This is a genomic window from Aeromonas sp. 9A (genome assembly GCF_963900955.1).
GTDB lineage: Bacteria > Pseudomonadota > Gammaproteobacteria > Enterobacterales > Aeromonadaceae > Aeromonas > Aeromonas salmonicida.
The window spans coordinates 3,103,296-3,160,453 of sequence record NZ_CAWRFG010000001.1 but is presented as its reverse complement, the minus strand read 5'-3'; the positions used below and the strand labels follow the sequence as shown (position 1 = coordinate 3,160,453).

At 58.6% G+C, this 57,158-nt stretch carries 53 protein-coding genes, 1 tRNA gene and 2 other RNA genes (2 of these 56 cut by a window edge); 22 read left to right on the top strand and 34 right to left on the bottom strand.

Features of this window, described 5'->3' with window-relative positions; translation table 11 throughout:
• A protein-coding gene (locus AACX78_RS14630) for a dihydroorotase (RefSeq protein WP_005314854.1) crosses the window boundary here: on the bottom strand, window positions 1-1,284 show its 5' portion. 60 nt of this gene lie to the left of the window's left edge; the window shows 1,284 of its 1,344 coding nt (coding positions 1-1,284); the start codon lies at window positions 1,282-1,284; the stop codon falls past the left edge of the window.
• Window positions 1,285-1,363: 79 nt separating this feature from the next.
• Between AACX78_RS14630 and AACX78_RS14625 the strand changes: the two genes are divergently transcribed.
• Window positions 1,364-2,239 carry a 6-carboxytetrahydropterin synthase gene (locus AACX78_RS14625; RefSeq protein ID WP_058395424.1) on the top strand — a complete coding sequence of 292 codons (876 nt, stop codon included), beginning with the start codon at window positions 1,364-1,366 and terminating at the stop codon, window positions 2,237-2,239.
• A 71-nt stretch (window positions 2,240-2,310) separates the two neighbouring features.
• Here AACX78_RS14625 and AACX78_RS14620 read toward each other — a convergent pair whose 3' ends face one another.
• Window positions 2,311-4,323: a methyl-accepting chemotaxis protein gene (locus AACX78_RS14620; RefSeq protein ID WP_011898620.1), complete on the bottom strand. Its 2,013-nt coding sequence runs from the start codon at window positions 4,321-4,323 to the stop codon at window positions 2,311-2,313.
• A gap of 250 nt (window positions 4,324-4,573) precedes the next feature.
• Between AACX78_RS14620 and hinT the strand changes: the two genes are divergently transcribed.
• The 10 genes from hinT to AACX78_RS14570 all read left to right on the top strand — a co-directional run bounded on the left by hinT (window position 4,574) and on the right by AACX78_RS14570 (window position 14,997).
• Window positions 4,574-4,924 carry a purine nucleoside phosphoramidase gene (gene hinT, locus AACX78_RS14615; RefSeq protein ID WP_005314859.1) on the top strand — a complete coding sequence of 117 codons (351 nt, stop codon included), beginning with the start codon at window positions 4,574-4,576 and terminating at the stop codon, window positions 4,922-4,924.
• Complete coding sequence (locus AACX78_RS14610; protein ID WP_201302862.1) at window positions 4,924-6,348, top strand: COG3014 family protein; 1,425 nt, start codon at window positions 4,924-4,926, stop codon at window positions 6,346-6,348. Before hinT ends, AACX78_RS14610 begins: the two co-directional genes overlap by 1 nt.
• Window positions 6,349-6,422: 74 nt before the next feature.
• Entirely contained in the window at window positions 6,423-6,821 is a 399-nt protein-coding gene (locus tag AACX78_RS14605) for a YcfL family protein (protein ID WP_159166645.1), read from the top strand.
• A complete protein-coding gene (lpoB, locus tag AACX78_RS14600; RefSeq protein WP_005314873.1) occupies window positions 6,821-7,417 on the top strand; it encodes a penicillin-binding protein activator LpoB in 597 nt (198 codons plus the stop codon). Before AACX78_RS14605 ends, lpoB begins: the two co-directional genes overlap by 1 nt.
• A complete protein-coding gene (locus AACX78_RS14595) occupies window positions 7,407-8,240 on the top strand; it encodes a phosphotransferase (protein ID WP_159166644.1) in 834 nt (277 codons plus the stop codon). Before lpoB ends, AACX78_RS14595 begins: the two co-directional genes overlap by 11 nt.
• A gap of 3 nt (window positions 8,241-8,243) precedes the next feature.
• The gene (locus tag AACX78_RS14590; protein ID WP_159166643.1) at window positions 8,244-9,101 is read left to right on the top strand and encodes a DUF6279 family lipoprotein; all 858 of its coding nucleotides are present in this window, start codon (window positions 8,244-8,246) and stop codon (window positions 9,099-9,101) included.
• Window positions 9,102-9,206: 105 nt separating this feature from the next.
• Complete coding sequence (locus AACX78_RS14585; protein ID WP_159166642.1) at window positions 9,207-9,680, top strand: hypothetical protein; 474 nt, start codon at window positions 9,207-9,209, stop codon at window positions 9,678-9,680.
• 158 nt (window positions 9,681-9,838) lie between these two features.
• Complete coding sequence (secD, locus tag AACX78_RS14580) at window positions 9,839-11,641, top strand: protein translocase subunit SecD (RefSeq protein ID WP_159166641.1); 1,803 nt, start codon at window positions 9,839-9,841, stop codon at window positions 11,639-11,641.
• A gap of 115 nt (window positions 11,642-11,756) precedes the next feature.
• Complete coding sequence (secF, locus tag AACX78_RS14575) at window positions 11,757-12,671, top strand: protein translocase subunit SecF (protein WP_170946506.1); 915 nt, start codon at window positions 11,757-11,759, stop codon at window positions 12,669-12,671.
• 433 nt (window positions 12,672-13,104) lie between these two features.
• The gene (locus AACX78_RS14570) at window positions 13,105-14,997 is read left to right on the top strand and encodes a M6 family metalloprotease domain-containing protein (RefSeq protein WP_236556340.1); all 1,893 of its coding nucleotides are present in this window, start codon (window positions 13,105-13,107) and stop codon (window positions 14,995-14,997) included.
• A 196-nt stretch (window positions 14,998-15,193) separates the two neighbouring features.
• Here AACX78_RS14570 and nuoN read toward each other — a convergent pair whose 3' ends face one another.
• The 24 genes from nuoN to AACX78_RS14450 all read right to left on the bottom strand — a co-directional run bounded on the left by nuoN (window position 15,194) and on the right by AACX78_RS14450 (window position 37,381).
• On the bottom strand, window positions 15,194-16,657 hold the full coding sequence (gene nuoN, locus AACX78_RS14565) for an NADH-quinone oxidoreductase subunit NuoN (RefSeq protein ID WP_058395413.1): 1,464 nt from the start codon (window positions 16,655-16,657) through the stop codon (window positions 15,194-15,196).
• Between the two features lie 58 nt (window positions 16,658-16,715).
• Complete coding sequence (gene nuoM / locus AACX78_RS14560; protein ID WP_159166640.1) at window positions 16,716-18,236, bottom strand: NADH-quinone oxidoreductase subunit M; 1,521 nt, start codon at window positions 18,234-18,236, stop codon at window positions 16,716-16,718.
• Window positions 18,237-18,298: 62 nt separating this feature from the next.
• Window positions 18,299-20,146 (bottom strand): NADH-quinone oxidoreductase subunit L, encoded by a 1,848-nt coding sequence (nuoL, locus tag AACX78_RS14555; RefSeq protein ID WP_159166639.1) that lies wholly within the window; start codon window positions 20,144-20,146, stop codon window positions 18,299-18,301.
• Window positions 20,143-20,451, bottom strand: coding sequence for an NADH-quinone oxidoreductase subunit NuoK (gene nuoK, locus AACX78_RS14550; protein ID WP_005314891.1), 309 nt, complete (start codon window positions 20,449-20,451; stop codon window positions 20,143-20,145). The genes nuoL and nuoK overlap by 4 nt, the downstream gene beginning before the upstream one ends.
• Window positions 20,448-20,999: an NADH-quinone oxidoreductase subunit J gene (nuoJ, locus tag AACX78_RS14545; RefSeq protein ID WP_058395411.1), complete on the bottom strand. Its 552-nt coding sequence runs from the start codon at window positions 20,997-20,999 to the stop codon at window positions 20,448-20,450. Before nuoJ ends, nuoK begins: the two co-directional genes overlap by 4 nt.
• Window positions 21,000-21,009: 10 nt before the next feature.
• Window positions 21,010-21,552, bottom strand: a complete 543-nt coding sequence (nuoI, locus tag AACX78_RS14540) for an NADH-quinone oxidoreductase subunit NuoI (RefSeq protein WP_058395410.1) — start codon at window positions 21,550-21,552, stop codon at window positions 21,010-21,012.
• 9 nt (window positions 21,553-21,561) lie between these two features.
• Entirely contained in the window at window positions 21,562-22,530 is a 969-nt protein-coding gene (gene nuoH, locus AACX78_RS14535; protein WP_005314900.1) for an NADH-quinone oxidoreductase subunit NuoH, read from the bottom strand.
• Window positions 22,527-25,280 (bottom strand): NADH-quinone oxidoreductase subunit NuoG, encoded by a 2,754-nt coding sequence (gene nuoG, locus AACX78_RS14530; RefSeq protein ID WP_159166638.1) that lies wholly within the window; start codon window positions 25,278-25,280, stop codon window positions 22,527-22,529. The genes nuoH and nuoG overlap by 4 nt, the downstream gene beginning before the upstream one ends.
• Window positions 25,281-25,335: 55 nt before the next feature.
• Window positions 25,336-26,721 (bottom strand): NADH-quinone oxidoreductase subunit NuoF, encoded by a 1,386-nt coding sequence (gene nuoF / locus AACX78_RS14525; protein WP_159166637.1) that lies wholly within the window; start codon window positions 26,719-26,721, stop codon window positions 25,336-25,338.
• Window positions 26,718-27,284 (bottom strand): NADH-quinone oxidoreductase subunit NuoE, encoded by a 567-nt coding sequence (nuoE, locus tag AACX78_RS14520; RefSeq protein WP_021140924.1) that lies wholly within the window; start codon window positions 27,282-27,284, stop codon window positions 26,718-26,720. The genes nuoF and nuoE overlap by 4 nt, the downstream gene beginning before the upstream one ends.
• Before the next feature lie 74 nt (window positions 27,285-27,358).
• A complete protein-coding gene (gene nuoC / locus AACX78_RS14515) occupies window positions 27,359-29,164 on the bottom strand; it encodes an NADH-quinone oxidoreductase subunit C/D (RefSeq protein WP_159166636.1) in 1,806 nt (601 codons plus the stop codon).
• 2 nt (window positions 29,165-29,166) lie between these two features.
• Complete coding sequence (locus tag AACX78_RS14510; protein ID WP_159166635.1) at window positions 29,167-29,841, bottom strand: NuoB/complex I 20 kDa subunit family protein; 675 nt, start codon at window positions 29,839-29,841, stop codon at window positions 29,167-29,169.
• Window positions 29,842-29,870: 29 nt separating this feature from the next.
• Window positions 29,871-30,275, bottom strand: coding sequence for an NADH-quinone oxidoreductase subunit A (locus AACX78_RS14505; RefSeq protein WP_021140926.1), 405 nt, complete (start codon window positions 30,273-30,275; stop codon window positions 29,871-29,873).
• Window positions 30,276-30,661: 386 nt separating this feature from the next.
• Window positions 30,662-30,790, bottom strand: a non-coding RNA gene (locus AACX78_RS14500) — RtT sRNA.
• A gap of 53 nt (window positions 30,791-30,843) precedes the next feature.
• A non-coding RNA gene (locus tag AACX78_RS14495) (RtT sRNA) lies at window positions 30,844-30,972 on the bottom strand.
• A 54-nt stretch (window positions 30,973-31,026) separates the two neighbouring features.
• A tRNA-Ser gene (locus tag AACX78_RS14490) sits at window positions 31,027-31,114 on the bottom strand.
• A gap of 268 nt (window positions 31,115-31,382) precedes the next feature.
• A complete protein-coding gene (locus tag AACX78_RS14485) occupies window positions 31,383-32,000 on the bottom strand; it encodes a TPM domain-containing protein (protein WP_005314938.1) in 618 nt (205 codons plus the stop codon).
• A gap of 20 nt (window positions 32,001-32,020) precedes the next feature.
• On the bottom strand, window positions 32,021-32,731 hold the full coding sequence (locus AACX78_RS14480; RefSeq protein WP_159166634.1) for a TPM domain-containing protein: 711 nt from the start codon (window positions 32,729-32,731) through the stop codon (window positions 32,021-32,023).
• A complete protein-coding gene (locus AACX78_RS14475; RefSeq protein ID WP_005314946.1) occupies window positions 32,728-33,333 on the bottom strand; it encodes a LemA family protein in 606 nt (201 codons plus the stop codon). The genes AACX78_RS14480 and AACX78_RS14475 overlap by 4 nt, the downstream gene beginning before the upstream one ends.
• Before the next feature lie 42 nt (window positions 33,334-33,375).
• Window positions 33,376-34,113: a penicillin-insensitive murein endopeptidase gene (gene mepA / locus AACX78_RS14470; protein WP_159166633.1), complete on the bottom strand. Its 738-nt coding sequence runs from the start codon at window positions 34,111-34,113 to the stop codon at window positions 33,376-33,378.
• Window positions 34,107-34,988, bottom strand: coding sequence for an amino acid ABC transporter permease (locus tag AACX78_RS14465; RefSeq protein ID WP_201302954.1), 882 nt, complete (start codon window positions 34,986-34,988; stop codon window positions 34,107-34,109). The genes mepA and AACX78_RS14465 overlap by 7 nt, the downstream gene beginning before the upstream one ends.
• On the bottom strand, window positions 34,988-35,809 hold the full coding sequence (locus tag AACX78_RS14460) for a transporter substrate-binding domain-containing protein (RefSeq protein ID WP_017411549.1): 822 nt from the start codon (window positions 35,807-35,809) through the stop codon (window positions 34,988-34,990). The genes AACX78_RS14465 and AACX78_RS14460 overlap by 1 nt, the downstream gene beginning before the upstream one ends.
• A gap of 2 nt (window positions 35,810-35,811) precedes the next feature.
• Complete coding sequence (locus AACX78_RS14455; RefSeq protein WP_059113239.1) at window positions 35,812-36,609, bottom strand: amino acid ABC transporter permease; 798 nt, start codon at window positions 36,607-36,609, stop codon at window positions 35,812-35,814.
• Window positions 36,602-37,381 carry an amino acid ABC transporter ATP-binding protein gene (locus AACX78_RS14450; RefSeq protein ID WP_111588714.1) on the bottom strand — a complete coding sequence of 260 codons (780 nt, stop codon included), beginning with the start codon at window positions 37,379-37,381 and terminating at the stop codon, window positions 36,602-36,604. Before AACX78_RS14450 ends, AACX78_RS14455 begins: the two co-directional genes overlap by 8 nt.
• A 97-nt stretch (window positions 37,382-37,478) precedes the next feature.
• Here AACX78_RS14450 and AACX78_RS14445 point away from each other — a divergent pair, with 97 nt between their 5' ends.
• Window positions 37,479-38,021 (top strand): hypothetical protein, encoded by a 543-nt coding sequence (locus AACX78_RS14445; RefSeq protein WP_159166631.1) that lies wholly within the window; start codon window positions 37,479-37,481, stop codon window positions 38,019-38,021.
• A gap of 218 nt (window positions 38,022-38,239) precedes the next feature.
• A complete protein-coding gene (locus AACX78_RS14440) occupies window positions 38,240-38,518 on the top strand; it encodes an RNA recognition motif domain-containing protein (RefSeq protein ID WP_011898630.1) in 279 nt (92 codons plus the stop codon).
• Window positions 38,519-38,596: 78 nt separating this feature from the next.
• Here the strand turns inward: AACX78_RS14440 and AACX78_RS14435 are convergent, their stop codons facing one another.
• On the bottom strand, window positions 38,597-39,496 hold the full coding sequence (locus AACX78_RS14435; RefSeq protein ID WP_159166630.1) for an aldo/keto reductase: 900 nt from the start codon (window positions 39,494-39,496) through the stop codon (window positions 38,597-38,599).
• A gap of 108 nt (window positions 39,497-39,604) precedes the next feature.
• Here AACX78_RS14435 and AACX78_RS14430 point away from each other — a divergent pair, with 108 nt between their 5' ends.
• Both AACX78_RS14430 and AACX78_RS14425 read left to right on the top strand, forming a co-directional pair.
• The gene (locus AACX78_RS14430; protein ID WP_005314974.1) at window positions 39,605-40,012 is read left to right on the top strand and encodes a hypothetical protein; all 408 of its coding nucleotides are present in this window, start codon (window positions 39,605-39,607) and stop codon (window positions 40,010-40,012) included.
• A gap of 90 nt (window positions 40,013-40,102) precedes the next feature.
• Window positions 40,103-40,804, top strand: coding sequence for an SDR family oxidoreductase (locus AACX78_RS14425; protein WP_159166629.1), 702 nt, complete (start codon window positions 40,103-40,105; stop codon window positions 40,802-40,804).
• 232 nt (window positions 40,805-41,036) lie between these two features.
• On the opposite strand, the gene AACX78_RS14420 is transcribed toward AACX78_RS14425, so the two are convergent.
• Both AACX78_RS14420 and AACX78_RS14415 read right to left on the bottom strand, forming a co-directional pair.
• Window positions 41,037-43,757: a cation-transporting P-type ATPase gene (locus AACX78_RS14420; protein ID WP_236556339.1), complete on the bottom strand. Its 2,721-nt coding sequence runs from the start codon at window positions 43,755-43,757 to the stop codon at window positions 41,037-41,039.
• Window positions 43,758-43,781: 24 nt separating this feature from the next.
• Window positions 43,782-44,720: a universal stress protein gene (locus AACX78_RS14415; RefSeq protein ID WP_159166627.1), complete on the bottom strand. Its 939-nt coding sequence runs from the start codon at window positions 44,718-44,720 to the stop codon at window positions 43,782-43,784.
• Between the two features lie 589 nt (window positions 44,721-45,309).
• Between AACX78_RS14415 and ltaE the strand changes: the two genes are divergently transcribed.
• The gene (ltaE, locus tag AACX78_RS14410) at window positions 45,310-46,326 is read left to right on the top strand and encodes a low-specificity L-threonine aldolase (RefSeq protein WP_159166626.1); all 1,017 of its coding nucleotides are present in this window, start codon (window positions 45,310-45,312) and stop codon (window positions 46,324-46,326) included.
• Window positions 46,327-46,389: 63 nt separating this feature from the next.
• Here the strand turns inward: ltaE and AACX78_RS14405 are convergent, their stop codons facing one another.
• From AACX78_RS14405 to AACX78_RS14390, 4 genes are all read right to left on the bottom strand, one after another.
• Window positions 46,390-46,821: a PAS domain-containing protein gene (locus AACX78_RS14405; RefSeq protein WP_162626294.1), complete on the bottom strand. Its 432-nt coding sequence runs from the start codon at window positions 46,819-46,821 to the stop codon at window positions 46,390-46,392.
• 9 nt (window positions 46,822-46,830) lie between these two features.
• A complete protein-coding gene (locus AACX78_RS14400; RefSeq protein ID WP_159166625.1) occupies window positions 46,831-47,862 on the bottom strand; it encodes a response regulator in 1,032 nt (343 codons plus the stop codon).
• Window positions 47,863-47,916: 54 nt separating this feature from the next.
• Window positions 47,917-48,855, bottom strand: a complete 939-nt coding sequence (locus AACX78_RS14395) for a LysR family transcriptional regulator (RefSeq protein WP_159166624.1) — start codon at window positions 48,853-48,855, stop codon at window positions 47,917-47,919.
• A gap of 73 nt (window positions 48,856-48,928) precedes the next feature.
• A complete protein-coding gene (locus AACX78_RS14390; protein ID WP_159166623.1) occupies window positions 48,929-49,630 on the bottom strand; it encodes a DUF2982 domain-containing protein in 702 nt (233 codons plus the stop codon).
• A 169-nt stretch (window positions 49,631-49,799) separates the two neighbouring features.
• Here AACX78_RS14390 and AACX78_RS14385 point away from each other — a divergent pair, with 169 nt between their 5' ends.
• The 4 genes from AACX78_RS14385 (at window position 49,800) to AACX78_RS14370 (ending at window position 54,055) form a co-directional block, all read left to right on the top strand.
• Entirely contained in the window at window positions 49,800-51,737 is a 1,938-nt protein-coding gene (locus AACX78_RS14385; RefSeq protein WP_159167533.1) for a putative bifunctional diguanylate cyclase/phosphodiesterase, read from the top strand.
• A 90-nt stretch (window positions 51,738-51,827) separates the two neighbouring features.
• On the top strand, window positions 51,828-52,553 hold the full coding sequence (gene nfsA, locus AACX78_RS14380; RefSeq protein WP_159166622.1) for an oxygen-insensitive NADPH nitroreductase: 726 nt from the start codon (window positions 51,828-51,830) through the stop codon (window positions 52,551-52,553).
• 189 nt (window positions 52,554-52,742) lie between these two features.
• Window positions 52,743-53,507, top strand: coding sequence for a DNA repair protein (locus tag AACX78_RS14375; protein ID WP_159166621.1), 765 nt, complete (start codon window positions 52,743-52,745; stop codon window positions 53,505-53,507).
• Window positions 53,501-54,055 (top strand): VOC family protein, encoded by a 555-nt coding sequence (locus AACX78_RS14370; protein WP_201302861.1) that lies wholly within the window; start codon window positions 53,501-53,503, stop codon window positions 54,053-54,055. Before AACX78_RS14375 ends, AACX78_RS14370 begins: the two co-directional genes overlap by 7 nt.
• Before the next feature lie 44 nt (window positions 54,056-54,099).
• On the opposite strand, the gene AACX78_RS14365 is transcribed toward AACX78_RS14370, so the two are convergent.
• Window positions 54,100-55,308: an MFS transporter gene (locus AACX78_RS14365; protein ID WP_159166619.1), complete on the bottom strand. Its 1,209-nt coding sequence runs from the start codon at window positions 55,306-55,308 to the stop codon at window positions 54,100-54,102.
• 93 nt (window positions 55,309-55,401) lie between these two features.
• Between AACX78_RS14365 and AACX78_RS14360 the strand changes: the two genes are divergently transcribed.
• Together AACX78_RS14360 and cysB are read left to right on the top strand one after the other, a co-directional pair.
• Window positions 55,402-56,277 (top strand): LysR family transcriptional regulator, encoded by an 876-nt coding sequence (locus AACX78_RS14360; RefSeq protein ID WP_159166618.1) that lies wholly within the window; start codon window positions 55,402-55,404, stop codon window positions 56,275-56,277.
• 73 nt (window positions 56,278-56,350) lie between these two features.
• A protein-coding gene (gene cysB, locus AACX78_RS14355) for an HTH-type transcriptional regulator CysB (protein ID WP_005315034.1) crosses the window boundary here: on the top strand, window positions 56,351-57,158 show its 5' portion. Its footprint extends 167 nt past the window's final position; 808 of the gene's 975 nt are visible here — the first part of the coding sequence; the start codon lies at window positions 56,351-56,353; its stop codon lies off the right edge, out of view.

The window sequence follows — 57,158 nt, the reverse complement described above, 5'->3', positions numbered from 1 at the left end:
GGCGATCTGGCCATTCACCAAGGTCATCTCCACCGTGCTGTGGAAGCGGTAACCGTTGAAGGGTGACCAGCCACACAGGTAGAGCAGGTTGCTGTCGTTGACCACATAGGGCTTGCCCAGATCCAGCAGCACCAGATCTGCGAAGTAGCCCTCACGAATGTAGCCGCGATCTTGCACCTGGAAGCGCTCGGCTACCGCGTGGGATGTCTTCTTGACGATAGTCTCCAGTGAAAACACGCCGTTGTGGTAGAGCTCCAGCAGGGCCAGCATGGAGTGCTGCACCAGAGGGATGCCGGACGGCGCCTTGAAGTAGCTGTTCTGCTTCTCCTCCCAGGTGTGGGGGGCGTGGTCGGTGGCAATGATGTCCAGCACGTCGTTGCGCACCGCATCCAGCAGGGCGTGTTGGTCGGCGGCTGTCTTCACCGCCGGGTTGCATTTGATCTGGCTGCCCAGAGTGTCGTAATCAGCCTCGTTGAAGAAGAGATGGTGGACGCATACCTCGGCGGTGATGTTCTTGTCTTTCAGCTCGCTGAGATCATGGCTGGCGGTAAAGAGCGACAGCTCCTTGGCGGAGGTGAGGTGCAGCACATGCAGCTTGGCACCGTACTTTTTCGCCAGACCCACCGCCATGCTGGAGGACTTGTAACAGGCTTCGTCATTGCGAATGCGGCCGTGTTCGCGCATCGGCACATCTTCGCCCCACTTGGCGCGGGCCTCGTCTTCCAGCACCTTGATGGAGGGGGTGTCCTCGCAGTGGGTGACTATCATCACAGGGCTCTCGCGGAAGATGGCGGCCAGTGTCTCCTGATTGTCCACCAGCATGTTGCCGGTGGACGACCCCATGAACACCTTGACACCGCAGGACTGCTTGGGATCGAGGCGTTTGATCTCGTCGAGGTTGTCGTTGGTGGCGCCGAGATAGAAGCTGTAGTTGGCGGCGGAGGAGTTGGCGGCTATCTGGTATTTGGCTTCGAGGGCGTCGAGGGTGGTGGTCTGGGGATTGACGTTGGGCATTTCCATGAAGCTGGTGGTGCCACCTGCCACGGCGGCCCGGGATTCACTGGCGATGGTCCCCTTGTGGGTCAGGCCAGGTTCCCGGAAATGGACTTGATCATCGATCATGCCGGGGATGAGGTGGCGGCCTGCCGCATCGATCACAACGGCATCGGGCGCCTCGATATGGGGGGCGATCCGGGCGATCCGTTCCCCTTCAATCAATACATCAGAGGCGTAGATGCGGCCTTCGTTGACCAGGGTGGCATTCTTGATAAGCAATTTGTTCATGGGGGAGTCCAGTTCCTTTGTCAGTGATCGCGGGTCATAATATCGCAAACTGTACTTTCTCTGTAGCAAGGTCTGACTGATGAAGTTATTTGTAAGAGATTTGACCGTGATCGACTCCAGCTACCTGTGCGAACGCCGCGGCATGGTGGGGGAGAGCTGGCTGGTGGACGTCGAGATGAGCGGCGAGCTCAACGAGATGAGCATGTTGCTGGACTTTGGTCGGGTGAAAAAGCTGATCAAGTCGATCATCGACGAAGAGGTGGATCACAAGCTGCTGGTGCCGGCCGAGTGCGCCCTGATCCATGTGGCGCATCTGGAGGGGGAGGAGAGCACGGTCGATCTGCTGCGCCCCCAGGGATCCATTCACTTGCGCTGCCCGACTCAGGGCTTTGCCTTCATACCGGCGCCCCAGGTCGATAAAGAGTCCGTCACCCGCTACCTGCTGGCGGTGTTGGCCCAGCGTCTGCCCGGCAACATCCGGGATCTGTCGGTGACCCTGCGTCAGGAGCAGATCGACGGTGCCTTCTATCACTACAGCCACGGTCTCAAGAAGCACGATGGCAACTGCCAGCGGATCGCCCACGGCCACCGTTCTCCCATCGAAATCCATGTGGATGGGATGCGTGACGGTGAGCTCGAGCTGAACTGGGCCGAGCGCTGGGCCGATATCTACCTTGGCACCGATGAAGACAAGGTGGACGTGAGCGAGCTGAACTTGAGCGATGTCGCCCGGGCCCAACTGGGTGAGCAGCATCTGGGATTCAAGTATGTGGCCCCCCAGGGGTTGTTTCAGCTCGCCATGCCGGCGGCCGAGGTGGAGATGATCGACACCGACACCACCATAGAGCTGCTGGCGTGCTACATAGCCCGTGAAGTGAAAAAAGCGGTGGGTGACAAGTTTGTAAAGGTCGTGGCCTATGAAGGGGTCGGCAAGGGCGCCATCGCCTACGCCTGATCCCACCGCACTGCCACCAGATAAACAAGGCCCCGCCAAGAGCGGGGCCTTGTTGTTTCAGCGAGAGAGATTCAGGCGCTGAGCTTGAAGCGCTTGACCAGATTCTCCTGCTGCTCGGCCAGGGCGTCCAGCTGCTGGCTGGTCTCGGCGACCCGTTCAATGCCCTGATAGTTGAGATCCGAAATATCCGAGATGCGGTTGAGGTTGGTGGCGATGTCGGCACTGGTCGCCTGCTGCTGCTCGGCGGCGGAGGCGATCTGGCTCGACATGTCGCTGATGAGCACCACTATCCCCTGCACCTCCTCCATGGCGGTATTGGCGTGGGAGCTCTGATCCACGCAGCTGTCCATCTCGCGGGAGCACTCCTGCATCACTGTCACCGCCTTGGCGACCCCCTGCTGCAGGTTCTCGATCATGGTCTGGATCTCGCTGGTGGACTGGGCGGTGCGCCCCGCCAGACTGCGCACTTCGTCGGCTACCACGGCAAAGCCGCGGCCCTGCTCGCCGGCACGGGCGGCCTCGATGGCGGCATTGAGGGCCAGCAGGTTGGTCTGCTCGGCGATACCGCGAATGACGTCGAGGATATTGCCAATCTGGCCACTCATGGCGCTGACATCGCCAATCACCTTGCCGGTCTGTTGCAACTTGCCTGCCAGCTGATGGGTGGTGGTGATGTTGCCCGCCATCACCTTACGGCCGGTCTCGGAGGCTTTCTCCACGTCCTGTACCCGCTCCAGGGTCTGGTTGGCGGCCTGGGCCACTTCCCTCACCGAGGCTTCCATCTGGGTCATGGCGGCGGCGACCGAGGCGGTCTCCTGGCGCTGTGTTTCCAGATCCGCCCGCACCGATTCCGTGGTGTGGCGATTGTCGTGGGCGGCGCTATTGAGCTGGGTCGAGGCCTGGGAGAGCTGGGTGAGCACATCCCCCATCTGCTGGATCAGCAGGTTGACCTGGCTGCCGAGCTGGCCGAACTCGTTTTGGCTCTTGAAACCGACGCGCTGTGTCATGTCCCCCTGGGTCACTTCGGTCAGCACCCGCAGCAGCTCCTTGAGGGGGCGGCGTATGGCTTTGCCCAGGGTGTAGGCCACCAGGATGGCGATGAAAATGGCGATGGCGATGCTGATCCCCTGGGTCAGGGTGCTTTGGGCCTGCACCTTGCCGGAGGCGCGAATGCTGTTGTTCATCAGCTGCTGGCTCTGATCGGTGATCCCTTCCAGTTTGCTCTGGATGCTGACGATGAGCTTGCTGGCCTGCTTGCTCTCCTCGCGCATCCGCTCCTGCTGCTTCATCAACGCCAGGTATTGGGCAAGCACCCCTTCGCTGGCCGTGGTGTCGCGCACGAACCCATGGACGTAGTGCCCCATGTTGTTGTCGAAATCCTTGAGCTCCCCCTGCAGATCCTTGATGGTGCTGTTGAAGCCCTCGATCTGCATCTTGTTGCGTTTGAGCGCCGCCTCTATGGGGGCGGGGATGCTCTGGTTGAGCGCATCCATGGTGGAGAGCTCGATGGCGGAGAGCTTGGTGGTCAAGGTCTCGGACAGCATCTTGATGAAGCTGTCGTCGATGGTGATCATCATGTCGCCGAGGTTTTTCTTGAACTGGGGCAGACTGACCTGAAACTGCCCCTTGGCCTGGTTCACCTTGTGCAGACGGGTGAGCAGGGCCTGGTGTTCGGTGGGTAGCGTCCCGGTCAGCTGCAGATAGTCGCTGACCAGTTTGGTCAGTGTTGCCATGTCACCCTGCAGTTGCGGGTGCGCCGCGGCCTGCTGGCTGAGGGTGGCGAGTGTCTTGTCGACCTGGGCCTTGGCCTGTTGCAGCTCGGCCACTTCGGCCGGGATCTGCTTGGGATCCTGCTCGGTCAACACGTCTGTGAGCCATTTGTTGGCGCTGAGCAGGCTGATCTGGGTCTGGCTGCTGGCGATCACCAGCGGCATGGATTGCCGGGTAACCTGATCCAGCGCCTGATTGAGCTCGCTCTGGCTGCGAAAGGTGAGTACCGAGGTCGCCGCCATCACGGCCACCAGAATGGCAAAGCCTAAATAGACTCTCTGCAAGATGGAGAGGTCTGACATGGATTGTTTCATTATTGTCCCGCTGTATATGCAAAAGTCCCTTGCCTGAATACCCCGTCCATTTGATACCCTGCTATCACCCTGGGCGAGCGACGTCGGCAGACGTCCTCCGGCTATCGGTATTTTTAACAATAACTGAAGAGAATGGGACAACGGCTGTGTCAAATATCGGCTTGTGTCACACTTGACCGGCCCTGACGGCAACTTTGGGAGCCGCTTGAGGTGGGTTTAGAATTTTCTTTTTCATATAAGGGAGTTATCCATGGCGCAAGAAACCATTTTCAGCAAAATCATCCGTAAAGAGATCCCCGCCGACATCCTTTATCAAGACGATTTGGTGACCGCATTCCGGGACATTCAACCCAAGGCCAAGACCCATATCCTGATAGTGCCGAACGTGCTGATCCCCACCGTCAACGATGTAGAGCCCGAGCATGAGCTGGCCCTTGGCCGCATGTTCACGGTGGCACGCAAGCTGGCTGCCGATGCCGGTATCGCCGAGGATGGCTATCGCCTCATCATGAACTGCAACCGCCACGGCGGGCAGGAGGTCTACCACATCCATATGCATCTGGTGGGTGGTCAATCCCTGGGGCCGTTGCTCTGCCTGTGATGAGTCCGTTTCCCCGTCTGGCCGGTCTGTTGCTGGCCAGCACCCTGCTGGGGGGTTGCGCCTCCCAGTGGCAGGATATGTTCGTCTCCTATTCCGATCAGATGGTGCCCCTGCGCAACCAGCTGCTGCTGGGACATGCCGCCGAGGCCCTGCCCGAGGTGCGTGAATCCACCCTGGGTGATGACACCTATGTGCTGGACCGGCTGGAGCAGGGGCGCATCGCCTGGCTGGCCGGGCAGGATGCGGGCAGCAAGCAGGCCTTTGCCGCCGCCGACAGCCGCCTCGAGTGGGAAGACAATCAGGCCGAGTATCGGCTGAGCCAGGGCCTGAGTCAGGCGGGCAGCCTGCTTACCAACGATCAGAGCATGGCCTACCTGACGCCGGATTATGAGCGCACCATGCTGCATCACTATCTGGCGCTGAATTACCTGCAACGGGGGGATGCCGACGGTGCGCTGGTGGAGGTACGCCGTGCCAACCAGGTGCAGGAGCGGGCCCTCAAGGCGCGAGCGGGGGAGGTAAGCAAGGCCCGGGAAAAAGGTGCCGAAGCCAGCACAGATCGCAATATGCGCCAGCTCATGTCGCGCGGGGCACCGGATCTGGATCGGCTGATCGGCAAGGTGAAAAACGGTTTTCAGAACGCCTACACCTTCTATTTCTCCGGCGTGCTCTATGAGGCGGCCGGGGATCTCAACGACGCCTGGGTCGACTATCAGCGGGGTTACCAGATAGCGCCGGACAACCAGAGCCTGCAGGACGCCTTGCTGCGCCTGGCACGGCTGCGTGGCTCGCCGGATGAGCTGAAAGAGACCGAAAAAAAGGTGGGCCGCAAAGCGCCGCTGCTTGCCAAGGATCAGGGTCAGCTGGTGGTGTTGTTTGAAGATGGGCTGATCCCGGCGCGGCGGGAGCTGTTCCTGCCGCTGCCCATTTCTACCTCCAGCGGTGATTTTCGTACCTTTACCGTGGCCGTCCCCTATTACGACAATAGAGCCAGCCAGACCGGTCCCCTTGTGGTCTCGGTTGGCAAGCGAATCGAGCAGACCAGCGAGCTGGTGCGATTGGAAGCGCTGGCCGCCAAGGATCTGCAGGAGCGATTGCCGGGCATGCTGACCCGTCAGGCGCTGCGGCTGGTAGCCAAGGAGCAGTTGAGGCGCACAGCCGCGAAGGAGGGAGGTGATGTGGGCAATATTCTGGTGGGCATCTTCAACACCCTTTCTGAGCGGGCCGATACCCGCAGCTGGCTGACGCTGCCTGCTCAGGCATCCAGCTGGCAGGGCATGCTGCCGGCCGGTGAGGTGCAACTCACTCTGGGGGCGGGCAGCACTGTGCGCACGCTGCCGCTCACCGTTCACAGCGGGCGTACCACCCTGGTGTGGGTGCAGCGGCTCGGCGCAGGCCTGACTACCCGGGTGATGCCGCTCTAGGCACTCACTCAAACGACAATGACACCCATGACTGATCGGTTGGGCCCCTGTGGCCGCCGGCTAAGGAGATCAAGATGAAAGCATACGGGTTGGCCCTGGGGTTGGTTATGCTGCTGGCAGGCTGCGCCACCAATACGTCCGGCGTGGCGCTCTATGGCGCAGCGGGCGCGGCACCTGTGCAGGAGCAGCATCAGAACGTCAATGTGACCCTGACCGAGCTGAGCCGGCGCGAGCAAAACGGCCTGCTGCAGGTCAATGTGGCCGCTGCCAGTACCCAGCGTGGCGATAACAAGCTGCAATATATGTTCTATTGGTATGATGAGGCGGGGCAGGAAGTGGCCAGTGATGGTCGCGGCTGGACGCCCATCAAGCTCCACGGCTATCAGAGCCGCACCCTGCCTGCTCTGGCGCCGAGCCCGGCCGCTCAGGGATACCGGATTTATGTACGCGAAGTGATTGAGGAATCCAACTGATGAAAATGAATCATGCCCTGCTGATATTGAGCGGCGCCCTGCTGCTTGGCGGCTGTTCCAGTACCACCGTCAGTTATGGCGACCCCACCGAAACCGAGACGGTGACCGTGGATTACGGCTCATCGGATCTGCAGGCCATTGCCGACAAGATGGCGGATTCCATGCTCGCTTCACCGGCGACCAGCGAGATCACTGCAGGTGGTCGTCCCGTTATGTTCATGGACTCCATCCGCAACAAGACCTCGGAGCACATCGATACCGAAGCCATCACGGATACCATCCGCACCAAGTTGCTGCGCGTTGGCAAGTTCCGCTTCGTCGACATGAGCAAGGTGGCCGCGGTCAAGCAGCAGCTTGAATACCAGCAGAGCAGCGGCATGGTGGATCCTGCCTCCATGGTACGTCTGGGCAAGCAGACCGGTGCCCGCTACATGGTCTATGGCAACCTCAGCAGCATCGTCAAGGACAACGGCAAGGTGAAGGACGTCTACTACCAGATGACCATGAACCTGATGGATCTGCAAAATGGCGAACTGCTGTGGGCCGACCAGAAAGAGATCCGCAAACAGGCGAAGAAATCCACCTTTGGCTGGTGATCTGGCAGAGCTCGAGCTGCTGGCCAGCCTGCCAGTCCCCTGGTGCTCGGGACGGCTGGAATCTCTGGCCAGTGGCCTGACCAACTGCAACTATCGACTGCGCCTCCCCTCGGGGCGCAGTCATTTTTTGCGGCTTGGTCACCCCGACCCCTATCGGCTCGGCATCGACAGAGCGACAGAGTGGCAGCTCTATCAGGGCGCCATGGCACAAGGGCTGGCGCTGCCCTGCCACCACAGCGATCCTGCCAGCGGTTTGATGTTGCTGGACTGGTGCGACGAGCCAAACTGGGCCGAGGCGCCACCCCCCCTGGCCGAGCAGCCCGGCCTGCTGGCTGAGGTGCTGGTGCGACTGCACCGGCTGCCGGTGCCTGCCGTCGTGATGGCGGTGCGGGCTCATGCCGCCGGTTATCGCGGCCGTCTGGCCCGGATCCCTGAATGGTTGCCTGCGCTGGAGCGTGCGCTGCTTGCCAGCCGCGAGCCTGACGACTGCTGGCTCCCTTGCCATCACGATCTCAATCCGGCTAATTTGTTGGGGTCGCGCCCCTGGGTCATCGACTGGGAGTATGGCGCCGCCGGTCACCCCGGTTTCGAGGTCGCCAGCATACAGCGCACCCACGGTTGGGATGACGAGCGGCGAGCGGCACTGGAACAGCGCTATCTTGAGCGGGCAGGGAGGACGCTGGGAGCCAAGGGCTTTCAGAGTCAGGCCTTCCTGCCCTGGGTCGATTACATTGGCCTGCTGTGGGCCCTGCTGATGGCCGAGCAACAAGCCGAGCCTGATTATCAGGCCCTGATCGACATGAATCGTCAACGTTTGGAGTAGTGCATGATGACCACCTTTTCCTGGCGTCAGCCCCGCAGCTGGAGTCTGTTGTTGCTCTGCCTGCTGCTGGTGGGCTGTTCTACCCGCGTTGTCTATTACTGGCTGGACGTGGCCATCGTCTGGCAGCTGGATGACTACTTCTCGCTGGATCGTGGCCAGAAGCGCTTGCTGGATCATGAGGTCAAAGGGCTGATGGCCTGGCACCGTCAGCACGAGGTGCCCCGTTATGCCGATGATCTCGATGCCCTGGCCAAGGCGGTTGCGAGCCCCATGAGCCCGGCGCAGGTTTCCCGCCATCTTGATGCGGCCCAGCAGAGCCTGACCCGCACCCTGGAGAACACGGTTCCCCGTGCCGTTCGGCTGGCCCGCACCCTGACCGAAGATCAGGTGGCCATGTTCATGAAGGACAGGCTCACCCGTCAGGCCGAGCGGGAGCATGACTTTGCCCGCAAGCCCAAGGCCGAGATGCTCAAGGAGTTCACCGACAAGATGAACGAGCGACTGGTGTTCTGGATTGGCGAAGTGAAACCGGCGCAGGCGCCTTTGGTGGCGCAGTGGGTGGAGTGGCAGTATGAGCTGCAAGCCCCCTGGCTGGAGTTCCAGACCGCCTGGACCAAGGAGCTTGCCCGGCTGATGAAGCAGCGCCAGAGCCCGGACTTCGGTGCCCAGCTCACCGCCCTGTTGCAGCAGGGGGATGGGCTCATGGATGGCCGTTTCACCGGCTACACGGATCAATCCCGCCAGCGTACCGTCAACTGGCTGAGCGCCCTGAGCCAGTCGCTGGATATCTCCCAGCGCACCCATCTTTACTCCCTACTCAAGGACTATGCCCGGGACTTTAGAAAGATGTCCGAGGGGTAAGCGCAGGGGGACATTGCAAGGTCAGCGCGGCGATGCGCCTTGCCGCCTTGTCCTTGGCGGGCCTCTGTGGTAGTTTGACCTTTCTGTTATTTGGGAATTAACTTTTTGAGCCTGCTGGACAAAGTGAAACTGACGCTGATGACACTGCTCATCTCGCTCACTCTGTTGCTCTCTACCGTCTCGGTGGAGGGGTTTGAGGTATCCGCTCATCCGTCTGCCAGCCAGCATACTCAGGTGATGAATGATTCTGGCACAGGCGAGCCGTCAGACAGCTCGCGGGCGCTCCACAGTGCCAGTGACAGCGATGACGGCATCGTCAAATTTGTCGGCTCCCACCAGAATCACCTGTTGCGTCTAGAGCACTCCCTGCGTAGCGATAGTCAGCCCGGCAGCGTTGTTTACGAGCTGATCATGAGCTGGTCGCAGCAGGCGATCCTGTTGCTGCTGTGCGGCCTGCTGTTCTACGCTGTCCTCTACTCCCCCAAAAACAGTTTTCGCGACCGCTTTGCCACCATTCATCGGCACAGGTTGCAACGCCAACACCTGCAATATCGCTTCTCCCAGAGCTATCTCGCCTGATCCCGATGGGGTCCGGTCTTACTGCACAGCCTCATCGCCTCCCGTAAAGCCTGCTCACCGCGCGTGAACAGGCCCACTGTCTCATTTGTATTTTCTTGCGTGCCGTTCACCTTTTTGGTGTGCGTGCCCGCCGCCTTCTCCTGACAGAGGCTTTTGCCATGAGAAAAAAGAGTCGTATCACCCTGAACCGCATGAGCAAGTGGCAGTACGCCCTGCTGCTGCTCATGCTGTTCACTTTCGCGTTTTACTCCCTGCCTACCTTCTTCGGTGAGCAACCCTCACTGGGCCTGCACGGCCAGACCAGCCTGACAGAAGCGCAGCGCACCCTGCTGGCTGAGAACCAGATAGCGCCGGTCAAACAGGTACAACAAAAAGAGCGGGTCGAACTGGTGTTCAGCAGCCAGTCTGAACAGCAAAGGGCCAAGCAGCTGCTGGAGCAGCAAGGCTATGACAGCGCCGCCCTGACCCTGGAGTTCTATTCCAATGCCCCGACCTGGATCAGCCAGCTCGGCGCGGCTCCCATCAAGCTCGGGCTGGACTTGCGTGGCGGCTCCCAGCTGCTGATCGGGGTCGATCTCAGCTTCGTGGTGGACAACCAGACCAGAAACCTGGTGGACATGCTGCGCAGCCAGTTCCGTGAAGCGCGCCTGCGGGGCGCCAACGTGGCCCGGGTGAGCGAGGGTGAGGTACGGGTCATACTGCCCGAGGTGGCCGACCAGGCACCCTGGCTCAACATCATCAAGGATTCTGCCGGTACCCGACAGGATCAGTGGACCCTCAATCGCAGTGGCAACGAGCTGCGACTGGTGATGAGCGAGGCTGAGCGCAGCCTCTTGGCCAACAACGCCGTGACCCAGAACCTGTCGATCCTCAAGAAACGGATCAACGAGCTCGGCATCGTCGAAGCCTCGGTCCAGCGTCAGGGCCAGGATGGCATTCGCATCGAGTTGCCAGGGGTACACAATCCCAAGCAAGCCAAGGAAGTGATAGGCGCCACGGCGTCACTCGCCTTCTATCAGGCCCAGCCGGAGAGCCGCTTCTTCATGGCGGATCGCAACGGTCAGGCGGTCGGCATGGCGCGCAAGCCGGTACTGACCGGTGAGCACATCGTCGATGCGCGGGCAGGTATGGGGGAGATGGGACAACCCCAGGTGAGCATAGTGCTCGACACCCTGGGTGGCAGCAAGATGAACCAGTTCAGCCGCCAGCACGTGGGCAGCGCCATGGCCACCGTCTTCACCGAATACAAGACCAATACTCAGGGCAAGCTGCGTGCCCAGAGCGAAGTGATCAACGTCGCCACCATACAGACAGCCCTTGGCAACCAGTTCCGCATCACAGGCCTTGCCAGCGTACCCGAAGCCCAGGAGCTGGCGATGCTGCTGCGGGCTGGTGCCCTCACAGCGCCGCTGAAGATCCTGGAGGAGCGCTCAATCGGGCCGACCCTGGGGCTGCAAAATATCGAGGCTGGCTTCACCGCGCTGGCGTTCGGCATGGCGGGCATGATGCTGTTCATGATGGCCTGGTATCGCAAGTTTGGCTGGGTTGCCATCACGGCGCTCATCGCCAACCTGCTGATGCAGGTGGGCATGCTGGCCGTGCTGCCAGGAGCCGTACTGACCCTGCCGGGGATCGCCGGCCTGGTGCTCACGGTCGGCATGGCGGTGGATACCCACGTGCTCATCTTTGAGCGGATCAAGGATCGCCTGCGTGAAGGGGGTAGCCTTGCCAATGCCATCGACTTTGGCTATCGCTCGGCGTTTCGCACCATTTTCGATGCCAACATCACCACGCTGATCTGTGCCGTTGTGCTCTACTCCATCGGCTCTGGCCCGCTGCAGGGCTTCTCCATCACCCTGATCCTGGGCCTCATCTCCAGCATGGTGACCGGTATCTGGGGTACTCGCGCCATCATAAACCCCTTGTGGGGCAAGAGCAGCGCCAAGCTGCTGAGGGTGTGACCGTGACCCCTGCATTTACTCTGTGCCATAGCGCCGCGCGTTCGAGCCTGCTCCGCGCCTGCGTCACGCGCTTCCGGTTGGGAAGCCCGAGTCAGCTGTTGTCGAGGATAAAATTATGTTGAGAATGATCGTTGCCATGGGCTTGACCCGCTGGCGTTACATTGGATTATGGATTTCCGTGTTGCTGACAGTGGCGAGCATAGCCGTGCTGGCCATCAACGGCCTGGAGCTCGGACTCGACTTCACCGGCGGTATCTTGCTGGAGTTTCGTATCCAGACATTGAAAGAGGCCCATGAACTCAACGCCCTGCTGAGCGCGCCGCTGGCAGGGGCCATCGAACTCAATGGCGCTGGCATTCCGGGAGAGTGGCTCATCAAGCTGCCGCCCCACGAGCTGCCCTGGCCGGCCGAGGAGCTGGCGATCATGCTGGGTCAACAGCTCAACTTGCCGGTGGAGCTGCTGCGCACCACCATAGTCGGCCCCCAGGTGGGCGCCGAGCTGTTCCAGCAGGGGATGCTGGCGGTGCTGGTGGCCTCACTGGCCATCTCCGCCTACCTGGCGGTACGGTTCGAGTGGCGCCAGGCCATCGGCATCCTGATCTCTGTGCTGCACGATGGTCTGGTGGCGATAGGGCTGCTGGCGCTGTTCCACATCGAGTTTGACCTCAACGTGATCGCCGGCCTGATGGCGGTGATCGGTTACTCGCTCAACGACAGCATCGTCATCTCGGACCGGCTGCGGGACATCTTGAGCTCACGCACCAAACTCTCCATCTACGAGTGCTCGGACGTGGCGATCAAGGCGACCTTCAGCCGCACCATGATCACCTCGGGGACCACCCTCTTTACCGTGGGAGCTCTGCTGCTGTTCGGAGGGGATGCTTTGTTCGGCTTCGCCTTCACGCTGTTTACCGGCGTCCTGGTGGGTACCATCTCTTCCATTACGGTCGCGTCGACCGTACAGGAGCTGCTGGGACTCACGCCCCAGGCGTACCAGAAAAAAGAGGAAGAGCTGGCAGAAGCGGCATGACCTGACTCGCCAGCCTTTGCAGACAAAACGGGTTTTTGGGCAATGTGCTCAGGGGATCCAATCCTTGGCCCGTTTTGTGACAGGTGTGAATAACAAGAGGGAGGCATTGTGCCTCCCTCTTTGTTTATCTGGCGGGTATGACCCAGCGAGCTGGCCTGCTGTTTATCCAGCCTTGTGTTCAGGTACAGACATAGGGCATGTGCTGAAAGGCACTGCCACGGCCTGGGGGAGTGGCAAAGTCCCGAATAAGTGCAATGTCATGGGAATAGCGGGGCGCTTCTCTGATCTGGGATATAACCACAAAAAATGACATGGTTCTGTTTTAATTCACGTCGGTGAATGGTTACACACATCTCAGTTTGAAAATAAAATTTGATCCCTTGATGAACTGGATATAAGACTTATTCTGCACGGGACTCACAAGGAAGATAAAATGAAAAGTGGAAGAGCAGGATGGTTAAATATTTTAACCATCATAGGGTCAGTCATGTTCGCTGTTCAAACGAAAGCCGCAGTACCTTACGTCAACTATCATCACACGGTTACGCAGCCGGATGGTTCGACACTTGAGTTGATCCTCAATGGCTCAACTCTTTACGCAGATCAACGAACTAAAGATGGCTATCCGGTTATCTATGACAATACCCTGAAAGGTTACGCTTATGCCAAGCTTTCAGAAAATGAAGAGATGTTTGAGTCGACCGGAATTCTGGTTACCGAGTCGAATGGTATTAGCACCAGGTCCATACAGAAGGACACTGATATTCCTCAACATGCCAAGCGTTCTATCGTGCAACGTAACGCCAAGCAATTACAAGTTTTACAATATCAAGCCCAATCACCCAAAATCAGTGGTTTTGCCAGTCAATATGCCAATGTAACAGGTAATGTTCGAGGGTTGACCATATTGATTCAGTTTCCTGATGAATCCAGCTCTATTCCACCCAGTGAGGTCATCAACTACACCAACCAAATCGGTTACACAGGCCATGGAAATGCACAATCAATCAGGGACTATTTTCGTGCCGTGTCTGGTAATAAATTGGACTATACCAATACTGTGGTTGGATATTATACGGCCAAGAAATATAAGTCCTACTACACAGACCCTGCGATAACCTATGGTGCCAGAGCAAGAGAGTTGATCGTCGAGGCGCTGGATTGGCTTGAATATACCGAAGGCTTCGACTTTTCGACCATATCGAAAGATAGTAACGGCAATATTCGTGGTTTGAATGTGTTCTATTCTGGCAAGACTGGTGGTGGCTGGGCTCAGGGCCTATGGCCTCATCAAGGTGGCTTGAACCGCTGGTGTGCCGATGGGGTCTGTGCATCCAAATACCAGATCTCCAACATGGATAGCAATTTATCTATCGGAACCTTCATCCACGAGTCAGGACACCTGTTGTTCGGCTGGCCTGATCTTTACGATTACGATGGCAGTTCAGGAGGATCCGCTGGCTCGCACTGCATTATGGGATATGGCGGTGTAACCGGTAACAGACATAAAAAACCAGTTCCACCCAATGGCTACTTTCGCTCACTGAGTGGCTGGGAAACGATCACTGAGCTCAATCCTGCGGTTAATGGCAATGCACCTTCGGGGATATTGAGTCACCAGGCTAACAGCAATACACTATACCGCTGGTCCAACCCGAATAAAGCCGGTGAAGCTTTTTATATAGAGACAAGAACTCAGGCCGGGCAAAATCAGTATATGCCAGGTCAAGGTCTGATTGTATGGCATGTTGATCCTAATGGCTCCAATAATAATGAGTGGTATCCATATGTTCAGATGGAACATGCGGATGGAAATCGTGAACCAGAGAAAAATATTAATCTTGGTGATGCTTATGATATGTATCATGCTTCTGGGCAAGACACGTTTAGTGATACTCAACCCAATGCGCTGTCCAGTCGAGGAACCAACTCACGCTGGTGGAGTGGTGCTGATTCAGGATTGGAGCTGACGAATATTAGCGCTGTCTCAAGTCGAATGACGTTTGACATCGGTGGTCAGGGTAATTCAAATCAAGAAAATTACTCAGGTTATCTGAGTGGGAAGGGCGTTAGTCATATCATTCCGAATGGCAGCTGGTTTCAATATGATGGTGGAACCCTGTATGGTGTATTGAGTGGTCCCGGCAATGCTGATTTCGATTTGTCACTGGAAAAATGGCAAAACAGTACCTGGATATCTGTGGCAACATCCACCAGCGTCACCTCGAATGAAGCGATTAACTATGTTGCAAGCAGTGGTTATTATCGTTTTAAAGTTTATTCTTATAATGGTGAGGGAAACTATAACTTTACATTGAGAAAGTAGATTCTTGTCATAAACATAAAGGATCTTAATAAACACATTAATGGCATGTGTCGACTAAAGTCCTATTCTGAATCGGTTGGCTTCGTCTGCTGACAATCACATAAATCCGAAACCAGCCAAGCTGGTTTCGGATTTTTTCACATCTGGAAGATGGCCAATGCTGCCTGACACAAGGGGCATCGGCTATCAGGGCGGGTTAGCGCAAGACCACGTTCTGGAAGCCCTGCACCAAGCTGATGACCGGTTGGGGATAGATGCCCATGGCCACCACTATGATGGCGGAGAGCAGTACCACCAGTCCGCCCGAGGTGACGGCCCAGTCGCCCTTGGCATCACGCATCTGCATGCCGGGTTCACGCATATAGAGAGTGACCATGACCCTCAGGTAGTAGTAGAGCCCCAGGGCGCTGCCGAGCACTATGGCGCCGGAGAGCCACCACAGCCGGGCTTCGACCGTCACGCCAATAAGATAGAACTTGCCGATAAAGCCCAATGTCATGGGAATACCGGCCAGGGAGAGCATCATCACTGTCAGCACTGCGGTCAGGTAAGGGCGGTGCCAGAACAGGCCGCGATAGCTGTGCAGGGAATCCGCATCCTTGCCGCGATACGGGCTGGACATCATGCTGATGACGCCGAAGGCACCCAGGCTGGTGAACAGGTACATCAACAGATAGACACCGGCGGCTTCCACCGGTATCTGGCCGAGGCGGCTCGCCACCACTACTGCCAGCAGATAACCAAAATGGGCGATGGAGGAGTACCCCATCATCCGCTTGATGTTGGTTTGCAGCAGCGCCAGCAGGTTGCCGATGACGATGGAGATAACTGCCATGGCTGCCAGCAACCAGTGGATCATGGGATCCGCCGCCGCCGGTACCGCCAGATAGAATCGCAGCAGCACGCAGAACACGGCTATCTTGCTGACGGTGGCGAGGAAAGTGGCCACCGGCGCCGGAGCGCCTTCATAGACGTCGGGTGTCCAGAGGTGGAAGGGGGCGAGCGACAGCTTGAAACCAAAGCCGACCAGCATCAACCCGAGACCGCCCATCAGCAGTGGATGATGGGCGGGGCTCTGTGCCAGGGTCAGCCCCAGATCACTGAAGCTCAGGCTGCCTGCCTGGGCATAGAGCAAGGCCATGCCGAACAGCAGAAAGGCGGTGGCGGCGGCGGAGAGCACCATGTACTTGATGCTGGCCTCCAGCGAATGGCGCTCGCGGTAGGCGTAACCCACCAGACCGAACATGGGCAGGGTCAGCATCTCGATCCCGATGAACAGCGACGCCAGATGACGGGAGCCGGCCAGCACAAGCCCGCCTATGGTAGCGATCACCAGCAGCAGGTAGAACTCTTCCCGGTTGTCCGGATAACCCTTGAGCCAGGAGCGACCGAAGGTACAGGTTGCAAGCGCGCCGACCAGTACCAGTCCCATGTAAAAGATGGCGTAGCCATCGATCTGCAGCAGGGGAGTGATCCCTTGGTCACCCTGTGCCATGACGATGGGCAGGGAGAAGAGTGTCAGGTTCAGGCCAGTGATGGTGACGATGAAGGCGGTGTCGTCACAGCGTCGCCAGGCGATGGCCAGCATCAGGGCCACCATGGTCCCCGTGGTCAGCAGCAGGGGCAAAAGCGCCAGCAGTTGAGAAGCGGTGAAGGTCATTGCAGTGCTCCTGTCGTGTGCAAGAAAGGCAACAGGGTGGGCCGTTGAGAGGAAGATGTCATTGCAAGGCTCCTGCGGATGGCAGTGCGTACCAGTGCAGCACGCTCATCAGGCTGCTGCCAGCGGTATCGAGTATGGGCTGGGGATAGACACCGAGCAGCACCAGCAGGCCGGCTATGGTCATCATCATCACCAGTTCGCGGCGATCCAGCCCCTTGAGCATGGTGGTCTCTTTGGGCACACCGAAGCAGGCCCGTTGCAGCATGATGAGGGAGTAGACGGACGCCAGCACCAGCCCGAAGGTGGCGATGACAGTGATGACGGGGGCGACCTGGAAACTGCCGATCAGGATAAGGAACTCGCCGACGAAGTTGCCGGTGCCCGGCATGCCAAGGGAAGCCACCGAGAAGAACAGCATGACGCCGGGCAGGTAACGCAGTCGGCCCCAGAGGCCACCCATCAGGCGCAAATCCCGGGTATGCAGCCGCTCGTAAAGCTGACCACACAGGATGAAGAGGCCAGCGGCAGAGAGCCCGTGAGCAATCATCTGCACCACGGCACCTTGCAATGCCAGTTCGCTGCCTGAGTAGATGGCGATCATCACAAAGCCCATGTGGGAGATGCTGGTGTAGGCCACCAGCCGCTTGATGTCGGTCTGGGCAAAGGCCACCAGGGCGCCGTAGATGATGCCAATGAGACCCAGTGCCATGGCGTAGGGGGCAAATTCGGCAGAGGCCTCCGGAAACAGGGGCAGGGCAAAACGTAGCAGGCCATAGGCAGCGGTTTTGAGCAAGATGCCTGCCAGGTCAACCGAGCCCGCGGTCGGCGCCTGACTGTGGGCATCCGGCAGCCAGCCGTGCAGTGGCACCAGCGGCATCTTGACCGCGAAGGCGATGAAGAAGCCCAGCATCAGCAGCCACTGGACACCCGTGCTCATGGGCGTGTGGAGCAGATCCGCGTAGTTAAAGGTGAAGACGCCGGTGGCGGCATGGTGGGTCAGCACCAGACCCAGGATGGCGACCAGCATGATGAGGCCGCTGACCTGGGTGTAGATGAAGAACTTGGTGGCGGCGTTGATCCGTGACTTGCCATCGGTGACCGAATGGCCCCACAGCGCGATCAGGAAGTACATGGGAACCAGCATCATCTCCCAGAAGAAGAAGAACAGGAACAGGTCCACGGCCATGAAGACACCGAGCACGCCCCCCAGGATCCAGAGCAGGTTGAGGTGGAAGAAGCCGATGCGCTGCACTATCTCCTTCCAGGAGCAGAGGATGGCCAGCACCCCGATAAAGCAGGTGAGCATCACCATCAACAGGGAGAGGCCATCCACCGCCAGGTGCAAGGAGATGCCAAAGCGGGGGATCCAGGGCAGTTGCAGCTCGGCGGCCCAGACGGGCACGCCGGTCTGGTTGATCAGGGTGAAGTCACCGCTCCACCAGATGGCGCAGGAGAGCAACAGGCAGGCGCTCATCGACAACAGGGCAACCCAGCGTACGAATTGCTCACCAAGGCGCTCCATCTGCCAACAGAGCAGACCGCCGATGAAAGGAATTAACAAGATCCAGAGTAAGGTCACGATATCAGCTCTCGTTTATGTGCGAGTAATGGTACTAGTCCGCGTTCAGGGGCCGCATGGGATCAGCCAAGCAGCAACAGAGCCAGGATCAGGGTGGCACCCATCCCCATGGAGGCGGCATACCAGCGCAACTTGCCGGAAACGGTCCAGACCAACAGTTGGTGGCCGCGCTGTGCCAGCCAGGCGGGCAGGTTCATCATCCAGTCCAGCGGGTCCTTGCCAAGCAGTCGGGTCCCCAGCAGATAGGGTTTGACCCACAGCCGTTCATACAACCAGTCAAAGCCCCAGGCATTGAACCAGAGGGTGCTGAGCAGACGGCCCGGCGCGCTGGATGCAATCTTGTTTGCCAGGCGTCGTTCGCCGAGGAACAGGAAGGCCGCCAGGGCGATGCCTGCGATGGCAACAATGCCGGAGACGATCTCCAGGGTATGGCGACCCGCTTCGATATTGTCTCCCGGCCCGGCTGGCAGTACCCCGGCCAGTGGCGGCACTATCAGGGCCCCAATACCTGTGGAGAGCACCAGCAACACCAGCAGCGGCAGCTGGTGGGCCAGACCGTGACCGGCATGGGCTTGCGTCTGCACCTTGCCGTGGAAGGCGATGAAAATGAGGCGGAAGGTATAGAGCGAGGTCAGGAAGGCGCCCACCAGACCCGCCCACAACAGGGTGGTCTGGCCGGATGCCTGCACCTGCCAAAGGATGGCGTCTTTACTGTAGAAACCGGCGGTCACCAGCGGCAAGGCAGCCAGCGCCGAGCCCCCCACCAGGAAGCAGGCATAGACCAGCGGCAAGCTTTTGCGCAGGCCACCCATCTTGAAGATGTTCTGCTCATGGTGGCAGGCAACGATGACGGCACCGGCGGAGAGGAACAAGAGCGCCTTGAAGAAGGCGTGGGTCATCAGATGGAAAATGGCCCCTTCCCAGGCACCGACCCCGAGGGCCAGAAACATGTAACCAATCTGGCTCATGGTGGAGTAGGCGAGGATCCGCTTGATGTCGGTCTGCACCAGGGCTGCGAAACCGGCCAGCACCAGAGTAATGGCACCGACCAGCGCCACCAGATGCAGGATCTCGGGGGCCAGCAGGAAGAGGCCGTGGGTGCGGGCAATCAGGTAGACACCGGCGGTCACCATGGTGGCGGCGTGGATGAGGGCCGAGACCGGGGTCGGGCCCGCCATGGCATCCGCCAGCCAGGTTTGCAGCGGCAGCTGGGCAGATTTGCCGACCGCACCGCCCAGCAACATCAGGCAGGCCAGGGAGAGGGCAGGGGAGCCCTCGGCAAACATAACGGGGGCGCGTACCAGCAGCTCGTGGATGTTGAGGGTGCCCAGCTCCCGGTAAAGGATGAAGAGGCCGATGGCGAGGAAGACGTCGCCAACCCGGGTCACCACGAACGCCTTGAGGGCCGCCGCGCCGTTTTTACGATCCTGGTAGTAGAAGCCGATCAGCAGGTAGCTGCACAGCCCCACCCCTTCCCAGCCGAGGTAGACGAACAGCAGGTCATCGGCCAGCACCAGAAACACCATGCTGGCGATGAAGAGGTTGGTATAGGTGAAGAAGCGGGAATAGCCCTCTTCCCCGCGCATGTACCAGGAGGCGAACAGGTGGATGAAGAAACCCACCCCTGTCACTACCCCCAGCATGGTCAGCGACAGGCCGTCCAGTGCGAGGCGGAAGCTGGGACTGAAGTTGCCCACTGCCATCCATTGCCACAGGGTCTGGGTATAGACGCCGCCGACCGGCATGGCAGTGAGGAAATCGACGCCGACCCACAGGGTGGTGAGGGCCGACAACCCTATGCTGCCAACCCCAATCAGGGCCGAGGTGCGCTCGCCGAAACGGCCGATGGAGAAGGCCAGCACCAGCCATCCCAGCAGCGGAAATAGAAACGTCAGGTATAAGAGGCTCATCCGCGCATCTCGCTCACAGTGTCCACGTTGAGGGTGTGGTAACGACGATAGAGCAGCAGTAACAGGGCGAGGCCGATACTGGCCTCCGCTGCCGCCAGAGAAATCACCAGTATGTACATGATCTGGCCATCGGCCTGGGCCCAGCGGCTGCCTGCCACCACAAACGCCAGCGCCGAGGCATTCATCATGATCTCGATACTCATGAGAATAAACAGCAAGTTACGGCGGATCAGCAGACCGCATAATCCGATGCAGAACAGGATCGCAGCCAGTAGAAGGCCGTGTTCCATTGGAATGCCATTCATAGCGGTCCTCCTTCTTGTGACGAGCGGGATGAGGCGCGGGGGACAGAAAGCACTTCGCCGCTCTTGTCTTCACGACCCAGATGGTAGGCGGTCACCAGACCCGCCAGCAGCAGGATGGAGGCCAGCTCCACTGCCAGCACATAGGGGCCGAACAGGGCTATGCCCACCTCTTTCGCACTGACGTCACTCAGACCAAGCTGACCACCGGTCACGCCCAGGATGCCGTAGGCCAGAAAGCCGAGCAGGATGAGAGAGAGCAGGGCGGGGCCGCCCCAGGTCATGGGGGTGAGCCACTTCTTCTCCTGGGCCTGGGACGACCCCAGGTTCAGCATCATCACCACGAACACGAACAGCACCATGATGGCGCCCGCATAGACGATCACCTGCAGGGCGCCCGCGAAAGAGGCTCCCAGGCAGAAGAAGATCATGGCCACGGCGATGATCGAAATGATGAGATTGAGCAGCGCATGCATGGGATTGCTGGTGCTGATCACCCGCAGCGTGCTGTAAACGGCGACCAGGGCCGCGGCATAAAATGCCAGTTCCATGATTGACTCCTCAGGGCAGCAGGCTTTTGACATCGATGGGTTTGGCTTCGTGCTCGGCATCCCCTTTCGGCTTGCCGTCGATGGCCATCCCGCTCATGCGATAGAAGTTGTAGTCCGGGTATTTGCCGGGCCCGCTGATCAGCAGATCTTCTTTCTCGTACACCAGATCCTGGCGGCGGTATTCCCCCATTTCGAAATCCGGCGTCAGCTGGATGGCGGTAGTGGGGCAGGCTTCCTCGCACAAGCCGCAGAAGATGCAGCGGGAGAAGTTGATGCGAAAGAACTCGGGATACCAGCGGCCATCGTCGCGTTCGGCTTTTTGCAGCGAGATGCAACCGACCGGGCAGGCCACTGCGCACAGGTTGCACGCCACGCAGCGCTCGTCACCGTCCGGATCACGGGTCAGTACGATACGACCACGGTAGCGGGGCGTGCTATAGACGGATTCCTCCGGATAGCTCAGGGTCTCGCGGGGACGCCAGGCATGGGAGAACACCATGCCCAGGCTACGTAACTGGGTGCCGACACCCTTTATGATGTTAATGATTTTCATAGTCGTGCCTCACTGCACATTTATCAGCACCACAGCGCCGGTGATCAGCATATTGACAAGGGTCAGCGGCAAGCAGACTTTCCAGCCAAACGACATCACCTGGTCAAAGCGCGGCCTTGGCAAGGAAGCCCGCAGCAGGATGAAGAACACCATGAAACAGGCGGTCTTCAGGGCAAACCAGATGAAAGGGGGTAACCAGGGGCCATGCCAGCCGCCGAAGAACAGGGTCACTATGAGGGAGGAGATCAGCACTATGCCGATGTATTCGCCCACGAAGAAGAGACCCCATTTCATGCCCGCGTACTCGATGTGATAACCGTCGGCGAGCTCCTGCTCGGCCTCCGGCTGGTCAAACGGGTGACGGTGGGTGACGGCGACGCCGGCAAACAGGAAGGTGATGAAGCCCAGTATCTGGGGCACCACGTTCCACAAGCCGGCCTGGGCCTCGACTATGTCTCTCAGGTTGAAGCTGCCGGTCTGGATCACTATCCCCATCAGGGAGAGCCCCAGGAACACTTCATAGGAGAGGGTCTGGGCCGAGGCGCGCAGGCTGCCGAGCAATGAGTACTTGTTGTTGCTCGACCAGCCGGCGAACAGCACGGCATAGACAGCGAGCCCTGCTATGGCCAGTATGTAGAGTAGCCCCACGTTGAGATCCGCCACGCCCCAGGTAGGAGTGAGCGGCACCACCGCAAACGCCAGAATAAAGGCGGTGAAGGCGATGATGGGAGCCAGGATGAAGATCCGGCGATCGGCGAACGGCGGGATCCAGTCTTCCTTGAAGAACATCTTGATCATGTCGGCCGCCAGTTGCAGCAGACCGAACGGGCCCACCCGATTGGGGCCGTATCTGTCCTGCCACAGGGCCAGCAGGCGGCGTTCGATGAAGCTCATGAAGGCGCCAGCCCCCACTATCCCCACCAGCACTATCAATGCCTTGCCAACCTCCAGCAACAGGTCGATCAGGGAATCACTCATGCGATGGCCTCCTGCAGATTGTTGATATAGGCCTGTTGCAGCGCGGTCGGCAGACCGTTCACTCCAAGGGGCAGTCCCAGCAGGCCCTGAGCCAGGGCATGGCTCAGGCGCAGCTTCAGACGCCAGTGGTTGCCACCCCAGGAGAAGCTCACCTGGTTGCCCGCCTTGAGGGCAAGGCGAGCCGCATCGGCCGGGTTCAGCACCAGCTCGGGTTCGTTCATGCGCGCCTGTATGACGGGGCTTCTGGCGGAGAGCTCCTCGCCACCAAACAGCTGGTCATAGTTGACCACCTGCAGGGCTTCCTGGGCGGTGAAGGGGGCAGGAATGGTATCGAACCAATCCAGGGTGTCGTCGCCCGGCTCCAGCAGACGGCGACCGGGATCGCCGGCCCTAAGGTTGCCACCTACCTCGCTCTGGAACTTGTTCCAGGCAGAGGGCGAGTTCCACCCCGGCGCCCAGGCGAACGGCACCTGTTGCATCGGCTGACGGGCACCGGCATAGCCTTCCATGGAGAAGCTGAAGGGGGAATCTGGATCCTGTGCCACTCTGGGTTCGCTGACGTTCTGATCCGCCAGCATGGAGGTGCGGCCGCTGTAGCGGTGAGGTTCACGGGCCAGCTTCATGCCACGGATCCGCAATCCGGCATTGGGGGCCGCTTCCTGCATGGTGGCCAGCAGCGGATGGCTGGTGGCGCAGTCATGGCTTATCTGCTCATAGGTCTGCCAGCGCAGCGGTTGGCGCAGGAGGGCGCCTTGCAGCGCGGCCAGCCAGCGCCACCCTTCACGCACCTGAATGTCGGCGTTGTAGAAGGCGGGGGCATAGACCTGGAAGAAGCGCTGGGCGCGCCCCTCCATATTGACCAGGGTGCCATCGGCTTCGGCAAAGCTGGCAGCAGGGAGCACAAGATCGGCTTTTTGAGCGGTCTGGGTAGCTTGATGATCGATGACCAGCAGGTGTTGCAGACGATTGAGGGCGGCATCGACCCGATTGCGCGGGGCACGGCGATAGAGATCGTTCTCCAGGGTCACCAGCGCCAGAGTATCCTGGGCCTCGATGCGGGTGAGTGCGGCTTCCAGCGGGGCGGCGTTGCCGGCCAGCATGGCCAGCCCCAGGCTGTTGGCCTCTTGTGCCACCAGTGCCAGACTGACGTCCTGACCGCGGCCTTTGAGGGCGCGGGCGATATTGCTGGCCGCATCGATCAATGCCGGGGTGCGGGCGCCCGAGCCTGCGATGATGAGCGGCTTTTTGGCATTGCCTAGCAGGTCGGCCCAGCGAGTGGCTTGCGCCTGCTGCTCTTGGCCGAGATCGGACAGGGCTGGCGCCGAGCTGTCGAGCAGATGGGCGATGGCAAAGCCGAGGCGGGCTTGATCCGTATGGGGGGCGTGCAGTTTTTCTGCCGCCACGTCGTCGAGGCGGGTGCTGTCCAGGCTGGTGATGAGCAGCGGATAGCGCTCATTCTGGCCCAGGGTCTGCACAGCGGCGACCTGCCACAAGTCCACCTTCATTTTGCGGGCGATGTCACGGGCCTTGCCCTTGACCGATTGGCGCAGCGCCAGGGCTATACGGGCGGCGCTCATGGTGACATCTTCACCGAGCACCAGAATGGCGTCGGCCTCTTCCATGTCCCGCAGGCTCGGCGTGCGAATACCGCCGTGCTGCAGTATGTACAGCATCTTTTGCAGACACGCCCACTCGCTTTGCTCAACGCCGCAATAGAAGTTGTCGGCCCCGACCAGTTCGCGCAGGGCGAAGTTGCTCTCCAGCGATGCACGGGGTGAACCGATGCCGATGACGGCGCTGGCGGTGCGCAGGGCATCGGCGGCGCGGTTGAGGGCGCCATCCACAGTGATGGCCAGCGGGTCGTTGCCATCGCCATCGCGCTGCTCTTTGTCTACCCGAAGCAGCGGTTGACGGGGACGGTCAGCCAGATTGACGTAGCCATAGCCAAAGCGGCCACGATCGCACAGGAAGTAGTGATTGATGCCGCCATGGAAGCGGTTTTCTATGCGGCGCAGCTCGCCATAACGCTCACCCGGGCTGATGTTGCAGCCCACCGAGCACTGCTGGCAGACGCTAGGGGCAAACTGCATGTCCCACTTGCGGTTGTAACGCTCTGAGTGGGTCTTGTCGGTGAACACGCCGGTGGGGCAGACCTCCACCAGGTTGCCGGAGAATTCGCTCTCCAGGGTGCCATCTTCGACCCGGCCGAAATAGACGTTGTCGTGGGCGCCATAGACTCCCAGATCCTCGCCACCGGCGTAATCCTTGTAGTAACGCACGCAGCGATAACAGGCGATGCAGCGGTTCATCTCGTGATTGATGAAGGGCCCCAGTTCCTGATTCTGGTGGGTACGCTTGGTAAAGCGGTAGCGACGGCTGTTGTGGCCTGTCATCACCGTCATGTCCTGCAGGTGGCAGGCTCCGCCCTCTTCACAGACAGGGCAGTCGTGGGGGTGGTTGGTCATCTGCCACTCCACCACACATTTGCGAAACTCTTTCGCCTCTTCGTCTTCGATGGAGATATAGGTGCCATCGGTAGAGGGGGTCATGCAGGACATGACCAGCCGGCCGCGCTTGTCGTCGGCATTCTGATACTGCTTGACCGCACACTGGCGGCAGGCACCCACGCTACCTAGCGCCGGATGCCAGCAAAAATAGGGGACGTCCAGACCCAGCGACAGACAGGCCTGCAGCAGGTTGTCTGCCCCGTCTACCTCGTACTCTTTACCGTCTACAAAAATGGTCGCCATACAACGTTCCTGAAACCTATGGTGAAATCGGCTATTGCCCGATGCGCCTTGGCGCTTACCAGCGTTCGCCCAGCAGATTGGGCTGGATCCCTTTGAGCAGCGAGTGATGGTCGCTTGGCCCCTTGATACCGGCCTCGAATTCGGATCTGAAATACTTGAGTGCGCTGGCAAGGGGCTCGACGGCGCCGGGCGCGTGGGCACAGAAGGTTTTGCCCGGCCCAAGGAAATTGCAAAGCTGCTCCAGGGTCGCGAGATCCCCTTGCTGTCCCTCGCCACGCTCCAGCGCCCGCAGCAGCTTGACGCTCCAAGGCAGGCCATCACGGCACGGGGTACACCAACCGCAGGATTCGCGAGCGAAGAACTCTTCCATGTTGCGCAAGAGCCCTACCATGCTGACGCTGTCATCGACTGCCATGGCCAGACCCGTCCCCATACGGGTGCCCACCTTGCCGATACCGGCGGTATACATCTGGGCATCCAGGTGCTCTGGCAGCAGGAAGCCGGTGCCAGCCCCGCCCGGTTGCCACGCCTTGAGACGGTAGCCTGGCTTCATGCCACCGGCGTAGTGCTCAAACAGCTCGCGGGCAGTGATGCCAAAGGGCAGCTCCCAGACGCCGGGGTTGTTCACCTTGCCGGAGAAACCCATCAGCTTGGTGCCGTGATCTTCGGAACCCGGCAGCGCCAGTCCCTGATACCAGGCCACGCCATTGCCTATGATGGCTGGCACGTTGCACAGGGTTTCGACGTTGTTGACGCAGGTGGGTTTGCCCCAGACGCCGGAAACGGCGGGGAAGGGGGGCTTGGCGCGCGGGTTGGCGCGCCGGCCTTCCAATGAGTTGATCAGCGCCGTCTCTTCGCCACAGATGTAACGACCTGCCCCTGTATGGACGAACAGCTCGAAATCAAAGCCGGAGCCCAGGATGTTCTTGCCGAGCAGGCCGGCGGCCTTGGCCTCGATCACCGCACGGCGCAGATGGATGGCGGCATCCACGTATTCACCGCGCAGGAAGATATAGCCGCGATAGGCCTTGAGCGCCTTGGCGGAGATGATCATGCCCTCGATCAGCAGGTGGGGCAGCTGCTCCATCAACAGGCGATCTTTCCAGGTATTGGGTTCCATCTCGTCGGCATTGCAGAGCAGGTAACGTATGTTCATGCTCTCGTCTTTGGGCATCAGCCCCCACTTCACCCCTGTGGGGAAGCCGGCGCCGCCACGACCCTTGAGACCGGCATCCTTGACGGTACCGACTATCTCATCCGGGCTCATCTGGCCCAGCGCCTTGCGGGCAGCGTCATAGCCTTGCTTGCTCTGGTATTCATCCAGCCAGACCGGCTGACCATCGTCACGCAGTCGCCAGGTGAGCGGATGAGTCTCGGGGGCCCGGGGCGTGCGGTTGGCGGTGCCGAGAGAGGCGAGGATCTTGTTGGTTGGAAGACTCATGGATAAGCCTCCAGCGTCTTGATCAGTGTGACGGCATCGAGCCCGCCATAGGTGTCGTCATCGATCATCAGGGCCGGGCCCTTGTCGCAGTTGCCGAGGCAGCAGACGGGCAGCAGGGTGAAGCGGCCATCGGCGCTGGTCTGGCCGGGGGCGAGATCCATCACTTCCTTGAGGCCGGCCAGCAGCCCTTCGTGGCCGTTGATGTAACAGACCATGCTGTCACAGACGCGGATGATGTGGCGGCCTACCGGCTGACGGAAGATCTGACTGTAGAAAGTGGCGACCCCTTCCACGTCGCTGGCGGGAATGCCGAGCTCGGTGGCGATGGCATAAATGGCACCGTCCGGTACCCAGCCACGGGCCTGCTGCACGATCTTGAGCGCTTCAATGCTGGCGGCGCGGGGATCTTCGTAGTGGTGTTTCTCATGTTCGATGGCGTCCCGTTCGGCCTGGCTCAGGACGAAGCCGTCTGTTGGTCCAGGGACGGGTCCATCCCCCTTGCCCCCGCACGCACTCTGCCCCTGCGGGGTCTGACTGTTTTGGCACTGACATTGCTGGCTCATGGCTTAACCTTTTGTGGCTTATTCTTTTTGTCTCGTCACGGTTGTTGGGTGCTGTGGTTTGATTACCCGAGGACTCAACGATCCACATCCGACATAACGAAATCGATACTGCCCAGATAGACGATGAGATCCGACACCATGCTGCCCTTGATCACGGAGGGGATCTGTTGCAGGTGAGCAAAGCTCGGGGTGCGGATCCGGGTCCGGTAGCTCATGGTGGAGCCATCGCTGGTCAGGTAATAACTGTTGATCCCCTTGGTGGCCTCTATCATCTGGAACGACTCGGCGGCCGGCATCACAGGGCCCCACGACACTTGCAGGAAGTGGGTGATCAGCGTCTCTATGTCTTGCAGGGTGCGATCTTTGGGGGGCGGTGTGGTGAGGGGGTGATCCGCCTTGAAGGGCCCTTCTGGCATGTTCTTCATGCACTGCTCTATGATCGACAGGCTCTGGCGGATCTCCTCGATGCGTACCGTGGCCCTGTCATAGGCATCGCCATTGCCGCCCACCGGCACTTCGAAGTCGAACTGGTCATAGCCCGAATAAGGGCGCCACTTGCGCACGTCAAAGTTGAGGCCCGTGGCCCGCAGACCCGCCCCCGTCGTGCCCCAGGCGAGCGCCTGCTCAGTGGTGTAGGCGGAGACGCCTATGGTGCGCCCGCGCAAAATGCTGTTGCGCATGGCGGCTTTTTCATAATCCATCAGACGCTTGGGCAGCCAGCTCAGCAGATTGTCCTGCACCAGTCGCTGCCATCCCTTGGGCAAGTCGTGGGCCACGCCACCGATACGGAACCAGGCCGGGTGCATACGGGCACCCGTGATGGCTTCGATGATGGTGTAGATCTTCTGCCGGTCGGTAAAGGTAAAGAAGACAGGGGTCATGGCCCCCACGTCCTGGATATAGGTGCCAAGGAACAGGAGGTGGCTCTGGATGCGAAACAGCTCCGCCATCATCACCCGGATCACGTCGACCCGGTTCGGCACCTTGATGCCGGCCAGTTTCTCCACTGCCAGCACGTAAGGCAGGTTGTTCATTACTCCGCCCAGATACTCGACCCTGTCTGTGTAGGGGATATAGCTGTGCCAGGACTGGCGCTCACCCATCTTTTCGGCACCGCGATGGTGATAACCGATGTCGGGCACGCAGTTGCGGATCTCTTCGCCATCGAGTTGCAACACCAGTCGGAAGGCTCCGTGGGCGGACGGGTGGTTGGGACCGAGGTTCAAGAACATATAGTCCTCGTTCTCGTTGCCACGGGCCATGCCCCACTCTTCCGGTTTGAACAGCAGGTTCTCCTGCTCCATGTCCTGCTTGGCGGCATCGAGCATGAAGGGATCGAACTCGGTGGCCCGTGCAGGATAGTCCTTGCGCAGCGGGTGACCCTGCCAGCTCTTGGGCATCATGATGCGGGTCAGATGGGGATGGCCGTCGAAGGTAATGCCCAGCAGATCCCACACTTCCCGCTCATACCAGTTGGCGTTGGGGAAGTGGCCTGTGAGGGTGGGAAGATGCAGGTCGCTCTCGGCAAGGGGCACTTTGAGCATCACATCGGCGTTACGGTCGATGGAGATGAAGTGATAGAAGACGGTGAAGTCGCTCTGGGGCAGGCCGTCACGATGGCTGCGCAGCCGTTCGTCGGTGGCACTCAGGTCATACAGCATCACGAACGGGGAGGGGAGCTTGCGCAAAAAGCCCACCACGTCCAGCAACAGTTCGCGGGCGAGCCAGATCACGGGTACGCCGGTACGGGTACTCTGCACGGTGAAACGCTCGGCACCAAAGTGGGAAAACAGTTCGCCGACCACCAGGGCATCCTGGTGATCGCTGGGTTGCCACTGGGCCATGGTGTCATTGCTGGGAAAATCGCGAGTCAGTTTCATGGTCAGATCTCATCCGGCGTGCGCAGGTTGGTCACCTTGATCCGCTCGCCCCGTTTGCGGTCCTTCTCGGCCGGCATGTTGGGACGGTAGATCCCCTGATCGCCGACAACCCAGGAGAGGGGGCGGCGTTCCTTGCCGATGGAGTCCTGCAGCAGCATCAGGGCTTGCAGGAAGGCCTCGGGACGGGGAGGGCAGCCCGGAATATAGACGTCGACCGGCAGGAACTTGTCTACCCCCTGTACCACTGAATAGATGTCATACATGCCGCCCGAGTTGGCGCAGGCGCCCATGGAAATGACCCACTTGGGCTCGAGCAACTGTTCATACAGTCGCTGGATGACAGGCGCCATCTTGATGAAGGGGGTACCGGCGATCACCATGAAATCCGCCTGACGGGGCGAGGCCCGGATCACTTCGGCACCGAAGCGGGCCACGTCATGGGGGGAAGTGAAGGCGGTACACATCTCCACATAGCAGCAGGAGATACCGAAGTTGTAGGGCCAGAGGGAGTTTTTGCGACCCCAGTTGACGGTGTCTTGCAACACCTCCTCGAGACGCCCCATCATGATGCCGCGCGTCGCGTCTTGTGCCAGCGGGTCATCGACGGTCTGGCGCTGTTCCTGTGGATAGCGCTCAACGGGCGCATCCGGGTCAATCCGGGTCAGGGTGTACTTCATGGTGCAACCTCAAAGAGAGAATCAGTAAGTCAGTCAGGCTTCTTGTCGGTCAGGGCGCGTTTTTTCGGTGCCCAGTCGAGGGCGCCGATACGCCACAAGTAGAGGAGTCCTACCAGCAGCAAGCCGATAAAGATTGCGGCTTCGATGAAGCCGACCCAGCCGCTTTCCCGAACGGAAACAGACCAGGCAAACAGGTAAAGTGCTTCCACGTCGAAGATGACGAAGAACATGGCAACCAGATAGAACTTGGCGGAGAAGCGCAGGCGGGCGTTACCCACCGAATCGACGCCAGACTCGAAGGGCTTGTTTTTGGCACGGCCGTGGGCGCGGCCACCCAGCAGGGCGGCGAGGCCGATCATCACCAGACAGAGGCAGATGGCTGCAATGACATAAATGGCAAAAGCCCAATGTTGAACAGCAATATCAGCAAACATAGAGATTTTCCCTAACCAAATTAATCACGTGACTTAACAATAATGTTACGCATTATGGCACTTTCATACTGATTTACATGTCATTTCAGGGGATTAATAATTAATCGATGGGGGTAAAATCGTTTTTTGCTACAAGGGTCAATTTTCCCATTTGAGAATGATTTTCAACGGCTGGAACAAGCCCGCAAAACAGTGTTTCGTAGAGATGGGCAAAGATGGCGGGTTTACACAGCGAGAGGGGAATGAAGGGAATTTTGTCGGGCAGAGGGGAGAGCAACCAACACTGCAGCATGCAATCTTGGTAAGAGTAGAGGAAGGAGAGTCGGCAGCAGAGGATAGGCCGGCCCAAAAGCAAAAAACCGACCATCAGGTCGGTTTTTTAAATTTGGCGGTGAGGGAGGGATGATTCGCCACTGCGTGGCTCACCCCTTCGGGGCGGCCGTTGGCCGTTCATCGCAGCAAGCTGCTCTGCTCGAACCCAGCGAGGGTGCTCACCCTCCCTCGTCGACATCAGCGTTGCCGTTTCCCCAAAAGCAAAAAACCGACCATCAGGTCGGTTTTTTAAATTTGGCGGTGAGGGAGGGATGATTCGCCACTGCGTGGCTCACCCCTTCGGGGCGGCCGTTGGCCGTTCATCGCAGCAAGCTGCTCTGCTCGAACCCAGCGAGGGTGCTCACCCTCCCTCGTCGACATCAGCGTTGCCGTTTCCCCAAAAGCAAAAAACCGACCATCAGGTCGGTTCTTTTAAATTTGGCGGTGAGGGAGGGATTCGAACCCTCGATACGTTGCCGTATACACACTTTCCAGGCGTGCTCCTTCAGCCACTCGGACACCTCACCAAATTTTTACTGCTTTGAAGTGGCTTTCGGAGCACGCTGTGCGTGCTTCCTTGCCGACTTCGTCGGTGGGCAGCCTCTTGGGCACCACACCAAATTTTTGACCAGAGTTTAACGTGTTCGGCCAACACTGCGTTCGCTGCACTGTTGCGCCGGAACGGGGCGTAATTTAGGGGAAAGGGCTGCCTGGGTCAACCACTTTTCCCCTTATTTTTCATAATCTTTATCGAGCGGCTATCCCTTGAACAAAATGCCGGTATTTTAAACCCGATCAGGGCTTGTCCAGGATGATCAGGCTGTCGGGCAGCTCGTTTTGATCCCGGGTAGCCGGGAAGGCGTCGGTCAGGATGGCGCTGGTGCGCTCCACGCATTCGAGGAATCCCTGCTCCACCTCCTTGTTGCGTACCCGGCGGGTGAAGTCATCGATGATCGCCTGCCATTGGTCATTGTCGATATGCTGGGCGATGCCGTCATCCACCAGTATCTCTACATAGTGCTCGGCCACAGAGACGAAGATCAGCACCCCCAGCCTGTCACGGGTGCGGTGCAGCCCCTGCTCGACAAACTGCAGGCGCGCCATCAGGGCGGCTCTGTGCCTGCGTACCTTCTTCGGGATCAGGTACATTTTGATGGGAGTCCAGTGGAACAGTATGCTCAGCAGCAACCAGACTGACCACTGTGCCAGCAGTATCTCGTACCAGCCGAGCCAGAAGCCGAGTTCGAACACCAGCAGGGGCGTGAGCATGGCAATCAGGGCTGCCCACAGGGTGGGAATGTAGCGATAGCCGTCGCTGGCCGGGGCCAGTACTGTGACCAGCTCGGCGTCTGTTTCCAGCTCCGCCTCGCGAACCTTGGCCTGCAGAGTGTGAAAGAACTGTTTAGAAATCATGGTCTGTCTCTTTATTCCTGTTACCAACCACCGGAGGCACCACCGCCACCAAAACTGCCGCCGCCACCGCTGAAGCCACCGCCGCCACCTCCTCTGCCGCCGAAGCTACCGGCGCCAAAACCACCGGCCAGAAAAGCCGCGCGGCGTCGACCACCGCGGTTATGCAGCACTATCATCACAATCACCATCAGAATGAACAGCCAGGGACCACCCAGCTTGTCCTCTTTCTTGGCGGTGTCCACTGGCTGATATTCACCCGCCAATGCCTGCATTATGCTCTGGCTGCCAGCCACTACGCCCGCAACCATGTCGCCACGTTTGAAGGCGGGCAGGATCCGGGTCTGGATGATGTTGGCGGCGATAGCATCGGGCAGGGCACCCTCCAGCCCATAGCCCACTTCGATACGCACTTTGCGCTCATCTTGAGCGATCAACAGCAGCACACCGTTGTTCTTTCCCTTCTGGCCTATGCCCCAATGACGACCGAGCTGATAACCGTACTCCTCTATGGTCTCGCCATCCAGGCTGTCGATGGAGACCACTACCAGCTGAATGCCGCTGCGTTTTTCAAACGCGGCCAGTTGCTGGGTCAGCTGGTGGGCCTGCTTGCGGGACATCAGGTTCGCCTCGTCCACGACCCGGCCGCTGAGGGCCGGAAAGTCGGGAGCGGCTTGCAGTACTGCGGTCCAGAGCAACAGACAGGGCAGCAACCAGCGGGCAAATTTGCTCATTGGAAGCTGACCTTGGGCGCCTCTTCAGCCCCGGGTTTGGCACTGAAACTCGGTTTGGCTTCGAGATCCGAATAGAGCAGCTTGGACCAGATGACGCCGGGGAAGGTGCGGATCTCGGTATTGAACTGGCGCACCGCCTCTATGTAGTCACGGCGTGCTACCGAGATGCGGTTCTCGGTGCCTTCCAGCTGCGCCTGCAGGGTGAGGAACTGCTGATCTGCCTTGAGATCCGGATAGCGCTCCACCACCACCATCAGGCGGGAGAGGGCACTGGATAGCTGGTTCTGGGCCGCTTCAAACTCCTTGAGCTGGGCCGGATCGCTCACCTGCACGCTGCCGACCCGGGCACGGGCATCGGTGACCGCTTTGAGGGTCTCCTGCTCATGGCTGGCGTAGCCCTTGACGGTGGCCACCAGATTGGGAATGAGATCGGCGCGGCGCTGGTACTGATTCTCGACTTGGCCCCAGCTTGCCTTGACCTGCTCATCCAGGGTCGGAATATTGTTCATGCCGCAGCCGGTCAATCCCAGCAGCAGGGTCAGTGTCAACAGGCTCTGCGTGGTGCTGCGCCAGAGTGAAGTGGCCATCTTGTTGTTCTCCATTGAAATTTCTAGCGGATATGGGCCCACCATACCAGCTTGGGGTCAGTTGCCACAACGGGCGGGCAGGATGGGCATCTTGTTGATACCTGAGACCTTGGGTAGTTGTGGCTTGTCCTTGAGCCAGGAGGCCAGCTCGGCGCCGCAGCCATCGCCGGGGGGAATGGGGGCTTGTGGCTCGCAATCTGGGCTGCCGACGGGGCAGCGCAACCGCACATGAAAGTGGCTGAAGTGGCCGACCCAGGGGCGCAGCTTGGCGACCCAGGGCTCATCGGCGGCCCGTTTGCACACCTCGCCCTTGATGACGGGGTTGATAAAGATGCGCGCCACCTCGGGCTTGCTGGCAGCCAGTCGCAACAGGTTCAGTTGCTCCGGGCCGAAGCGGCCCGGCAATACCCGATAGCTGGGCTCGTCGATCAGCGCCCACTCCTTGGGGGCATCCTGCTCCCACTTGCTGATGGGGCGGTTGGCCATGCGAAACCAGATGTCGGCATCCAGGCCAGTCTGGTGACTGCGATGGCCCGAGGTAAAGGGGCCGCCGCGGGCCATCGCCAGATCGGCGATATAGAGATCCGGCATGCCAGCCATGCGGGTCTGGTTGGCCAGCTCCTGCAGATAGTGGATGAGGTCGGGATGACCGTAGTAACGCAACCGCTTGGTGCGGATCACCTGATACCCGGGTCCCTCCAGTGGCAGGGCCATGCCGTTTTTGAGGCAACCGGCGGCATAACCGCCGATCGCCTCGGCCTGCAGTACAGAGGCCAGTAACAGGGACGTCAGCATCTATGGGCTCCTTGTTTTGCTTCGAGTCGGCTGAGCAGCACAAACAGACTCAAACATATCAATAAATAGGCGGCCGCCACCAGTAGCCAGATTTCATAAACCAGCCCGCTGGAGTTGGCCATCTCGGTGCCGACGAAGGTGAGCTCCTGTACCGAAATGAGGGAAACGATGGCGGTATCTTTCACCAGTGCGATGAGTTGGCCGGTGAGGGGAGGCAGCATCAGCAACATGGCCTGGGGCAGGATCACCCGGCGCAGCCGCACCCGGGGCGAGAGACCAAGACTCTGCGCCGCTTCCCACTGCCCTTTGGGCACGGCCGCGAGACCGGCACGGACTATCTCGGCGACGAAGGCGGCGCTGATCATGCCGACACAGAGGGTGCCAGAGATGAGGTTCTCCCATCTGGCGGGCGGGCCCAGCAGCGCCTCTTGCCAGGGGGAGAGTGACAGAGTGCCGAGCCAGCGGGAGAGGCCGCTCGCCGGCAGCAATTGATTGGCGATAAAGAAGTAGAAAATGAAGATAAACACCAGCGGCGGCAGATTGCGGATCAACTGGATGAACAGGGTCGCCGGTAACACCAGCCAGGGGCGGCGGCTGAATGCCGCCAGACCCAGCGCAGTGCCCAGCAACAGCGCCAGCACCATGCCGAGCAGGGCGATGCGCAAGGTGGTGAGCAAGCCGCTGAAAAAATAGGGCAGCTCACCCTGGGGGCCGCGCGTGAACAGCAGCTCGAAGGCGGCCTGCCAGTGCCATTGGTAGGCCACGCCAAGGTGCAATCTGCTGGCAAGCCACATGCCTGCCAGCAGCAGTATCAGCATGAGTATCCCATCGAGCCAGCCGACGGCTCGGGTAGCGCGTTTGATGGCAATCAGCATCAGGGATTGGCGACCTGGGCTTCCCATGCCAGCGACTTGAACCAGTAGTCATGACGGGCCTTGAGCCAGCCGTCGGCCTGACGGGCGGCGATCCACTCGTTGAACTGCTCGGCCAGGGCGTCATCCCCCTTGCGCAGGGCAAAGCCTTCGCTGCCTTGCGACAGCGGTTCGGCAAACGGCATAAAAAGAGCTTCGGGGTGGCGCAGTGTCTCTTGTTCCGGTTTCGGGGAAGAGGAGAGGGCGCCGTGGGCGCGGCCGTTCAGTACTTCCTGAAACACTTGGGATTCATCATCGAACTGGCGAAGGGTCGCCTTGGGGAAGTTCTCCTTGGCGACCTGCACCGGTGAGGCGCCACGGCGCACCGCCAGGATCACGCCGCGCTGGTTGAAGTCGGACAGCGTCTTTTTGTCCTGGGCCTGCGCCTTTGAGGCGGCCAGCTGGATGCCTGAGTGGGAGTAGGCCTGAGTGAAGCGCACGCTCTTCTCCCGTTCGGGTGTGATGGTGAGGCCGCCTATGATGACGTCATATTTTTTTGCCAGCAGGGAAGGAATGATGCCATCCCAGGCGGTGGGGACGAATTCGACCTGCCAGCCGTTGTCGGTGGCCAGGCGGCGGGCAACATCGATTTCGAAGCCGATGAGGGCGCCTTGTTTGTCGCGCATCGCCCAGGGGGCGAAGGTGGACATGCCAACCCGCAGGGTGCCGCTTTGTTCTATCTGCGCCAGGGTGGCAGATGCCTCGCCTTCTGCCTGGGCAGGGGTAAAGAGAGCGGTAAAGAGCAGGGCTGCGCCCGAGAGGGCGGTTTTGAACGAGAGTGACATAGTTAGCGTCCTTGTTGTTCCGGATCAAGATGACGGGCGAGCGCCCGCGAACAGGCTGACAGTGTCAGCGTCAACAGCAAATAGAGGGCGGCCACGGTGAACCACACCTCAAAGGTGAGGAAGGTATCGGCCACCAGAGTACGCCCTTCGTTGGTGAGATCGAAGATGGCGATGACACTCACCAGCGCCGAGTGCTTGATGAGGGATACCAGCTCGTTGGTGAGCGGAGGCAGCACGATACGTACCAGTTGCGGCAGTATCACTTTGCGCAGTGTGATGGCCCGTGACAAACCAAGGGAGCGCGCAGCCTCCCACTGTCCGCTGGGGATGGCCTGTATTCCTGCTCGCAACACTTCGGCGGTGAAGGCCCCCTGATAGAGGGATAGACTCAGCACGGCGCAGGCGAGCGGGGCCAGTCCCAACATGGGGCCCAGCAGAAAATAGAGGATATAGAGTTGCACCAGCTGGGGCGTGGTGCGTACCAGCGCCAGATAGGTGACGGCAAGCCAGGGGCCCAGGCGAGAGGGAAGCAGACGCAGGCTGACGACGGAGCACCCGACGACCAGGGTGCCCACCAGACTGAGCAAGGCGACTTGCAGGGTGACCAGCAAGCCGCTGAGCAGTGGACCAGGGTAGAAGTCGCCATCTTCCCACTCCCCGAGAAAGGGGCCGACCCGCTGCCACTGCCACTCATAACCCATCTGATGGGCGCCACTGTAGAGCACCCAGCCCAGCAGCAGGATCAGCAACAGGATTGCCAGCAGCCAGCTGGCGAGGCGGGTGGGTCGGGTATCAGCCATGGTAGCTGAGCACCTGCTCGAGAAAGGCACGGGTTCTCGGGTGGGCAGGCTTGCTGAACAGCTGAGCCGGCGGGGCGGATTCGATGATCTTGCCCTCATCCATGAAGAGCACCCGGTCCGCCACCTGGCGGGCAAAACCCATCTCGTGGGTGACGCAGATAAGCGTCATTCCCTCGTCTGCCAGCTCGCGGATCACATCCAATACCTCGCGGATCATCTCGGGATCGAGGGCCGAGGTAGGCTCATCAAACAGCATCAGTTCCGGCTGCATGCAGAGGGAGCGGGCGATGGCCACGCGCTGCTGCTGGCCGCCGGAGAGCTGGTGGGGGTACTTGTCGGCCTGGGCCTGAATGCGTACACGTTCCAGCAGGCCGAGGGCACGGTTTTTGGCTGCTTGCGTGCTCAGTCCCAGCGTATGCACGGGGGCCACCATCAGGTTTTCCAGCACCGTCATATGGGGGAACAGGTTGAACTGCTGAAACACCATGCCGACTCGCCCTTGCAGGCGACGCAGGTAGGCGGGGGTAACGGGCTCGCCAAACAGGAACAGCTGACCACTGTCTATTCCCTCCAGGCCATTGATAGTGCGGATCAGCGTGGATTTTCCAGAGCCTGACGGGCCGCAGATAACCCACTTCTCCCCCCGCGCTATGGTGAGGTCAATCTGATGCAGGGCCTGGAAGTCACCGTAGAATTTGTTGACGCCACAAAAGCGCACACAGGGCTGCGAGCTGGTCAAGAAACAAGTCCCATTGAGTATCCTTGATGCCATGGTATTGATTTTATAGGGGGATGACAAAGAAAACCCCCTTGTCAGCCCCGTGAGGTCTATTCACAATGGCGCCATTTCACGGTCACAGGAACCTTTCATGCGAATTACATCCTTGCTGGCAACCCCCGGGGTTCGCTTGCTGATGCCGCCGGCAATGCCCTATCGCTGCGTCATTTTTCTGTTGTTGCTGACGAGTTGGGGCGTGGTGGCTGCCTCCTTGTTGTACGGACGGGGTGCCATGGGGTTGCTCCACTGGGTTGGGGTGATCTTTGGGGGCATCACAGCGCTCCTGGTCTCCCTGCCACGCAGTTGGCAACGCTGGCGGCTGGCCGAACTGGGTTGGGATGACGAGCACCTCTATCTGCTCAACGGCAGCGATGATCAGGCCCTGGCCTTGCCTAAAACGGCGCTGGTGGCCATAGAGCGGGAATACAAGGTGGGTCATGACGGCCAGTGGCTGGCGTTCAGTCTGGACCTTAGGCTAGATGGTGCGCAGCTTGCCGCGGCGACTGCCCTGATGAGGCTTGGCCGCGAAGGGACCCATGAGGTTGCCCCAGGCATCTACCGCTTTGGCTTTAAACGAGCCTGGCATAGTCGCCGGGCGATCAAGGGTGTGCTGAACGAGCTGCTCCCGGTTTGAGCTGACTATTTTCTCGACAATCCAGCTCAAAGCTCAGATACTGCCAGTGACTCGAATTGATCTTGCCTGTTCTGTTCACCCAAGAGATCAATGACTTGAGTGAGCAGAACGGGGAGTGCCCGGGCATGATGCCCTGGCAGGTCCGGCATGGGGGTTGTGCCCTTACCTTTGTGTTGGTGATGGGATAGAGAAGGCACCTTGAATCGAGAGTGGATGGCATGAAGATTTACGTAGGTAATCTGTCGTACCGGATGACGGCCGACGAACTGACAACCGTGTTCAGCCAATTTGGACAGGTAGACAAGGTCGATATCATCATCGACCGAGATACCGGTCAGTCCAAGGGGTTTGGCTTTATTGAAATGCCTGTCAATGGCGATGCCGAAAAGGCCATCGCCGGTTTGCATGGCACCGAGATCGGTGGCCGTACCATCACAGTCAACCAAGCCAAACCGAAGACAGATGCACCACGTGGTCGCCCCCAGCGTCATCGTTGAGTTGCCTCGTTAATGCAAAACGGCATGGGTTTTCCCATGCCGTTTTTGTTTGTGCGCGATTGGGCCATCAAGCAGGGGTCAGGGTACGTCGTAACCAAGCGCCGCCTTGCGAATGCGGAACCACTGCTGACGAGTGAGCGCTATGGACTCGGCTGCCACGGCAGCGGCAATCCGCTCCCGCTTGCCTGAGCCAATCAGCGGCAGCGGCTGGCTCGGCAGCATCATTACCCAGGCGTACACCAGTTGCTCTATGTTCTGGGCACCCACTTCATGACGGATCTGCTCGAGCTCGGCGCGCAGCGGAGCATACTCCTGGCCATCGAACAGGCGTCCGCCACCCAGGCAGGACCAGGCCATGGGCTTGATGCGCAGTTGCTGACAGAGATCCAGGGTGCCATCCAGCGTCGTGCTCTGATTCAGGGGCGATATCTCCAGCTGATTGGTGACCAGCGGGAAGGGCAGGCGGGACTGCAGCAGCTCGAACTGGCGGGCACTGAAGTTGGACACCCCCAGATGCTTCACCTTGCCCGCCTGCTTGAGGCTGATAAAAGCATCGGCCACCTCATCGGCATCCATCAGGGGGTCCGGACGGTGGATCAGCAACAAATCCAGGTGATCGGTCGCGAGTTTGCGCAGGGAGTCCTCGGCACTGGCGATGATGTGCGCCTTGCCGGTGTTGTAGTGGTTGAGGGCATGCTCAGGCTTGGCGGTGAGGGCGATGCCACACTTGCTGACGATTTCCATCCGGTCACGCAGGGAGGGTTCCAGGCGCAGGGCATGGCCAAATGCCTCTTCGCACTGGTAGCCACCATAGATATCGGCGTGATCTATGGTGGTCACCCCCAGATCCAGGTGGTACTTCATCAGATCGAGCAGGGCGGCCGGGGAGAGCTGCCACTCCATCAGACGCCAGTAGCCCATGATAAGGCGAGAGAAGGTCGGGCCCTGGGCGTGCAGGGCGAGGCGAGATACAGACATGGGTGACTCCTTGGGGAATAAATGCTGCCAGCATCTTGGTCTCTTCTGCCTGGCAAGGCAATAATGTGGTTTTTGTTCATTCGAACTTTAGTTCTGACAGGATGCATGATGGACGGATTTGCCGCGCGGTTGCAGAGTCTGATCGGGGAGGGCAGTGTCAGCGCCTTCGCCCGCAAGGTGGGGTTGAGTGAAGCCCTGATCCGCAAGTACCTGAAGGGAGCCGAACCCGGCCTTGGCAAGGCAAACCAGATTGCCATGGGGGCCAACTGTTCGCTGGAGTGGCTCGCCACCGGCTGCGGCTACCTTTATCGACAGGCGGAAGTGGTGGATCGGGAGGCGTTGGCCGCCGCCGGCACCCTGCTGCAGGAGCTGGTTCCCGAGCAATCCCTGCCTGATGAAAAACAGCTGGTCACCCTGCTCGCGTATTACCAGTTCTTGCGCAGCCACAAGAAGGCAGATGGTTTTCTGGATCTGGCGCTGGCACGGGAGTTTGGCAAACATCTGGGTGAGGCATAAAGCCGTATGGGAGGGGGCCGCCTCCCCTTGGCGGCAAGCGGTCATTATTCTGATAACCTCTAAACAGGCAGTCAATCCAGGGAGAGGGTGATGGGCTATCTGATCTTGGGCTGTGGTGGATTGGGCACGGCGCTGGCCAGGGAGTTGTCAGCCCGTGGCGAGGAGCTGGTACTGGCGGGCAGGCAACTGCCAAAAGGGCTGGATCCGGCCTGCTACTTTCCGTTGCAGGAGGTGGATCCGCTCTCTTTCGATGCGCTGTTCACCCTCTATGACACAGTCGCGCTGCCGAGCGTGGTGATCAACACCATAGGCCTGTTGCACGATATCAACTTCATGCCGGAGAAGCGGGTAGAGGAGGTCAATCCCAAGTGGCTGTGTGACAGCCTGCTGGCCAATGCCTGGCCCACCCTGGCCGTGGCTGCCCGGCTTGGCCGCCTGATGGCGGAGGATAGTCGAGTCTGGCTCTGTGCCATTTCTGATCTGGCGGGAGCCATAGGCGCAAATGAACAAGGGGAACGTTACAGCTACCGCATGAGCAAGGCGGCCCTCAACATGGGGGTCAGGACCCTTGCCCATGAGTGGGCGCGCAGTTTCCCGCAAGCTGGCGTTATTGCCGTGGCTCCCGGGCTGATGGATTCCCCGATGAACACTCCCTTCTTGAGGGAGCTGCCAGCAGAACAGTGGCAGAACCCAGCCGAGGTCGCCGTCAAACTGCTTAATCTACTCAATGGATTATCTTTGAACCAATCGGGACAACTCTTGGATCTGAATGGGGTGCCCTTGCCTTGGTAAACCGTTTTGTCACTCTGGCTGAGTAAACTCGGATAGTCTCCTGCCACTGGGGCTGGCGGTTAATTCAGATCCCCGTCGAGTGCTTCAGATAACCATCCCAAGTAGAAGAGCATCTGCTGGAAACAAGATAACCAGGATTTCACGTTATTTTTTGACAGATTGTGCAGCTAGCCAATACCACCCGGGTTCAGGGTATGGTTAATAGATGAAAAGCGGGTCTGTCTGTAAAAGACTAAACCGGCTGTCCTGTTCCCTTCATGCGTTTAAATGCCAGACGAATCTGCTTTTCGGTTTCAATAATGGTAAACAGCGCGACACCAATGGCAATGACCAAGACGCCATCCCAGAAGGGGATTGACTCTGTGGCGAATATGGCCTGCATCACAGGCAAATAGGTGATGGCGAATTGTGCAATGACAATGATGATAACTGTTGTCCATACTGTCTTGGTTCCTCTCACCGCTTGCCATGTCAGCGACGTGCCATAGATATTGCGGATGAAGAACATATGGAAGATTTCCATCACTACCAGTGTATTCACCGCCAGTGTGCGGGCGAGCTCGACAGAATAGCCGCTATCCATGGCGTATGAATAGATCCCATACACGCCGCAGAGAAAAAGTAGAGAAACCAATACGATGTGCCATACCAGCTCGCCACTTAAGATAGGCTCATGGCGAGGGCGTGGTGGGCGACGCATGGTATTTTCTTCGGTCGGCTCAAACGCCAGCGCAATGCCGAGGGTGACCGCCGTGATAAGATTGATCCACAAAATCTGAATCGGCGTGATGGGCAGTGTGACACCAAGCAACAGCGCTATGATGATGGTCATGGCTTCGCCTGCGTTGGTGGGCAGTGTCCAGCTGATCACTTTCTTTATATTGTCATACACGGTTCGCCCTTCGCGCACTGCGGCGACAATGGAGGCGAAGTTATCATCCGCCAGTACCAATTCGGCGGCCTCCTTGGCGGCTTCCGAGCCCTTTTTTCCCATTGCAATACCGGCGTCGGCGCGCTTCAGGGCAGGGGCATCGTTCACCCCGTCTCCCGTCATCGCGACCGTCATGCCGTGGGATTGCAAAGCCATTACCAGCCGCAATTTATGCTCAGGGCTGGTACGGGCGAAAATATCGCAGTGCAAAACGGCTTGTTGTAGTGATGCATCATCCATGCTGTCAAGGTCTGCGCCAGTGAGTACCTTGTCAGCGTTTTGCAGGCCAATCTGCTTGCCAATGGCTGCCGCTGTCTTGGCGTGATCGCCGGTGATCATCTTCACCCGAATGCCTGCACAGTGACATTCTGCCACGGCCGTTACTGCCTCAGTGCGTGGCGGGTCAATCATACCTACCATGCCCAGCAATGTGAGCGTGCCTTCAACCTCGCTGTGTTCCAATACAGTGTGTTCGGGTTTGACCGATTTCACGGCGAAGGCCAGCACACGCTGTCCGCGTGCGGCAATGCCTTCTGCTCTGTCGTTCCAGTAGGCCGTATTGAGCGCTTCTGTCTTGTTGTTGGGACTGCGCTGATCCGCACACATGGCAAGGATCCGCTCTGGCGCACCTTTGACGAATATAAACCCATGGCGTTCGTGATCATGGTTCAGGGTTGCCATGAAGCGGTGTTTGGCATCGAAGGGAATAGCATCAGTACGTGTCCAGGCTGCCTGCTCCTTGCGAATATCCATCTCCATTTTTCCAGAGAAGGCAAGCAGCGCCCCTTCCATTGGGTCGCCTTCTACTGTCCACACCTGCTCATGCTCGCGTAAGGCGGCATCGTTGCAAAGTGCGGCTGCGCGGGCCAGTTCTTCCAATACGGCATGTTCAGACGGTGCAATCCGAGCCTCCTCGCGTGTCAAGGCGCCTTCAGGCGCATAACCTTCGCCCTCCAGCGTGAACATATGCTGATGGGTTAGCACTGAGGCTACCATCATTTCGTTGCGGGTCAGGGTGCCAGTTTTATCAGTGCAGATGACGGACACAGAGCCGAGGGTTTCAATCGCTGGCAGGTGGCGCACAATGGCATTGCGCTTCGCCATGGCTTGTACGCCCACGGCAAGAGTGATGGTGAGCACTGCGGGCAAGCCTTCGGGGATGGCTGCAACTGACAACCCCACCACCGCCATGAACATGCTGGTAAAGTCTTGATGTCCGACAAAGTAACCATATCCGAGCAACAACGACGCGATCAGCAGGATCAGTATGGTGAGCCATTTGGCAAATACACCCATCTGTTGCACCAGAGGGGTTGTGAGCACGTCTACACCTGAAAGCAGGCCACTGATGCGTCCTATCTCGGTACTAGCTCCCGTCGCGACGACGACACCTTTACCTTGTCCGCTGGCCACCATGGTGCCGGAGAACACCATGCAGCATCGGTCACCGAGCGGTGTGTTCTCCACCACTGGTTCACAGTGTTTTTCTACCGGCACAGATTCACCGGTCAGAATCGCCTCCTGCACCGACAATCCGAGCGCTGTGAGTAGCCGCAGATCGGCAGGCACCTTGTCGCCAGCCTCCAGCAATACAATATCGCCAGGAACAAGTTGATCGCCTGCAATACTGAGGCGCTGCCCATCGCGAATGACATTCGCATTGGGTGCCAGCATATGGCGGATGGCATCCATCGCTTTTTCTGACTTGCCCTCCTGAATGAAGCCGATCAGAGCATTGGCGATGACGACGGCCAGAATCACACCCGTATCAACCCAGTGCTCCAGCGCGGCAGTCACCACAGTGCAAGCAAGCAGGACATAAATGAGAATATTGTGGAAATGCAGCAAGAAGCGTATGAAGTCGCTACGCTTGGCCGTCTGCGGCAAGCGATTTCCGCCGTATTTGGCCAGTCGATCACTGACTTCGTTCTGGCTCAGACCTGAGCAGGAAGATGCTTGTCGCTTGAGAGCACAATCTGATGTGATGCTATGCCAAAGGACGGGATCTTGTTCTGGTTGCACAGGCTGCATTTCCAACCCCCGTTATTAATAAGCCATCACAGGAGACACGAATCCGTTTGGTTTCAGTGCCAGCAAGGAACACTCAAGTTTTTGTACGACATTTTCGGCGGTATTCCCAATAAAGAACCCGGAAATGCCGGTTCTGGCGACTGTCCCCATCACCAAAATGTCGATTTGGTGGTCTGCCACATATTGTGGAATGACGTGTTCAGCTTGTCCTCGAATGTGGTGGATCTGTAGATTTCCTTGAATGCCTGACTCTTTTAATAAGTGCACCTGGGCTACTTTATGTTCATTTTGCGCTGCATCGATACTTTTGGTTAATTCATCATCGGATACTTTTATCCATACATTTTGACGCAGATAATCCTCGAACTCATAATCCCAGCAAGAAAGTACATTCAGTTCTCCGCTGCATGTATCAGCAAGGGACCGCGAAAGGGTCAACAGGTTAAGTGAAAGGTCACGTCCCTCAGGGGCCGTACTCTTTGGGTCAATCGCCACGGCAACGCGCATCGTATTGCGGTGCCTATGAATGGGGCGGGTAAGCCAGATGGGGCATGGACATTTACGCAGCAACTCCATGTCGATTGCTTTGAAGCCTTTGCCACCTTCTTTGGGGTCTGTGGCTTTCACTACCAAATCATGAGAGTGCTTCAATACATGCCGAATAATCCGAATAGAGGGGGTATCTCCGCTTTCAACCTCGATCTGCACCGGCACATCCCCTTCGCTGACCTTCAGGATGTCACGGGTCGTCTGGATGACCTGGGCTAGCTGCTCTTTGAGCGAGGCTTCATATTTTTCTCTATAATCCTTCATTTGCTTGGGAAAATAAGGGCATACCACCAGTGCTTTCAGCACTGCATGATTGTTACGAGCAAGGCTTATTGCTTGTGTCAGGGCTTCTGTCTCATCCACCAAGCCTTGACTGACAAACAGTATGTTATGAAATTTTTGCATCTGTTAGTTTCCTTTCTTGATGCAAGTGCATGACATGCGCTTACGTGGGTTGGAATGGGGACATATATCTATTGCCCCCGTTTCTCCGAAACCTTGAAATGAGACGCCTCATGATCTACGGCCCTGTTGTCGTTATATTAAATCATATTGTTTAGTATCAATAGTTTGGCAGCCAACTGTTCTGATGGTATTTGTAAAAGTATGAACAGGGAGTGAATCAATCAATCCGATCATGTAGAAAACCTCTATAAAAGGATGCTTTGATCTTTTGTTTTAATGTATGGGAAATGCATCTTATGATGAGGGTAAATATGCATTCCCTTATAATTTGATGGTGCTTTGTGATCTATTTCTCATATTTCTTTGTTATTACAGGTGTAATAAATGTCTTTGTTGTCATCACGATGGCGTATTTTCAGCGTCGCTTCCAAGTATTGGTGCTCACTTTTCACCATATGCATTTAACCGGATGGCATACCGGTTTTTCCGCCGTTTGGCAGACACCATGTGCTTCACATTCTGATGATGGCAGCCTTGCCAAGGAGACGTGTCATGGTTAACGTCATCCTCCTGCACCAGGAGGGATGTCATGCGCTATATCGATTTACGAAGTGATACTGTCACCCAACCCACGGATGCCATGCGTCAGAGCATGCTCCATGCCGAGGTTGGGGACGATGTCTATGGGGAGGATCCGGGCGTCAATGGGCTGGAAGCCTATGGCGCCGACCTGCTTGGCAAAGAAGCCGCGCTGTTCGTGCCATCCGGCACCATGTCCAACTTGCTGGCGGTGATGAGCCATTGCCAGCGTGGGGAAGGTGCCGTGCTGGGCTCGGCAGCCCACATCTATCGCTACGAGGCTCAGGGGGCTGCCGTGCTGGGGTCTGTGGCCCTGCAACCCGTGCCCATGCAGGCCGATGGCTCACTGGCGCTGGCCGACGTGCGCGCAGCCATTGCCCCTGACGATGCTCATTTTGCCCAGACTCGCCTCGTTTGCCTCGAAAACACCCATAACGGCAAGGTGTTGCCGCTAAGCTATTTGCACGAGATGCGTGAGTTTGTCGACGAGCACGGTTTGCTGCTGCATCTGGACGGCGCTCGCCTGTTCAACGCAGTCGTGGCGAGTGGCTACTCGGTGCGTGAGCTGGCCGCGCCGTTTGACAGTATTTCCATCTGTCTTTCCAAAGGGCTGGGAGCGCCGGTGGGATCGCTGCTGGTGGGTTCTCATGCCTTCATCGCTCGTGCCAGACGGCTGCGCAAGATGGTGGGTGGCGGCATGCGTCAGGCGGGGATCCTGGCCCAGGCCGGTCTGTTTGCCCTGCAGCAGCATGTGTTGCGCCTTGGTGACGATCACCGCCGCGCCAGACGGTTGGCCGAAGGGCTGGCGGCGCTGCCGGGCGTCAGGCTGGATCTGGGTCAGGTGCAGACCAACATGGTGTTCTTGCAACTGACGAGTGGCGAGAGTGCGCCTTTGCTGGCCTTCATGAAGGAGCGGGGGATCCTCTTCTCCGGTTATGGCGAGCTGCGGCTGGTGACCCATCTGCAGATCAATGATGACGACATCGAAGAGGTGATCGACGCTTTTACCGAGTATCTCGGCGCGTGACAATGCCATGAAATGAAACAGGGCGCTTCGGCGCCCTGTTTCGTTACTGCATGGTCTTGTTCGTCATATCTGCCGTTGCCCTGTCATCAGCATGGCTTCATCGGTGGCATCGTAGATCATCACGGCAATGTGGGTCACCTGGCCGCCAAAATCAGCCAGCGGCACCAGGGTCAGGTTCTGGAACATATGGGGTGCGGAGCCTGTGATGGGGCGATAGTTGGAGAAACGCAGCAGGTAGGGTCTCTGTTCCCAGGTGCTGAAGGCGCGGTTGTTGAGCTGGAACACCATGTTGGCCTTGCGCTCGAACCAGGCCCTGTCAACGTCGGGGAAAAGCTCGAACAGGACACCATCGCGCACCTCGCCCGCCATCCGGCCGCTGTGGCTCTCCATGAAGCCATTCCACACTTGCACCTTGTACTCCTTGTCGAGTACCACCAGCCCCACGTCCAGGTTCTGGACTATGTTCATCAGCCAATGAAATTCACGAATTTCCATGGTCACTCCCTAGAGCATGTGCATGATTTTGTTGTTCATGGTGGCGATGGAATCTTCGGTAAACAGCAGCAGCAGGTCACACTGCACTGCGTAATCCTGGACCCGGTAGTTGATCTCGATGGCCAGGGTACGACGCCAGAGACTCTTGTTGGTGTTGATGAGGTCCTTGATGGGTCTGTGCTGGCCGAGCACCACAGGGTGGCCCTGGCTGAAGGGGGTGTCGAGCTGGCTGGCATAACCGCGCAGGAAGGCACCGATCAGCACGTTGGCGGTGTCCATCAAGAGCTCCAGCTCGGCATTGCGATCCAGCGCACCTTGGTGGTTCATCAGCCGGGCAAGGTCTTTGAAGCTGGAGTCGTGGAACAGGATCAGCGCTTCGCCGGCAATACCGGCACCGATGAAGCCCTGGCAGACGGCGGAAAGAGTATCCGAATCGGCGGCGGCCGAGAGGGCCATGTGCAGCTCGGAGACCTCCAGCACGTTGACGTTGGGAATGGGCAGTACCACGAAGGCATTGAGCAGGCGGGCCAGCAAATCGGCGGCCTGGCCCATGGATACGTTGGCGAGCTCCTGATACACGTCGCGGATCTCGGGGCTGATCTTGATGCCAACGTCGGCATCGGGCTCAGCTGTTGCTATACCGGCGAGGAGGGGGGCGGGGGTCGAGGCCACGCCGTTTGGCTGCCACAAACCGTGTTGCCTGAGCAGGGCGGTCAGGGTTTCGGGGGCGGCGGGTTTCTTGATGAAGTCGAGCGCACCGAGGCTCATGACCCTTTGATGCGCTTCAGGCTGGATGTCGCCAGAGACGACGAAAACCTTGTTGCGCAGTCCCTCCTGTTGCAGGGTCTCCAGCACACCGTAGCCGTCCATTTCCGGCATGGTCAGATCCAGAAAGATCAGGTCGCCATGCCCCATCAACACCTGCTCTATCCCTTCGAGTCCGTTTGCGGCGTAATGCAGCGTCACATCCCAGTCAGCGGGAAGGGCACGGGCCAGCTGTTTACGAGCGAATCCTGAGTCATCACATATCAATACATTCATAGTGTTAGGCTGGCCTGGTCAACGAGGATTGCTATAAGTGTGGCCCGCTCACGGTCAGATGCAATGGGACAGACTGGTTGCCGGTGAAAATTGGTTGTCCCATTGGCGGTTCCGGTAGTGCGCCGAGTATTTTTCAACGAATTCAGCGAACATCTTAACACGCAGTGGGGCAAACTGAGGCTGGCAGCGCACCATGTAGAAGGGGCGATGGCCGGTTTTCCAGTCCGGCAGCACAGCCACCAGCTGCTCATCTTGCAAGAATGTATGCACATAATGGAGCGGGGCATTGACGATACCCAGATGCCGTCTGGCTGCCCTGACGGCCGCCTGTGTCTGGTTGACGGTCAGCTTGGCGGCGCGCTTTATCTGTATTGTCTGGTCATCCTGTCCGATCAATTGCCAGTGCTGGTGAGGCCAGCAGTAGATCAGTGAATGCTCTTCAAGCTGGGCTGGGTGGGCTGGCGTGCCCATTTTCTCCAGATACAGCCGGGAGGCGAACAGGCCATATTCGATGTGACCAAGGCAGAGGGCATTGGTCATGGATTGCGGCAGCTCACCGTTGAAGAACACCAGATCCCTATCGTTATCAAACAGGTGCTGATGGTCATTGGTCTGGGTGATGTCGAACTGTACTTCAGGATAGTGCAGACCGAAATCTGCCAGCATGTCGACCAGGAGGGTATTGGAGAGGGCGATCGGCGCCGCGAGACGGATCACGCCGTTGATATCGGCTTCCCGCCCCTGGATCTCCCCCGTGGCCTGTTCAATCTCGGCCAGCGGGGTGCACAGGCGCTCGTAATATCTGAGCCCTTCATCGGTGAGGCGGAGCTTGCGGGTGGATCTGTGCAGCAAAGAGCAGCCGAGTTGCTCTTCGAGCTGAGAAATACGTCGGCTGATGGTGCCGGTCGGCATGCCCAGTGCGGCAGCTGCGTGGGAGAAGCCTCCCTCTTGCACCACCTTGACGAACAGATAGAACTCTTCGATGTACTTCATAAGCGGTGTTCTGGATGTAACAGGGGGGAGACCTTAAAAAGAGCCGCCCGCCTTGGCAAGCTGAATCCGGCGTTTAATTGATCTGGATTAGATTCGACTCCCGCTGGTATTGGTGCAAAAGGCGGATAAATTCGGCTGGATCCCGGTCCAGGCTATTGTCCGGCACCAGCAGATCGTAACCAAGCAGCCCACGCAGCCGGGTCATGCGATTGGCCAGCATGGCGATAACCCCCTCATAACGCTGGCCTGACGAAGAGCGAAAACGGCTCTCCTCCAGCAAGCCTTCCCCCTGCAGTGCACCACCACAGGTACCGCTCGGACAATCCTGTTGTTCATTGCGCAGGGCCTGCAACAGCACGGATCTTTGCTCGGTCAGCAGGCGAACGGCCAATCTGGGTGTGATCAATGTCAAAAAATCATCGTAATCTTTTATCTTCAATCCAATGTAGGGCAGGGGGACCAGATCCCAGCCGAGATGGATGCGCGGTTGGTCAATTCGCTGAATATTTCTCCATTTCAGGATCCAACCGCCGTATTTGTGGTGATATTGCAAACAATCGTGGCAGAGGGAGAGGCTGATATGGGGTTCGACCAGCTTCAACGAGCCGATAAAGATCATCATCAGACCCGCCAACAGGCCGGAGATGAAGGGGATTAGTGGTTGTTCACGGAAGAAAAAAAGTATAAAAATCATAGTAATGGTTACTATGATGCCCAACAATACCAAGGTGAGTCCGTTTTTCCTGACCATGGGTTTCACATGTAGCGTTTTCATATGAAGTCAGCCCTTGTGCGCAAGCTTATTTTCAGATTATGGGCTGGATCCTATTTTGTACCAGCATGGGGTGCTCCGAAAGGGTACCTTGTAGCAGGCTTTCTCAGTGATCACACATCATGAATCACCACATTAGATGAATACGCTAGACGAACGGTTATTGAGCGGGATGGATGTCCTGCATACCCCTATCTGGGTTTATGACATCCGGCATCATCATATTTACTGGGCCAACCGTACCGCATTGGGAGTATGGGAAGCCAGCTCGCTTGCCGAACTGCAAGCGCGGGACTTCTCTGCCGACATGGCTGCCGCCATCGATCTGCTGCTGCAACGCTACCTCGGTGATTTCCAGCAGGGGCGCAGTTACAGCGAGTGGTGGACGCTCTCCCCCAGGGGGATCAAAAAACAGATCTACCTGCGGTTGTCTGGCATTCAGCTGGCCGGCCGCCTGATGATGATGACAGAGGCGGTGATCGACGCCGATACCCTCTATCAGGAGTCCTCCCTCGCCACCGGCGATACCCTTGCCTGCCTCTTTGACAATCAGGGCCAGCTTGAGAGCGGCAACCACCACTTCGACACCTGCTTCGGCGATCAGGTCAGTCAGCTCTCCCAGGTGTTTTCCGGCAACAATGAAGCTTTCTACCAGAAGCTCTCACGCCTCGACGAGGTGGTGGCAGAAGGGGAGTGCCGTACCCGGAAGGGGATGCGCTGGTTCCAGTATCAGTTTCGGCATATCCAGCAGGGGGCACAGATATTGCTCACCATGCGCGATATTACCGACCGCAAACTCGAAGAGCTGGAGCACCGCCATCTGGCCTGGCACGACTCGCTCACCGGGCTGCTTAATCGCTATGGTCTGATGAAGTCCCTCGAGGCTTATTGCGGCATGAGCGGGCGCTTTGCGCTGGTGTTCATGGATTTGGACAACTTCAAACTGGTCAACGACAACTATGGCCACAAGGCAGGCGATCGCCTGCTGGAACGGGTGGCCGGTCGGCTCAAGCAAGTCTGTCCGCGGGATGTGGAGCTGGCGCGCCTCGGCGGTGACGAGTTTACCGCCCTGGTGCCGCTGGCCCATTCCAGCGACAGGGCGCAGGAGGTAGCCGATCTCATGCTCTCCCAGATGACCAAACCGTTGCAGTTGAGCGGTGTACCCGAAGTGACCATAGGCGGCAGCATAGGCATCGCCATCTACCCGGACGATGCAGATGACGGTGACACCCTCATTACTCGCGCCGACATGGCCATGTATCAGGCCAAGCAGATGGGACGCCTGCGCTGGCAGCGGTTTACCCCCAGCATGCAGCAGACCTTGCATCGCAAGCTGACCCTGAAGCAGTTTCTGGCCAAGGCCATTGGTCGGCAGGAGCTGAGCCTCTGTTATCAGCCCCAAGTCGATGTGGCACAGGGCAAACTGATTGGCTTTGAAGCACTGCTGCGCTGGCACAATCCCGTCCTTGGCCATGTCTCACCGGTGGAGTTCATTCCGCTGGCCGAGGAGATGGGCCTTATTCGGGAGATAGGCAGCTGGGTGCTCTCGACGGCACTGGCCCAGATGGCCCATTGGCAGCAAGCATGTCAAGTAAGGGTGCCTGTGTCGGTCAATCTCTCCGGTTTCCAGCTATCTACCTCCTTGCCGGAACTGGTGGCCCAGCAACTCAAGGCGTATGGCGTGGATGCCAGCCTGCTTACCCTGGAGCTGACCGAAACCGTCTTGATGCTGGACATGAAAGGCTGCATCGAGATCCTCGATGGCCTGAGCGAGCAGGGCATCAAGATCGCCATCGACGATTTTGGTACCGGCTATTCGTCGCTGGCCTACCTGAACCGGCTGCCCATCGATACCATCAAGCTGGACCGCTCATTCGTGGTGGGGCTGAACCTGCCGGTGATCCGGGCCACAGTGGCCATGGCAACCAGCCTGGGGCTTGGCATCATGGCGGAAGGAGTGGAGGATGAGCACGAACTCGCAGCGCTGCGAGCTCAGGGTTGCCACGTTTTTCAGGGCTTCTTGTTCAGCAAGCCGATGACAGTGGCTCAGGTGGAAGAGAACCGGTTTGCGGTCTGCTGCAAGGCTGGTACTTATCCATTGGCGGAATAGGTTCAACGCAGATGCCGTCATCCTCCTCCGGGATGGCCTTGGGCCGCTGCGTTTTTTTGGGTAGAGTGTGGCCTTCTTCCAGGAGGCATCATGAACCCGACCATCGACCTTATTCTCTCCCACAGATCCATCCGCCAGTTTACGCCTGAGCCCATTACGCCGGTGCAGCTCGACCAGATCCTGAGCGCAGCCCAGTCGGCATCCAGCTCCAGCTTCCTGCAGGCCAACAGCATAGTTCGGGTGACGGACCAGGCCTTGCGTACCCGGCTCGCCGAACTGGCGGGGCATCAGGCATATGTTGCCCAGGCCGCCGAGTTTCTGGTGTTCTGCGCCGATTATCAGCGCCACACCCAGATAGTGGCTGATGCCCAGACCGGCTTTGTCGAACAACTGCTGATCGGCGCCATTGACGGTGCTTTGATGGCCCAGAATGCCCTGCTGGCAGCCCAATCACTGGGGCTGGGTGGCGTCTACATCGGCGGTATTCGCAACAATCCGGTCGCCGTGAGCGAGGCGCTGGGCTTACCCCATCAGGTAATACCGCTGTTTGGTCTGTGTCTGGGCCATCCGGCTCAGGAGCCCGAGCAGAAGCCCCGTCTGCCGAGGGCGCTGGTGGTACATGAGAACCACTATAGCGCCGAGCTGGATCGCCCCTTGCTCGCACAATATGATCAGCAGATCCAGTCGTACTATGAGGCCCGCAGCAGCAACAACAAGCAGCAGACCTGGAGCAGCCAGATCCGGTCCATTCTCGGCAAGGAGGCGCGTCCTTTCATGCAGGAATTCCTGCAATCGAAAGGGTTCAACCTCAAGTAATGGACCTGATGGGCGATACTATGAGGTAATGACAGTGTTGCCATCGCTGCATGATCCTGAGCTCCTCTGCCTGTTTTGAGACAGGGGAGGATAATAAATCGTGGGTAAGCTCTGCGGTGCGGACTACCTTAAGTGGGTAAGCTGTTGTAGGATCACGCAATTGGATTGGGACAGGAGTTTGAACATCCTATGATTTTAACCTTGGTATTGCTGTCTATTGGCGCACTCCTGTTTCTGGTTATCGCCTATAACGTGATGCAGCAATATAAGCAGAAGGCAGAAGCCGACAAGCGCCAGACGGTTGCTCGCCACAAAACGGTGGCGGACGAGACCGAAGAGGTGCTGCTGAATGTCAATTTGGTGCCCTTCTCCAAGAACATAGTGCTGCTGCTGCAACATCGGATACTGGATGCTTACCGGGCGATCGCCCTGGTGATGCCTAATAGTCAGATCAAGCAGCGTATCGCCGATGTGCAGATCCAGATAAAGAATGTGCAGGATAACTACAGCAGCCAGGATGAAGGGCACTTCAAGACCCCCGAATCCGACCGTCAGGCCATTCAGATGCTGCAACTGGTCAAGAAGATGCGGGCAGTGCTGCGTGTTGAGCACAACAAGGGCAAGATAGACCCTCACGGTTTTGCTCAGGAAGATCGTCGCCTTGAGCTGATGCAGCTCAAGATCAACATCGCCAATCTGGTCAAACGGGCCATGGATGCGCAGATCCAGGGGCAGTACGGCACCTGCCGCCAGCTCTATACCAAGGGGCTTGCCGCCTTGGCCAGCGTGTCCGACAAGGACCCCTATCTGATGGCCAGGGAAGAGGATATGCGGCAAGGTCTGCAAGGCCTTGATGAACATTTGCAGCAGCACAGCGATAAAGAGCTGCAGAACATCAAGGACAAAGAGGCGGACGAACTGGACGTCCTGTTCCAACCCAAGAAGAAATGGTGATCATGTTCCACCCACTCGATACCACTTTGGGGCCCATGGCCCCATTTGTTTGTCAGCTATTGGCTGAGCTGGACCAACTGGCAGTTCACGTCGATAACATCAATGTTGACCACCTCTGTTACCGGGCGGCGAGTCAGGCCGAGTATCAGAAGCTGAATGCTGAACTGGCGAGGCAGGGCACCCTGCTGGTGGAAGGCATGATTGGGGGTCGCCCCATCGCCACCTATCAGCTTCACCAGTCCGTGTTATGTGGTCATGTCAGCGTGCACTGCATAGAACTGGCCGCGCCCAAGCCGGGGCGCAACCATCAGGCAGGTCTGGAGCATATCGAGCTGGTAGTGCCTTCACTGCATGAACTGGTGGCCGCGTATCCCGATCTGCCGTTCAAGACCGCAAATATCGATGACCTTCGCAACCCGGATGTGGGCCTGATGCTGGCCTCTGGTCAGATCAAGTTTCACCTGCGATCCTTGGCCGAGGTGATTGAGGAAGAGTTGCATACCGACGCCGTTGTGCCTGTGCCTGCTGGTTACTACGACGGTATCTGATCCGTGCAGGGGGAGGATTCTTATGTTTTCCCCTGTTGTCGTCGTCAGGTATGGCAGGTTCGGGGGCGAGCGCTGCGCCCCTTTAAATGACCGAGCCAGAGGCTCAAGCCCGCTGTGATAACCAGTACCAGCTCGATGCCGAGCACCAATCCCCCCAAGCCGCCCCGTTCCCAGAAGGGGTGAAGATAGAGGCCTCCCAGGCTGGCTCCCAGATAATACCCCACCAGATAGAGTGACGAGGCCAGCGCCCGATTGTGCTCCACGTGCTGACCGACCCAGGCACTGGCACAGGCGTGGGCGAGAAAGAAACCGAAACTGGATATGAGCAGCCCCGTCAGTATGGCTGCCAGCGAGCCATGCAGCAGCAGTGCACTGCCCAGCGCCATCAGCGAGATCCCCGCCAGCAGCAGGCGATGTGTCCCCCAGCGGTGGGCACAACGGCCGCTCAAGGAGGAGGCGACCGTGCCCGAGAGATAGGTCAGGAACAGCATGCCGAGCCACTGGGTGGGCAGGGAGAAAGGGGCCTTGGCCAGCAGGAAGGTGAGGTAGCTGTACTGGTTCAAAAATACCATGAAGTTGAGCCCGCCGATGAGATAGGCACCGACCAGCAGCGGATTGCCGAGATGGCTGCTGATGGCTCGCTGGAATTGACCCGGTTCTGCAACGACGGGCACAAAGCGGGTTTGGGCGGGCAATAACCAGACGACGAGGGGCAGCAGGATCAGGCTTATCAAGCCAATGCCGAGAAAGGTGTGTTGCCAGTCGCCAAACCAGCCTGCCAGCAAGCCGCCGACGACACGGCCCGCTATGCCCCCTAGCGAGTTGGCGGCGATGTAGACACCGACGGCTGAGAGGAGGGCACGCTTGCTGAATTCTTCTCCCATATAGGCGATGGCAGTGGCGGGTAACCCGGCCAGCAGTACCCCCTGCAATATCCTCAACAGCAATAACTGCTCAAACTGGTTTACCAGGCTGATGAGCAGGGAGAGCAAAATAGCACCGCCCAGGGTCCACAGCATGATACGGCGCCGGCCGAACCTGTCCGCGAGGCGGGCGCAAATCAGCAGGGAGGTGGCAAGCCCCGCAGTGCAGCCAGCCAGTGTCCAGCCTGCCGACAGAGAGCTGACGGAGAAGACATTTGCCAGCAGTGGCAGCAAGGGGTGGGTCTGGTAGAGGTTGAGAAATACCAGGAAGGAACCCAGGCTCAGGGCCAGGGTGGCGCGCATCCATTCGCGGCTACCTACTTCGATCATGTGCAGTTGTCCTGACGGCTTTTGTGCAGAGTAGTGCGCCACAGGGCATAAATATAATATATTTAAGTTATCCATCGAATAAGATTAATTGATATGGACTTGAAGCAGCTCACCTATTTGCTGGCGGTACGGGATGCCGGTTCCTTCACTAAGGCGGCCAATGGCCTCCATATAGCCCAGCCAGCTATCAGCATGGCCATTGCCAAGCTGGAGCAGCAGCTCGAGCTGCGGCTGTTCGACAGGCAGGATCGCAACGTGCGGCTTACTCCGGAGGGGGAGGTGCTCTGTCGTCATGCCGAGCGGCTGTTATTGCAGATGCATCAGGCGCAAGCCGAGATGGCCGAGCTGAAAGGGCTGGAGCGTGGCGAGGTGCGCATCGGTATCCCCTACATGATGGGTTCTTACTATTTTCCTCCGATCCTGATGGCCTTCAAGCATCGTTATCCAGGTCTGAAGATCCGGGTAGAAGAGGCCGGCTCACGCGAGTTGCTGAGCCGCATGGTGGATGGCACCCTGGATCTGGCCATCCTGATCACCAGCGATCTGCCACCTGCGCTGGAAGGGGCCCAGTTGCTGCGCGAAGAGATGTTGATGGTGGTGGGGGAGGAGCATCAGTTGCGACATGCTCAGGCCGTGTCACTGACCCAGTTTTTTGACCAGGAGCTGGCCATGTTCCGACGAGGTTTTTATCACCGTGAACACATGGAAGCATTGGCTCAGGAGCTGGGGTGTGAGCCTGACATTGCGTTTGAAAGCAATCTGATCCCCCTGCTCAAGGCGGTGGTCAAGCAGGGATTTGCGGTGACTACCTTCCTGCGGATGGTGCTGGAAGAGGAGCCTTCACTCACTGGTATCTCGTTTGCTCCCCCCATTTTTCTTGATCTCTGTGTGGCGTGGCGGCGAGGCGATCCGCTCTCCATGGCGAACCGTGCCCTGCGTGATTTCCTGCTGGCGCAGGCCAAGCCATAAATGGCCAAGAAGGAAAGGCTATCAGGCAAAAGTTTGTTAGTATTAGTTCAAGTCGCCTTTAGAGCCTAACATCATGAAACTCCAACAGTTGCGTTATATCGTTGAGGTTGCCAATCACAGACTGAACGTGTCGGCAACGGCAGAGAGCCTCTACACCTCTCAGCCAGGGATCAGCAAGCAGGTGCGCATGCTGGAAGATGAGCTGGGGATCCAGATTTTCGAGCGAAGCGGCAAGCATCTGACCCAGATCACCCCGGCAGGGCGGGACGTGATCAAGATTGCCAACGAGATCCTGGGCAAGGTGGAGAGCATCAAATCGGTGGCGAGCCAGCATACACATCCCGAGCAAGGCACGCTGCATATTGCGACCACCCATACCCAGGCTCGTTATGCGCTGCCCGATGTGATCAAGGGTTTCATCAAGCGCTTCCCCAAGGTGTCTCTGCACATGCACCAGGGTACCCCGACCCAGATCAGTGAAGCCGTGGTCAAGGGGCAAGCCGACTTTGCCATCGCCACCGAGGCGCTGCACCTGTATGAAGATCTCATCATGCTGCCTTGCTACCACTGGAATCGCAGCGTCATTGTTCCCAAGGGACACCCCTTGACCCAGGTTGGCAAGCTCTCCATTGCCGATATCGCCCGCTTCCCGCTGGTGACCTATGTGTTCGGATTTACCGGCCGATCCGAGCTGGATCTCGCTTTCAATCGGGCCGGTTTCGAGCCCAATATCGTCTTTACCGCGACCGATGCCGATGTGATCAAAACCTATGTTCGACTGGGCGTCGGGATAGGGGTGATGGCGACCATGGCGCTGGATCAGCAGGTTGATACCGATTTGGTGGCTCTCGATGCCAGCCATCTGTTTGCTCACAGCACCA

Coding starts and splice junctions, on each gene's coding strand:
- AACX78_RS14415 (WP_159166627.1), bottom strand. CDS start 44,720: ATGCAAAAATTTCATAACATACTGTTTGTCAGTCAAGGCTTGGTGGAT.
- AACX78_RS14455 (WP_059113239.1), bottom strand. CDS start 36,609: ATGGCTGATACCCGACCCACCCGCCTCGCCAGCTGGCTGCTGGCAATC.
- AACX78_RS14475 (WP_005314946.1), bottom strand. CDS start 33,333: ATGGAGAACAACAAGATGGCCACTTCACTCTGGCGCAGCACCACGCAG.
- secF (WP_170946506.1), top strand. CDS start 11,757: ATGTTGAGAATGATCGTTGCCATGGGCTTGACCCGCTGGCGTTACATT.
- nuoJ (WP_058395411.1), bottom strand. CDS start 20,999: ATGGAACTGGCATTTTATGCCGCGGCCCTGGTCGCCGTTTACAGCACG.
- AACX78_RS14375 (WP_159166621.1), top strand. CDS start 52,743: ATGATTTTAACCTTGGTATTGCTGTCTATTGGCGCACTCCTGTTTCTG.
- nuoK (WP_005314891.1), bottom strand. CDS start 20,451: ATGAATGGCATTCCAATGGAACACGGCCTTCTACTGGCTGCGATCCTG.
- nuoI (WP_058395410.1), bottom strand. CDS start 21,552: ATGAAAATCATTAACATCATAAAGGGTGTCGGCACCCAGTTACGTAGC.
- nuoH (WP_005314900.1), bottom strand. CDS start 22,530: ATGAGTGATTCCCTGATCGACCTGTTGCTGGAGGTTGGCAAGGCATTG.
- AACX78_RS14505 (WP_021140926.1), bottom strand. CDS start 30,275: ATGTTTGCTGATATTGCTGTTCAACATTGGGCTTTTGCCATTTATGTC.
- secD (WP_159166641.1), top strand. CDS start 9,839: ATGAGAAAAAAGAGTCGTATCACCCTGAACCGCATGAGCAAGTGGCAG.
- AACX78_RS14485 (WP_005314938.1), bottom strand. CDS start 32,000: ATGATTTCTAAACAGTTCTTTCACACTCTGCAGGCCAAGGTTCGCGAG.
- mepA (WP_159166633.1), bottom strand. CDS start 34,113: ATGCTGACGTCCCTGTTACTGGCCTCTGTACTGCAGGCCGAGGCGATC.
- AACX78_RS14360 (WP_159166618.1), top strand. CDS start 55,402: ATGGACTTGAAGCAGCTCACCTATTTGCTGGCGGTACGGGATGCCGGT.
- AACX78_RS14400 (WP_159166625.1), bottom strand. CDS start 47,862: ATGAATGTATTGATATGTGATGACTCAGGATTCGCTCGTAAACAGCTG.
- hinT (WP_005314859.1), top strand. CDS start 4,574: ATGGCGCAAGAAACCATTTTCAGCAAAATCATCCGTAAAGAGATCCCC.
- AACX78_RS14570 (WP_236556340.1), top strand. CDS start 13,105: ATGAAAAGTGGAAGAGCAGGATGGTTAAATATTTTAACCATCATAGGG.
- AACX78_RS14385 (WP_159167533.1), top strand. CDS start 49,800: ATGGATGTCCTGCATACCCCTATCTGGGTTTATGACATCCGGCATCAT.
- AACX78_RS14605 (WP_159166645.1), top strand. CDS start 6,423: ATGAAAGCATACGGGTTGGCCCTGGGGTTGGTTATGCTGCTGGCAGGC.
- AACX78_RS14405 (WP_162626294.1), bottom strand. CDS start 46,821: ATGGAAATTCGTGAATTTCATTGGCTGATGAACATAGTCCAGAACCTG.
- nuoL (WP_159166639.1), bottom strand. CDS start 20,146: ATGAGCCTCTTATACCTGACGTTTCTATTTCCGCTGCTGGGATGGCTG.
- AACX78_RS14610 (WP_201302862.1), top strand. CDS start 4,924: ATGAGTCCGTTTCCCCGTCTGGCCGGTCTGTTGCTGGCCAGCACCCTG.
- nuoC (WP_159166636.1), bottom strand. CDS start 29,164: ATGAAACTGACTCGCGATTTTCCCAGCAATGACACCATGGCCCAGTGG.
- AACX78_RS14435 (WP_159166630.1), bottom strand. CDS start 39,496: ATGTCTGTATCTCGCCTCGCCCTGCACGCCCAGGGCCCGACCTTCTCT.
- AACX78_RS14465 (WP_201302954.1), bottom strand. CDS start 34,988: ATGCTGATTGCCATCAAACGCGCTACCCGAGCCGTCGGCTGGCTCGAT.
- AACX78_RS14370 (WP_201302861.1), top strand. CDS start 53,501: ATGGTGATCATGTTCCACCCACTCGATACCACTTTGGGGCCCATGGCC.
- nuoN (WP_058395413.1), bottom strand. CDS start 16,657: ATGACCTTCACCGCTTCTCAACTGCTGGCGCTTTTGCCCCTGCTGCTG.
- AACX78_RS14460 (WP_017411549.1), bottom strand. CDS start 35,809: ATGTCACTCTCGTTCAAAACCGCCCTCTCGGGCGCAGCCCTGCTCTTT.
- AACX78_RS14510 (WP_159166635.1), bottom strand. CDS start 29,841: ATGAAGTACACCCTGACCCGGATTGACCCGGATGCGCCCGTTGAGCGC.
- nuoG (WP_159166638.1), bottom strand. CDS start 25,280: ATGGCGACCATTTTTGTAGACGGTAAAGAGTACGAGGTAGACGGGGCA.
- lpoB (WP_005314873.1), top strand. CDS start 6,821: ATGAAAATGAATCATGCCCTGCTGATATTGAGCGGCGCCCTGCTGCTT.
- nuoF (WP_159166637.1), bottom strand. CDS start 26,721: ATGAGTCTTCCAACCAACAAGATCCTCGCCTCTCTCGGCACCGCCAAC.
- AACX78_RS14620 (WP_011898620.1), bottom strand. CDS start 4,323: ATGAAACAATCCATGTCAGACCTCTCCATCTTGCAGAGAGTCTATTTA.
- AACX78_RS14445 (WP_159166631.1), top strand. CDS start 37,479: ATGCGAATTACATCCTTGCTGGCAACCCCCGGGGTTCGCTTGCTGATG.
- AACX78_RS14390 (WP_159166623.1), bottom strand. CDS start 49,630: ATGAAAACGCTACATGTGAAACCCATGGTCAGGAAAAACGGACTCACC.
- AACX78_RS14425 (WP_159166629.1), top strand. CDS start 40,103: ATGGGCTATCTGATCTTGGGCTGTGGTGGATTGGGCACGGCGCTGGCC.
- AACX78_RS14625 (WP_058395424.1), top strand. CDS start 1,364: ATGAAGTTATTTGTAAGAGATTTGACCGTGATCGACTCCAGCTACCTG.
- AACX78_RS14590 (WP_159166643.1), top strand. CDS start 8,244: ATGATGACCACCTTTTCCTGGCGTCAGCCCCGCAGCTGGAGTCTGTTG.
- AACX78_RS14450 (WP_111588714.1), bottom strand. CDS start 37,381: ATGGCATCAAGGATACTCAATGGGACTTGTTTCTTGACCAGCTCGCAG.
- AACX78_RS14365 (WP_159166619.1), bottom strand. CDS start 55,308: ATGATCGAAGTAGGTAGCCGCGAATGGATGCGCGCCACCCTGGCCCTG.
- AACX78_RS14430 (WP_005314974.1), top strand. CDS start 39,605: ATGGACGGATTTGCCGCGCGGTTGCAGAGTCTGATCGGGGAGGGCAGT.
- AACX78_RS14480 (WP_159166634.1), bottom strand. CDS start 32,731: ATGAGCAAATTTGCCCGCTGGTTGCTGCCCTGTCTGTTGCTCTGGACC.
- AACX78_RS14395 (WP_159166624.1), bottom strand. CDS start 48,855: ATGAAGTACATCGAAGAGTTCTATCTGTTCGTCAAGGTGGTGCAAGAG.
- nfsA (WP_159166622.1), top strand. CDS start 51,828: ATGAACCCGACCATCGACCTTATTCTCTCCCACAGATCCATCCGCCAG.
- nuoE (WP_021140924.1), bottom strand. CDS start 27,284: ATGAGCCAGCAATGTCAGTGCCAAAACAGTCAGACCCCGCAGGGGCAG.
- AACX78_RS14440 (WP_011898630.1), top strand. CDS start 38,240: ATGAAGATTTACGTAGGTAATCTGTCGTACCGGATGACGGCCGACGAA.
- ltaE (WP_159166626.1), top strand. CDS start 45,310: ATGCGCTATATCGATTTACGAAGTGATACTGTCACCCAACCCACGGAT.